This is a genomic window from Microbacterium esteraromaticum (assembly GCF_900163815.1).
GTDB lineage: Bacteria > Actinomycetota > Actinomycetes > Actinomycetales > Microbacteriaceae > Microbacterium > Microbacterium esteraromaticum_B.
The window spans coordinates 1-55432 of the sequence record NZ_FUKO01000044.1 but is presented as its reverse complement, the minus strand read 5'-3'; the positions used below and the strand labels follow the sequence as shown (position 1 = coordinate 55432).

56 protein-coding genes, 1 tRNA gene and 2 pseudogenes (1 of these 59 cut by a window edge) are annotated in these 55432 nt (G+C 66.8%); 33 read left to right on the top strand and 26 right to left on the bottom strand.

The window, feature by feature from the left end; genetic code table 11:
- Positions 1–841, bottom strand: the 5' portion of a protein-coding gene (locus tag FM104_RS15110) for a DUF2264 domain-containing protein (protein ID WP_087133054.1). 1079 nt of this gene lie to the left of the window's left edge; only the first 841 of its 1920 coding nucleotides appear in the window; the start codon lies at positions 839–841; the stop codon falls past the left edge of the window.
- Positions 838–1848, bottom strand: coding sequence for a hydroxyacid dehydrogenase (locus tag FM104_RS15105; RefSeq protein WP_087133053.1), 1011 nt, complete (start codon positions 1846–1848; stop codon positions 838–840). Before FM104_RS15105 ends, FM104_RS15110 begins: the two co-directional genes overlap by 4 nt.
- Before the next feature lie 147 nt (positions 1849–1995).
- Between FM104_RS15105 and FM104_RS15100 the strand changes: the two genes are divergently transcribed.
- The 9 genes from FM104_RS15100 to FM104_RS15060 all read left to right on the top strand — a co-directional run bounded on the left by FM104_RS15100 (position 1996) and on the right by FM104_RS15060 (position 11785).
- Positions 1996–3765 (top strand): MDR family MFS transporter, encoded by a 1770-nt coding sequence (locus tag FM104_RS15100; protein ID WP_087133052.1) that lies wholly within the window; start codon positions 1996–1998, stop codon positions 3763–3765.
- Position 3766: 1 nt separating this feature from the next.
- Entirely contained in the window at positions 3767–4240 is a 474-nt protein-coding gene (locus FM104_RS15095; protein ID WP_087133051.1) for a MarR family winged helix-turn-helix transcriptional regulator, read from the top strand.
- Between the two features lie 81 nt (positions 4241–4321).
- Complete coding sequence (locus FM104_RS15090) at positions 4322–4837, top strand: MarR family winged helix-turn-helix transcriptional regulator (protein ID WP_087133050.1); 516 nt, start codon at positions 4322–4324, stop codon at positions 4835–4837.
- Positions 4838–5210: 373 nt separating this feature from the next.
- The gene (locus tag FM104_RS15085) at positions 5211–6374 is read left to right on the top strand and encodes a Gfo/Idh/MocA family protein (RefSeq protein WP_087133049.1); all 1164 of its coding nucleotides are present in this window, start codon (positions 5211–5213) and stop codon (positions 6372–6374) included.
- Positions 6375–6377: 3 nt separating this feature from the next.
- Positions 6378–7652: a DUF993 family protein gene (locus tag FM104_RS15080; RefSeq protein WP_087133048.1), complete on the top strand. Its 1275-nt coding sequence runs from the start codon at positions 6378–6380 to the stop codon at positions 7650–7652.
- Positions 7653–7794: 142 nt separating this feature from the next.
- Positions 7795–8661, top strand: coding sequence for a sugar phosphate isomerase/epimerase family protein (locus tag FM104_RS15075; RefSeq protein WP_087133047.1), 867 nt, complete (start codon positions 7795–7797; stop codon positions 8659–8661).
- An 88-nt stretch (positions 8662–8749) separates the two neighbouring features.
- Positions 8750–9505, top strand: coding sequence for a sugar phosphate isomerase/epimerase family protein (locus FM104_RS15070; protein WP_087133046.1), 756 nt, complete (start codon positions 8750–8752; stop codon positions 9503–9505).
- A gap of 133 nt (positions 9506–9638) precedes the next feature.
- On the top strand, positions 9639–10691 hold the full coding sequence (locus tag FM104_RS15065; RefSeq protein ID WP_087133045.1) for a LacI family DNA-binding transcriptional regulator: 1053 nt from the start codon (positions 9639–9641) through the stop codon (positions 10689–10691).
- Positions 10688–11785: a glycerate kinase gene (locus FM104_RS15060; protein WP_087133044.1), complete on the top strand. Its 1098-nt coding sequence runs from the start codon at positions 10688–10690 to the stop codon at positions 11783–11785. The genes FM104_RS15065 and FM104_RS15060 overlap by 4 nt, the downstream gene beginning before the upstream one ends.
- A 2-nt stretch (positions 11786–11787) precedes the next feature.
- Here FM104_RS15060 and pgm read toward each other — a convergent pair whose 3' ends face one another.
- Positions 11788–13431, bottom strand: a complete 1644-nt coding sequence (gene pgm / locus FM104_RS15055) for a phosphoglucomutase (alpha-D-glucose-1,6-bisphosphate-dependent) (protein ID WP_087133043.1) — start codon at positions 13429–13431, stop codon at positions 11788–11790.
- Between the two features lie 80 nt (positions 13432–13511).
- On the opposite strand from pgm, the gene pheA reads away from it, so the two are divergent.
- The gene (pheA, locus tag FM104_RS15050) at positions 13512–14453 is read left to right on the top strand and encodes a prephenate dehydratase (protein ID WP_087133042.1); all 942 of its coding nucleotides are present in this window, start codon (positions 13512–13514) and stop codon (positions 14451–14453) included.
- 66 nt (positions 14454–14519) lie between these two features.
- Here pheA and FM104_RS15045 read toward each other — a convergent pair whose 3' ends face one another.
- On the bottom strand, positions 14520–15560 hold the full coding sequence (locus FM104_RS15045; RefSeq protein ID WP_256971693.1) for an LLM class flavin-dependent oxidoreductase: 1041 nt from the start codon (positions 15558–15560) through the stop codon (positions 14520–14522).
- An 82-nt stretch (positions 15561–15642) separates the two neighbouring features.
- On the opposite strand from FM104_RS15045, the gene FM104_RS15040 reads away from it, so the two are divergent.
- Positions 15643–17355 carry a cation:proton antiporter gene (locus tag FM104_RS15040; RefSeq protein WP_087133041.1) on the top strand — a complete coding sequence of 571 codons (1713 nt, stop codon included), beginning with the start codon at positions 15643–15645 and terminating at the stop codon, positions 17353–17355.
- Between the two features lie 32 nt (positions 17356–17387).
- Here the strand turns inward: FM104_RS15040 and FM104_RS15035 are convergent, their stop codons facing one another.
- Positions 17388–17603: a DUF2795 domain-containing protein gene (locus FM104_RS15035; RefSeq protein ID WP_087133040.1), complete on the bottom strand. Its 216-nt coding sequence runs from the start codon at positions 17601–17603 to the stop codon at positions 17388–17390.
- Between the two features lie 81 nt (positions 17604–17684).
- Positions 17685–18107, bottom strand: coding sequence for an Hsp20/alpha crystallin family protein (locus tag FM104_RS15030; RefSeq protein ID WP_087133039.1), 423 nt, complete (start codon positions 18105–18107; stop codon positions 17685–17687).
- Positions 18108–18232: 125 nt separating this feature from the next.
- Here FM104_RS15030 and FM104_RS15025 point away from each other — a divergent pair, with 125 nt between their 5' ends.
- The gene (locus tag FM104_RS15025) at positions 18233–18523 is read left to right on the top strand and encodes a MerR family transcriptional regulator (RefSeq protein ID WP_087133038.1); all 291 of its coding nucleotides are present in this window, start codon (positions 18233–18235) and stop codon (positions 18521–18523) included.
- Positions 18524–18613: 90 nt separating this feature from the next.
- On the opposite strand, the gene FM104_RS15020 is transcribed toward FM104_RS15025, so the two are convergent.
- The 3 genes from FM104_RS15020 to FM104_RS15010 all read right to left on the bottom strand — a co-directional run bounded on the left by FM104_RS15020 (position 18614) and on the right by FM104_RS15010 (position 20922).
- Positions 18614–20053, bottom strand: coding sequence for a dicarboxylate/amino acid:cation symporter (locus FM104_RS15020; protein WP_087133037.1), 1440 nt, complete (start codon positions 20051–20053; stop codon positions 18614–18616).
- Positions 20054–20209: 156 nt separating this feature from the next.
- Positions 20210–20551, bottom strand: coding sequence for a hypothetical protein (locus tag FM104_RS15015; RefSeq protein WP_087133036.1), 342 nt, complete (start codon positions 20549–20551; stop codon positions 20210–20212).
- A 95-nt stretch (positions 20552–20646) separates the two neighbouring features.
- Complete coding sequence (locus FM104_RS15010) at positions 20647–20922, bottom strand: helix-turn-helix domain-containing protein (protein WP_087133035.1); 276 nt, start codon at positions 20920–20922, stop codon at positions 20647–20649.
- Positions 20923–21017: 95 nt separating this feature from the next.
- Here FM104_RS15010 and FM104_RS15005 point away from each other — a divergent pair, with 95 nt between their 5' ends.
- The 3 genes from FM104_RS15005 to FM104_RS14995 are packed head-to-tail and all read left to right on the top strand — an operon-like array spanning position 21018 to position 25838.
- A complete protein-coding gene (locus FM104_RS15005) occupies positions 21018–21644 on the top strand; it encodes an N-6 DNA methylase (RefSeq protein ID WP_087133034.1) in 627 nt (208 codons plus the stop codon).
- Positions 21641–23302 (top strand): Eco57I restriction-modification methylase domain-containing protein, encoded by a 1662-nt coding sequence (locus tag FM104_RS15000; RefSeq protein WP_087133033.1) that lies wholly within the window; start codon positions 21641–21643, stop codon positions 23300–23302. Before FM104_RS15005 ends, FM104_RS15000 begins: the two co-directional genes overlap by 4 nt.
- Positions 23289–25838, top strand: a complete 2550-nt coding sequence (locus FM104_RS14995; RefSeq protein ID WP_087133032.1) for a DEAD/DEAH box helicase family protein — start codon at positions 23289–23291, stop codon at positions 25836–25838. Before FM104_RS15000 ends, FM104_RS14995 begins: the two co-directional genes overlap by 14 nt.
- A 140-nt stretch (positions 25839–25978) precedes the next feature.
- Here FM104_RS14995 and FM104_RS14990 read toward each other — a convergent pair whose 3' ends face one another.
- Genes FM104_RS14990 through FM104_RS14975 form a run of 4 tightly spaced genes read right to left on the bottom strand, consistent with a single transcriptional unit; the run spans position 25979 to position 29970 of the window.
- Positions 25979–27883 (bottom strand): hypothetical protein, encoded by a 1905-nt coding sequence (locus FM104_RS14990; protein ID WP_143738458.1) that lies wholly within the window; start codon positions 27881–27883, stop codon positions 25979–25981.
- Between the two features lie 30 nt (positions 27884–27913).
- Positions 27914–29278 carry a hypothetical protein gene (locus FM104_RS14985; RefSeq protein WP_087133030.1) on the bottom strand — a complete coding sequence of 455 codons (1365 nt, stop codon included), beginning with the start codon at positions 29276–29278 and terminating at the stop codon, positions 27914–27916.
- A 12-nt stretch (positions 29279–29290) separates the two neighbouring features.
- Positions 29291–29737 (bottom strand): TA system VapC family ribonuclease toxin, encoded by a 447-nt coding sequence (locus FM104_RS14980; protein ID WP_256971692.1) that lies wholly within the window; start codon positions 29735–29737, stop codon positions 29291–29293.
- The gene (locus FM104_RS14975) at positions 29734–29970 is read right to left on the bottom strand and encodes a CopG family transcriptional regulator (protein WP_087133068.1); all 237 of its coding nucleotides are present in this window, start codon (positions 29968–29970) and stop codon (positions 29734–29736) included. The genes FM104_RS14980 and FM104_RS14975 overlap by 4 nt, the downstream gene beginning before the upstream one ends.
- A 66-nt stretch (positions 29971–30036) precedes the next feature.
- Between FM104_RS14975 and FM104_RS14970 the strand changes: the two genes are divergently transcribed.
- Positions 30037–31518 (top strand): HNH endonuclease signature motif containing protein, encoded by a 1482-nt coding sequence (locus tag FM104_RS14970; RefSeq protein ID WP_087133029.1) that lies wholly within the window; start codon positions 30037–30039, stop codon positions 31516–31518.
- A gap of 186 nt (positions 31519–31704) precedes the next feature.
- Here FM104_RS14970 and FM104_RS14965 read toward each other — a convergent pair whose 3' ends face one another.
- Genes FM104_RS14965 through FM104_RS14950 form a run of 4 tightly spaced genes read right to left on the bottom strand, consistent with a single transcriptional unit; the run spans position 31705 to position 33980 of the window.
- A complete protein-coding gene (locus FM104_RS14965) occupies positions 31705–31941 on the bottom strand; it encodes a helix-turn-helix domain-containing protein (RefSeq protein ID WP_087133028.1) in 237 nt (78 codons plus the stop codon).
- Positions 31938–32678: a hypothetical protein gene (locus FM104_RS14960; protein WP_087133027.1), complete on the bottom strand. Its 741-nt coding sequence runs from the start codon at positions 32676–32678 to the stop codon at positions 31938–31940. The genes FM104_RS14965 and FM104_RS14960 overlap by 4 nt, the downstream gene beginning before the upstream one ends.
- Positions 32678–33283 (bottom strand): hypothetical protein, encoded by a 606-nt coding sequence (locus FM104_RS14955; RefSeq protein ID WP_087133026.1) that lies wholly within the window; start codon positions 33281–33283, stop codon positions 32678–32680. The genes FM104_RS14960 and FM104_RS14955 overlap by 1 nt, the downstream gene beginning before the upstream one ends.
- Before the next feature lie 49 nt (positions 33284–33332).
- On the bottom strand, positions 33333–33980 hold the full coding sequence (locus FM104_RS14950) for a hypothetical protein (protein ID WP_143738456.1): 648 nt from the start codon (positions 33978–33980) through the stop codon (positions 33333–33335).
- A 341-nt stretch (positions 33981–34321) separates the two neighbouring features.
- Between FM104_RS14950 and FM104_RS14945 the strand changes: the two genes are divergently transcribed.
- The 4 genes from FM104_RS14945 to FM104_RS14930 all read left to right on the top strand — a co-directional run bounded on the left by FM104_RS14945 (position 34322) and on the right by FM104_RS14930 (position 38821).
- A complete protein-coding gene (locus FM104_RS14945; RefSeq protein ID WP_087133024.1) occupies positions 34322–36850 on the top strand; it encodes an ATP-dependent Clp protease ATP-binding subunit in 2529 nt (842 codons plus the stop codon).
- Positions 36851–37000: 150 nt separating this feature from the next.
- Positions 37001–37504, top strand: a complete 504-nt coding sequence (locus FM104_RS14940; RefSeq protein WP_087133023.1) for an amino-acid N-acetyltransferase — start codon at positions 37001–37003, stop codon at positions 37502–37504.
- Positions 37505–37513: 9 nt separating this feature from the next.
- Positions 37514–38185, top strand: a complete 672-nt coding sequence (locus FM104_RS14935; protein WP_087133022.1) for a hypothetical protein — start codon at positions 37514–37516, stop codon at positions 38183–38185.
- Between the two features lie 225 nt (positions 38186–38410).
- Positions 38411–38821 (top strand): dehydrogenase, encoded by a 411-nt coding sequence (locus FM104_RS14930; RefSeq protein ID WP_087133021.1) that lies wholly within the window; start codon positions 38411–38413, stop codon positions 38819–38821.
- A gap of 13 nt (positions 38822–38834) precedes the next feature.
- Here the strand turns inward: FM104_RS14930 and radA are convergent, their stop codons facing one another.
- Together radA and FM104_RS14920 are read right to left on the bottom strand one after the other, a co-directional pair.
- The gene (radA, locus tag FM104_RS14925) at positions 38835–40202 is read right to left on the bottom strand and encodes a DNA repair protein RadA (RefSeq protein WP_087133020.1); all 1368 of its coding nucleotides are present in this window, start codon (positions 40200–40202) and stop codon (positions 38835–38837) included.
- Positions 40203–40261: 59 nt separating this feature from the next.
- Complete coding sequence (locus FM104_RS14920; protein WP_087133019.1) at positions 40262–41482, bottom strand: MFS transporter; 1221 nt, start codon at positions 41480–41482, stop codon at positions 40262–40264.
- A 5-nt stretch (positions 41483–41487) separates the two neighbouring features.
- Between FM104_RS14920 and FM104_RS14915 the strand changes: the two are divergent.
- The 3 genes and pseudogenes from FM104_RS14915 to narI all read left to right on the top strand — a co-directional run.
- Positions 41488–42471 (top strand): annotated as a pseudogene (locus FM104_RS14915) (4Fe-4S dicluster domain-containing protein); the annotation flags it as partial.
- Positions 42468–43190: a nitrate reductase molybdenum cofactor assembly chaperone gene (narJ, locus tag FM104_RS14910; protein ID WP_087133018.1), complete on the top strand. Its 723-nt coding sequence runs from the start codon at positions 42468–42470 to the stop codon at positions 43188–43190. The pseudogene FM104_RS14915 and the gene narJ, both read left to right, overlap by 4 nt.
- 5 nt (positions 43191–43195) lie before the next feature.
- Positions 43196–43800 (top strand): annotated as a pseudogene (gene narI / locus FM104_RS16915) (respiratory nitrate reductase subunit gamma); the annotation flags it as partial.
- Between the two features lie 313 nt (positions 43801–44113).
- Here narI and FM104_RS14900 read toward each other — a convergent pair.
- The 4 genes from FM104_RS14900 to FM104_RS14885 are packed head-to-tail and all read right to left on the bottom strand — an operon-like array spanning position 44114 to position 46828.
- A complete protein-coding gene (locus FM104_RS14900; protein WP_087133017.1) occupies positions 44114–44821 on the bottom strand; it encodes an ATP-binding cassette domain-containing protein in 708 nt (235 codons plus the stop codon).
- On the bottom strand, positions 44818–45642 hold the full coding sequence (locus tag FM104_RS14895) for an ABC transporter permease (RefSeq protein WP_373407860.1): 825 nt from the start codon (positions 45640–45642) through the stop codon (positions 44818–44820). Before FM104_RS14895 ends, FM104_RS14900 begins: the two co-directional genes overlap by 4 nt.
- Entirely contained in the window at positions 45639–46424 is a 786-nt protein-coding gene (modA, locus tag FM104_RS14890; protein ID WP_087133016.1) for a molybdate ABC transporter substrate-binding protein, read from the bottom strand. Before modA ends, FM104_RS14895 begins: the two co-directional genes overlap by 4 nt.
- 2 nt (positions 46425–46426) lie before the next feature.
- Positions 46427–46828: a TOBE domain-containing protein gene (locus FM104_RS14885; protein WP_087133015.1), complete on the bottom strand. Its 402-nt coding sequence runs from the start codon at positions 46826–46828 to the stop codon at positions 46427–46429.
- A 152-nt stretch (positions 46829–46980) separates the two neighbouring features.
- On the opposite strand from FM104_RS14885, the gene FM104_RS14880 reads away from it, so the two are divergent.
- Genes FM104_RS14880 through FM104_RS14855 form a run of 6 tightly spaced genes read left to right on the top strand, consistent with a single transcriptional unit; the run spans position 46981 to position 51105 of the window.
- The gene (locus tag FM104_RS14880) at positions 46981–48213 is read left to right on the top strand and encodes a ThiF family adenylyltransferase (protein ID WP_087133014.1); all 1233 of its coding nucleotides are present in this window, start codon (positions 46981–46983) and stop codon (positions 48211–48213) included.
- Complete coding sequence (locus FM104_RS14875) at positions 48210–49445, top strand: molybdopterin molybdotransferase MoeA (RefSeq protein WP_087133013.1); 1236 nt, start codon at positions 48210–48212, stop codon at positions 49443–49445. Before FM104_RS14880 ends, FM104_RS14875 begins: the two co-directional genes overlap by 4 nt.
- On the top strand, positions 49442–49915 hold the full coding sequence (gene moaC, locus FM104_RS14870) for a cyclic pyranopterin monophosphate synthase MoaC (RefSeq protein ID WP_087133012.1): 474 nt from the start codon (positions 49442–49444) through the stop codon (positions 49913–49915). The genes FM104_RS14875 and moaC overlap by 4 nt, the downstream gene beginning before the upstream one ends.
- Positions 49912–50583 (top strand): molybdenum cofactor guanylyltransferase, encoded by a 672-nt coding sequence (mobA, locus tag FM104_RS14865; protein WP_087133011.1) that lies wholly within the window; start codon positions 49912–49914, stop codon positions 50581–50583. The genes moaC and mobA overlap by 4 nt, the downstream gene beginning before the upstream one ends.
- On the top strand, positions 50580–50870 hold the full coding sequence (locus FM104_RS14860; RefSeq protein WP_087133010.1) for a DUF6457 domain-containing protein: 291 nt from the start codon (positions 50580–50582) through the stop codon (positions 50868–50870). The genes mobA and FM104_RS14860 overlap by 4 nt, the downstream gene beginning before the upstream one ends.
- A 1-nt stretch (position 50871) precedes the next feature.
- Positions 50872–51105 carry a MoaD/ThiS family protein gene (locus FM104_RS14855; protein WP_087133009.1) on the top strand — a complete coding sequence of 78 codons (234 nt, stop codon included), beginning with the start codon at positions 50872–50874 and terminating at the stop codon, positions 51103–51105.
- 27 nt (positions 51106–51132) lie between these two features.
- Here the strand turns inward: FM104_RS14855 and FM104_RS14850 are convergent, their stop codons facing one another.
- Both FM104_RS14850 and FM104_RS14845 read right to left on the bottom strand, forming a co-directional pair.
- Positions 51133–51561 (bottom strand): molybdenum cofactor biosynthesis protein MoaE, encoded by a 429-nt coding sequence (locus FM104_RS14850; protein ID WP_087133008.1) that lies wholly within the window; start codon positions 51559–51561, stop codon positions 51133–51135.
- Positions 51558–52043, bottom strand: a complete 486-nt coding sequence (locus tag FM104_RS14845) for a MogA/MoaB family molybdenum cofactor biosynthesis protein (protein WP_179206830.1) — start codon at positions 52041–52043, stop codon at positions 51558–51560. The genes FM104_RS14850 and FM104_RS14845 overlap by 4 nt, the downstream gene beginning before the upstream one ends.
- Positions 52044–52137: 94 nt before the next feature.
- Between FM104_RS14845 and FM104_RS14840 the strand changes: the two genes are divergently transcribed.
- Complete coding sequence (locus FM104_RS14840) at positions 52138–52755, top strand: helix-turn-helix transcriptional regulator (protein ID WP_087133006.1); 618 nt, start codon at positions 52138–52140, stop codon at positions 52753–52755.
- 12 nt (positions 52756–52767) lie between these two features.
- Here FM104_RS14840 and FM104_RS14835 read toward each other — a convergent pair whose 3' ends face one another.
- Entirely contained in the window at positions 52768–53544 is a 777-nt protein-coding gene (locus FM104_RS14835; RefSeq protein WP_087133005.1) for a hypothetical protein, read from the bottom strand.
- Between the two features lie 112 nt (positions 53545–53656).
- Between FM104_RS14835 and FM104_RS14830 the strand changes: the two genes are divergently transcribed.
- The 3 genes from FM104_RS14830 (at position 53657) to FM104_RS14820 (ending at position 55349) form a co-directional block, all read left to right on the top strand.
- A complete protein-coding gene (locus tag FM104_RS14830) occupies positions 53657–54703 on the top strand; it encodes a hypothetical protein (RefSeq protein WP_087133004.1) in 1047 nt (348 codons plus the stop codon).
- 39 nt (positions 54704–54742) lie between these two features.
- Complete coding sequence (locus FM104_RS14825; protein WP_087133003.1) at positions 54743–55177, top strand: pyridoxamine 5'-phosphate oxidase family protein; 435 nt, start codon at positions 54743–54745, stop codon at positions 55175–55177.
- A gap of 83 nt (positions 55178–55260) precedes the next feature.
- Positions 55261–55349 (top strand) — tRNA-Ser (locus FM104_RS14820).
- The last annotated feature ends 83 nt before the right edge of the window (positions 55350–55432 follow it).

Below are 55432 nucleotides of genomic sequence, written 5' to 3'. Positions count from 1 at the left end.
CCGCCCAGGCCGGAGCCGCCGCAGCGAACCGGTAGGTGAGGCTGCGTCCCTGGATGAGCGGACTGCCGTCGGCGCCGATCAGATGCAGCGCATCGTCGAGGTAGTCATCGAGCCGCTCCTGGTAGCGCGCCACGCGCGCACGGTGCCGCGGATCGTCCTGCACCATCTGCGCCCAGATCATCGGGTAGAAGGGCATCGCCCAGCCGCAGTAGTGGTCGAAATTGCGCCCGATGCCGTCGGCGGTCCAGCCGCCGGGGAGGTCGAAGGAATCGAGTAGTGCGAAGTCCTCTTCGCGGTCGGTCTCCGAGAAGGGCCCGCCCACGCTCTCGAGGAAGTGCGACACGATGATCCGGAACCACGCCCAGTTGTTCGGTGGATATGCGGCGCCGATGAATGTCGCGAGGTAGTCGATCGTCTGCTGCTGGGTGCGCGCACTCAGCCGCGCCCAGACCGTCTCGCGGGTGAGGTGCAGGCCCACGGCGATCGCCGCCGCCTCCACCTTCGCCTGGTTGTGCTCGTCAGGTCGCACCCAGCACTCCGGATGCTGCGGATCGACCCCCGCGGCGAATCCGCGCGCGTATCTTTCGGCCAGCCCGCGCGTGCCCTCGGGGTCGCCGGCGATGCGGAACGACGCGAGCATGAAAGTGCGGGTGAATCCTTCGAGGTGGTCGATGTCGCGCCCGAGCCCGCCGGGCTCGCCGGGATAGCGGATCAGGGAGTGCGCCGGACTCGCATAGCCCTCGGCGCCGTCGAGGATCGCGTCGGCGACCCGGGCCCAGTGCGCGCGGGTCCATCCGGTGTGCGGCGAGAGCACCCGGTCGTCGTCGGGGAGCGCGATCATGCCGAGGACGCCATATCGGCCGCGGTGACCGGATGCCGTGGCGGCGCCCCGGTCGCGTATGCCTCGAGCTCGTCGAGCGCGGAGTCCGCGAGACGCCGGAGCTCGGTGCCCAGCGAACCGGCGAGGTGCGGGGTGATCGTGACGTTCGGCAGATGGCGCAGAGCGGATGCCGCGGGCAGGGGCTCTGGGTCGGTCACGTCGAGCACCGCGTCGAGGCGACCGCTGCGGCACTGCGCGAGGAGCGCGTCATGATCGAGCAGAGCTCCGCGGGCGGTGTTGATGACGGTTGCGCCATCGGGCAGTGCGGCGAGCTCGGCGGCGCCGATCATATGCCGGGTGGACGGCAGGTCCGGAGCGTGCAGCGACAGCACATCCACCTGGGGGAGCAGTTCCTCCAGCGATATGAGCGTCGCTCCCGCCGCGCGCACCTCGGCAGCATCCGCGAACGGGTCGGCGACGAGCACGCGCATGCCGTCCAGCATCCGCAGCAGATCGACGACGCGACGACCGATGCGCGAGAAGCCGACGATGCCGATCGTGCGGTCGACGTTGCCGATCGTCCGGGACGCCTGCAGTCCGTTCCAGCGGTGGGCGTCGTCGACCGTCGTGCGTGCGTGCGTGAGGGCGCGTTTTCCGGCGAAGATGATGGTCGCGAGAGTGAACTCGGCAACGGGCACTGCGTTCGCGTCGGCGGCGGAAGTGATCAGGATGCCGCGCTCCCAGAAGGCATCGGTGACAATCCCGCGGACCGTGCCGGCGGCGTGGAACACAGCGCGCAGCTTCGGCAGTCGCGCCAGACGCGCAGCATCCAGCACCGGGGCGCCCCAGGATGTGACGAGCACCTCCACCTCGGCGAGCTCGGCAGCAGGGAGCGCATCGACGTCGACGGGCACTGTCGAGGCGAGGTCGGCGAGCGCGCCCAGACGATGCAGCCGCCGGTCGTCGAAGAGTGTCGGCGCGGCATCCGACGACATCGCGAGGAGGGCGCGCGGGCGCGAGACGGTCATGGTCCTCCGTAGGGGCGGGGCTGTGCTGTCCACGATAGGACCCGCCCCGGGCGGTGTGGAAACGATGACCCCGAATGGATGACAGCGAATGGAGGATCCGAAATGGTTGACTCCGGGCAATAGTTGAGAATGAGCAACTAATCATGTATGGTTGACGTCGATCAACCTTCGTACTCAGGAGTATTTTCCCTTTTGACTTCCCACACTCCCCCCGCGGTCGAGACACCGCGCTCACCCCGAGAGATCTTCACTGCGATCTCCGGCCTCATCGTCGGCATGTTCGTCGCCGTGCTCTCGGGCACCGTCGTGTCGACCTCGCTGCCCGTCATCATCTCCGACCTCGGCGGCACGCAGTCCCAGTACACCTGGGTGATCACAGCCAGCCTGCTGGCTACCGCGATCTCCACGCCGATCTGGGGCAAGCTCGCCGACCTGGTCGATCGCAAGATCCTCGTCCAGCTCTCGCTCGTGCTGTTCACCGTCGGAACGGTGATCGCCGGGTTCTCCACCGACACCAACATGCTCATCGCCGTGCGCGTGGTTCAGGGCATCGGCGTCGGTGGCCTGATGTCGCTGGTCATGATCGCCGTTGCGCTCATCATCTCGCCGCGTGAGCGCGGCAAGTACATGGGCGTCGTCGGCGGCATCATGGCGCTTGCGACCATCGGCGGACCGCTCCTCGGCGGATTCATCACCGACGCGCTGGGATGGCGCGCCAACTTCTTCGTCGGCGTGCCGTTCGCCATTCTCGCGCTGATTCTTCTGCAGTTCACGCTGCACCTGCCCAAGCCCCAGAAGGCGAAGGTGACGATCGACTACCTCGGCATCGTGCTGCTCGCCGTCGGTGTCTCCACGCTGCTGATCTGGGTGTCGATGGGCGGCAACCAGTTCGATTGGGACTCGGCCACCAGCCTCACCCTCGCGGTATCGGCCGGCATCGCGATCGCCGCCTTCATCACCGTCGAGTTCTTCGTCAAAGAGCCGATCGTGCCGATGTCGCTGTTCCGCAACCGCACGTTCACGCTCTCGGTGCTCGCCTCGATCGCCATCGGCGTCTCGATGTTCGCGACCTCGGTCTTCCTCGCTCAGTACTTCCAGCTCGCCCGCGGTGCCACGCCGACGGAGTCCGGTCTGATGACCATCCCGATGATCATCGGCCAGATGGGTGCGTCGATCATCATCGGCCAGCTCGTGAGCCGGTTCGGCAAGTGGAAGAGTTGGATGCTGTTGGGCTCCGTGCTCGCTACCGTCGGCGTCAGCATGATGGCGACGCTGCGCTACGACACCCCGTTCGCACTCGTGGCCGTGTACATGTTCATCCTCGGTGCGGGCCTCGGAATGGTCATGCAGAACCTGACGCTGATCGTGCAGAACGACACGCCGCCGCAGCAGCTCGGCGTGGCCTCGTCGGGCGTCAACTTCTTCCGCACGATCGCCGGCACCATCGGCGTCACGGTCATGGGCTCGGTGCTGGCCACCAGTGTGGGCTCCTACGTCGCCGATGGCCTCAAAGGATTCGTTCCGACCACTCCCGTTGAGATCAGCGCCTTGAAGGACCTCGGCTCAGGCGATGTGCCGCGCGTCTCGGAACTGCCGGACTCCATCCGCACGATCGTCGAGTCGGCCTACGGCCACGGCATCGCCGACGCGTTCCTGATCGCCATCCCGCTGGCCGTGCTGAGCATCCTCGCGATCGCGTTCATCAAGAACAAGCCGCTATCGACCAAGACCGCCGCAGAGCACATGCGCGAAGCGGAAGAGGCTGCCATCGAGGTCGCCGAAGCCGAAGTGGGCGCCGCGATGAACGCGACCGGCAGCATCCGCGTGGTCGACGGCGCGAGCGCGTCGCCTGCACCGCGGCTGGTGGCCGTCCTCGAACGCGACGAGAAGGAGCGCGACGAGGAGGAGGGGCGCTGACATGGCGGTGCTCGAGGTCTCAGCATCCGCTGACTCTGTCGATCACGCCGATGTCGACGACGCGCTCGCCGAGTTTCAGGGGCAGCTCAACCTGATCTTCGCTCGCGCGCAGACGCTGTGGCGCGAGTCGGCGGCGCGAGTGCACCGCGATCTGCAGCCCGCCGGGTACAAGCTGCTCACGTTCGTCGAACGGGCGGGCAGCGCGAGTGCGCATCAGCTCGCCGACTCGTTCGAGATGGACAAATCGGTCGTGAGCCGCCAGGTGCGGATGCTGGAAGAGGTGGGTCTGCTCGTTTCGCGGCCCGACGAATGCGACGGCCGCCTGCGGGTGCTGACGGCCACGCCGGCTGCATCGGCGGCGCTCGCCGAAGTGCGCAGCGACCACGCGACGCGGATGCGCGATGCGCTGACCGAGATGACGCCCGAAGAGCTGCGCACAGCGTCGAAGGTGTTTCGGATTCTCGCCGAGGTGTAAGGCGCGCGAAAGCCCCGTCACCGGTTCTTCGGAGCCGCGGGTGGCGGGGCTTCTCTGCGCCTGCGCCGTACACTGGCGAGCATGAGTGCCTCGCCCGATCCAGCCGCGCGCGCGAGTCTTGACGGCGCGAGTCGTGATGGTGCGGAGCCCGCGGGCGCGAAACTCGAGGGCGCTGAGCTCGATCAAGCAGTGACGCGCGTCGAGCACGAACTGGGGCGCCTGTTCGCGCGGATCCGCATCGGGTGGCGCGATGCGGCAGCCACCGTGCACCCCGACCTGCAGCCGGTCGGATATCAAGTGCTGACCTCGATCGCGAACGCGGGCACGACCTCGGCCGGCGCCATCATCGAGCGGCTGCAGGTCGACAAGTCGGTCGTCAGCCGGCAGCTGCGCCAGCTCGAGCAGCTGGGGCTCGTAGAGAGCATCCGCGACCCCGACGATCGACGCGCGCGCCTTCTCGTCGTGACCGACCTCGCGAAAGAGCGGATCGCACTCGCCCGTGCCGAGTACGAGGGCCGCATCGGCGACCGGCTGAGCGGATGGTCGGCCACCGACCTCGAGCACTTCGCCGATCTGCTCGGCGAGCTCGGTCGCTGACCATGCTCGGCGAGCTCGGTCGCTGACCGGGTCCGCCCGCCACTTCTCCCAGCGAGAAACCACTTCTCGCACGAGAAACCACGTGCCAGGTGGTTTCTCGCGCAGCAGATGGTTTCTCGGCGAGGGTTGGAGGCACGGGGAGCGGATGCTGGGCGGCCAGCGGCCAGCGGCCAGCGGCCAGCGGGCGCGGGCGTGGGCGCGGGCGGAGGTGCGAGCGGTGCCGCGGGCGCGGGGACGGGGACGAGCGCGAGTGCGGATGCTGCCGGCGGATGCTGCCGGCGGATGCTTGCGGAACGCGCCGCAACCTGGTTTGATGTGGGAAAGCGCTTACCAATCGCGCGCCAGCTTCCCACCATGAGAGAACGGACACCACATGTCACAGGCGACTACCCGTGAGATCGGCATCATCATGAACGGCGTCTCCGGACGCATGGGCTACCGGCAGCACCTGGTGCGCTCGATCCTCGCGATCCGCGACCAGGGCGGCATCGAACTCGCCGACGGCTCGAAGGTGACCGTCAAGCCGCTGCTCGTCGGGCGCAACGAGCAGAAGCTCGCCGAGATCGCCGCCGAGCATGGCATCGCCGACTACACGACCGACCTCGATGCGGCCCTCGCCGACCCGCAGTGGGAGATCTACGCCGACTTCCTGGTGACGAAGGCGCGCGCCAGCGCGATCCGAAAGGCGATCGCCGCAGGCAAGGCCATCTACACCGAGAAGCCGACTGCCGAGTCGCTGGAAGAGGCGCTCGAACTCGCGGCGCTCGCCAAGTCCGCCGGCGTCAAGACCGGGGTCGTGCACGACAAGCTCTATCTGCCCGGCCTGCAGAAGCTCAAGCGTCTGATCGACTCGGGCTTCTTCGGCCGCATCCTCTCCGTCCGCGGTGAGTTCGGCTACTGGGTGTTCGAGGGCGACTGGCAGCCCGCGCAGCGCCCGAGCTGGAACTACCGCACCGAAGACGGCGGCGGCATCATCAGCGACATGTTCCCGCACTGGAATTACGTGCTCGAGAACCTCTTCGGTCAGGTCAAGAGCGTTTACGCGCAGGCTGCCACGCACATCCCCGAGCGGTGGGACGAGAACGGCGACAAGTACGCCGCCACCGCCGAAGATGCCGCCTACGGCATCTTCGAGATCGAGGGCGGCATCATCGCCGAGATCAACTCCTCGTGGACGGTGCGCGTGAACCGCGATGAGCTCGTGGAGTTCCAGGTGGACGGCACCTACGGCTCGGCGGTGGTCGGACTGTTCGGATGCAAGATCCAGCCTCGCAACGCCACCCCGAAGCCCGTCTGGAACCCCGACCTCGAAGACACCCGCGATTATGACGCCGACTGGCAGAGCGTTCCCACCAACGATGTCTTCCTGAACGGCTTCCGCCAGCAGTGGGAGGAGTACCTGACCTCGTACGTCGAGGGCACCGACTATTCCTTCGACCTGCTCGCCGGAGCGAAGGGTGTGCAGTTCGCCGAGGCCGGGCTCGTCTCTAGTGCCGAGGGCCGCAAGATCGCGCTCAACCCGCTGAGCCTGGACTGAGCCATGACCACGCTTCGACTGCTGTCAGCATCCGGCGCCGTCTCGGATGCCACGCTCAACGACACCGGCGTCTACACGTGCCCGACCACTCCGCTGCAGAGCCGCGTCGCGTACGCGGCGGCGCACGTGGTGCCGCGGGTGCATGCCGACAACACCCCCGGCCAGCCGGCCGACATCGACTGGGATGCGACACTCGCTTTCCGCCGCAACGTGTACTCGTGGGGATTGGGCGTGGCGGATGCCATGGACACCGCGCAGCGGAACATGGGCCTGGATGCCGCGGCCACGCGTGAGCTGATCACCCGCAGCGCCGAGGTCGCGCGCGAAGAAGGCGGCTCGGTCGTGGTCGGAGTCAACACCGATCACATCGCGGAATCGCACATCTCGCTGGATGCCGTGATCGACGCGTATAAGAGCCAGCTGCACTTCACTGAGGAGCAGGGGGCGGGCCCCGTGCTGATGGCATCCCGCCACCTCGCCCGCGTCGCGACGAGCGCGGACGACTATCGCCGGGTCTACCGCGAGGTGCTGTCAGCGGCGAGCGTGCCCGTCGTGCTGCACTGGCTGGGCACCGCCTTCGATCCGGAACTCGCCGGCTATTTCGGCGCAGCAGACTGGCAGACGGCATCCGCTGTGCTGCTCGACATCATCGACGAGAGCCCCGGCAAGGTCTCGGGCGTGAAGATGAGTCTGCTGAACGCTGAGAGCGAGATCTCGGTGCGCGAGCGTCTGCCGCAGGGTGTGCGCATGTTCACCGGCGACGACTTCAACTACGTCTCGCTGATCGGCGGCGACGCGCTCGCGCCCGCCGCACCGCTCGAATCGCCGAGTGCACCGGAAGTCGCCGAGCGCACGGCATCCACGCGCGACCAAGCCGTGCAGTCGGCGGCAAGCGGTGCACTCGACGCGCACCGCGGCCACTCCGATGCGCTGCTGGGTGCCTTTGCGGCCATCGCGCCGGTGGCCTCGGCGGCGATTCAGGCGCTCGATGCGGGGGATGCTGAGGGGTATCAGCGCATATTGGGGCCGACAGAAGAGCTCAGTCGCCAGGTGTTCGCCGCGCCGACGTTCTATTACAAGACCGGCGTCGCATTCCTGGCCTGGCTGAACGGCCACCAGCCCGCATTTCAGATGGTCGGGGGTCTGCACTCCGCGCGCAGCCTGCCGCACCTCAGCCGCATCGTCGAGCTGGCGAACGCCTCGCTCGCACTGGAGAAGCCCGAGCTCGCCCGCGAGCGCTGGCACGGGATGCTGCGCGTGAACGGAGTCGACGCATGACCGCCCTCAGCATCGCCGTGCCCGCCGCCCCTGCACGGACGGCGGGCGAAAACACGGATGGCGGGCGACACGCCGCTGGTCCTCCTGCCAAGCGTACAAACTCCCGCCATCCGTTCCGGGTACGCGTGAACGGAGTCGACGCATGAGCGCCCCGGACCCTCGCCTGTCGATCAACCAGGCGACGATCAAATACGCCGATCTCGAGACCGCGCTGCGAGTGACGGCGGATGCCGGCGTGCAGTCGATCGGGCTGTGGCGCGAGCCGGTCCACGAGGTCGGCCTCGATACGGCGACGCGGATGCTGGCAGATTCCGGGCTGCGATTCTCATCGCACTGCCGCGGTGGCTTCTTCACGCTGCCAGCAGGCGCTGAGCGGGAGGAGGCACTGGCCGACAACCGGCGGGCGATCGATGAGACCGCGGCTCTCGCTGCAGCCGGTGCCGAGGGATCCACCGCCGTACTGGTACTCGTCGCCGGCGGGCTGCAGCCGGGCTCGCGCGACCTGATCGGTGCGCGCGAGCGCGTGCGGGATGCCATCGGCGAGCTGGCGCCCTATGCGCAGAGCGCTGGTGTGACCTTGGCGATCGAGCCGCTGCATCCGATGTTCGCGTCCGACCGCTGCGTCGTGACGACGCTCGGGCAGGCGCTCGACATCGCCGCCGATTTCGACGCCGCTGTCGTCGGCGCTGCCGTGGATACGTTCCACATCTGGTGGGATCCGCAGGTGCTCGAGCAGATCGCGCGTGCCGGGCGCGAGGGGCGGATCGCCACGTATCAGGTGTGCGACTGGCAGACTCCCCTGCCCGCCGATGTGCTGCTTTCCCGCTATTACATGGGTGACGGAGTGATCGATTTCGGCTCGCTCACCCAGGCAGTTGTCGCAACCGGATACGACCGGGATATCGAGGTTGAGATCTTCAACGCCGACATCTGGGCCGACGATCCGGCGACGGTCGTGGCGCGCACCGCCGCATCCTTCACCGCCACCGTCTCTCCGCACCTGGCATGATCTGTTCGAGTGGCGCACATGGCCGCATCAGGGCCGGGTATGCGGCAGATTGCGCCACTCGAACGGCGACAAGAGGAGTCTGAACGGCATGATCAGACCAGGACTGTGCTCGGTGACCTACCGACAGCTCACGCCCGAGCAGCTCGCGCCGCTCGCCGCCGACGCGGGGCTCGAGGTGATCGAATGGGGCGCTGACGTGCACGTGCCGTCGGGCGATCCCGAGCGTGCGGCAGAGGTTGCGCGCGTGACGTCGGATGCCGGCCTCTCGGTCGCGTCGTACGGCTCGTACTTTCGCGCCGGAGCCGATGAGGCGCTGACGCCGACCCTCGACAGCGCCGAGGCGCTCGGTGCCGATCGGGTGCGCGTCTGGGCGGGGCGGGACGACTCGGGTGACGCGTCGCCCGCGCAGTATGCGCAGATCGCCGCGCGGCTGCAGGATGCTGCTGCCGAGGCATCCGATCGCGGCATCACCCTCGCGTTGGAGTACCACCGCGGCACTCTCGCGGACACTCCGCAGGCCACACTGCGACTGCTCGCCGACGTCGACAGCCCGGCACTGACGACGTACTGGCAGCCATCGGTCGGCGCTGCGGATGCCGTCGCACTCGCCGAATACGAGGCAGTCGCGGCGCACACCAGCGCCGTGCACGTCTTCTCGTGGTGGCCGGATGCCGAGCGCCTGCGCCTCGACGAACGATCTGGTCTTTGGGGCAGTCTCTTCGCTGCGGCGGCCGCACAGGCGCAGCCCCCGCGTGACGCCCTGCTGGAATTTGTGCCCGACGACGACCCTGCACTGCTGGCATCCGAAGCCGCGGTGCTGCGCCGCTGGCTCGCCGAGGCGTGATGACCGGCGTTCCGGTCGCATTTTCTCCCGCTCGCCGGGCGCCGAAGCGGGGCTTTGTGCGACCGGAACGCGGCGAGGACTCTCTGGGCGGCACAATCTGCGACCGGAACACCCGCATGGATAGGCTCTGCGTATGACATCCGAAGCCCGACGCACGCAGCCGCGCGCGCATCATGCGACGCCCACCCTGCATGATGTGGCCCGGGTCGCCGGTGTCTCGCTGGCAACCGCATCGCGGGTGCTGAACGGTTCAGAACGCAAGGTCGCCGAGTCGTTCCGCGAGCGCGTCGAGAAGGCCGCTGATGAACTCGGCTACACCGCGAACGCCTCGGCGCAGGCGACAGCACGCGGCACCTCCGCGACCGTCGGGCTGCTGGTCGCCGACATCGCCGACCCCTATTTCGGGCTGATCGCGTCCGGTGTCGCGCGCGGCGCCGACGAGCACGGACTCATCGTCACCGTCGCGATCACCGAGCGCGATCCCGCCCGTGAGGTGAAGATCCTGCGGGCACTGCGCGGCCAGCGCCCCCAAGGGGTGATCCTCGCGGCATCACGCACCGACGACCAGGAGAGCGGCACGGTCGCCGAGCTGGCCGCATTCCGCGACCTCGGCGGTCGCACGGTCACCTTCGGGCCCGGCGGCGACCGCAGCATCCGCATCGACAACCGCGGTGGTGCCGAGCGGCTGGGGCGCGAGATGGCAGCCCTCGGGTATCGGCGGGCGATCGCGATCGCCGCTGCCGAGGGCGTGCGCACGTCCGATGATCGTCTTGCCGGGTTCGTCGATGGCTTCGGCGCTGCGGGCGGAGTGATCGAACGCGTGTATCGCGGAACCTTCGAGCGCGAATCGGGTGCCGGATCGATGAAGCAGGCGCTCGCCGATGGCGTGGATGCCGGCACGCTCGTCTTCGCGCTCAGTGATGTCGTCGCGATCGGAGCGATGACCGCGATCCGTGAGAGCGGTCGCGATGTCGGCACCGATATCGCCGTGTGCGGCTTCGATGATGTGCCGGTCAGCCGCGACGTCACGCCGCAGCTGACGACGGTGCGCGTGCCACTGAGCGAACTCGGCTACCAGGCGTTTCGGGCGACGGTGGATGCCGAGTGGAGTCCGCCTGCTGCCGACCTCGAGGTGCTGGTGCGCGAGAGCACCCCAGGGATCAGCACGATCGAGGGTGCCGAGTGACCCGCATCGTCTTCGCCCCGGACAGCTTCAAGGGCACGATCACGGCGGCGGATGCGGCGGCCGTGCTCGCTGACGCCTGGCAGTCGGTCGATCCGGAAGCGCAGGTTCTGCTGCGGCCGATGGCCGACGGCGGCGAGGGCACGGTGGCCGCGTTCGCCGCGGCTGTTCCGGGTGCAGAGCGGATGCCGGTGACCATCGACGGACCTGCGGGCAGCCCGGTGCAGACCAGCTGGCTGCTGCTGCCGGCGTCTCCGGATGCACTCGCTGGAACAGCCGTGATCGACATGGCGTCGACCTCGGGTATCGAGCTGCTCGACGAGCTGCGCCCGTGGGACGCGGACTCATCCGGGTTCGGGCAGGCGATCGCCGCGGCCCTCGACCACGGCGTCGCGCGGCTGGTGCTGGGCATCGGTTCGAGTGCCTCGACGGACGGTGGTACGGGAATGCTGCGGGCGCTCGGCGCTCGGTTCTTCGACGCTGCCGGACTGGACGCGGTGGCCGGTGCGCGCGGCCTTGCGGACATCGCCACGGTCGACCTCAGCGAGCTGCGAACGGCACCTGAGGTGCGCGTTCTCACCGACGTCACCAATCCGCTCACCGGTCCGCGCGGGGCAGCAGCTGTCTTCGGGCCTCAGAAAGGTCTCACGGAACGTGCGGATCAGGACCGGACGGATGCTGCGCTCGCGCACCTGGCGACACTTCTCCGGCTCGACCCGACGACTCCGGGCTCGGGTGCGGCCGGCGGCGTCGGCGGAGCGCTCGTGGTGTGGGGCGCGACGCTCGTGCCGGGAGCAGAGGAAGTAGCCCGCTTGATCGGACTGGCGGATGCCATTGCGACCGCCGACGTCGTCGTGACAGGGGAGGGGTCCTATGACGGTCAGTCCGGCGACGGAAAGGTGCCGTCGTTCGTGGCATCGCTCGCCGCCGATGCCGGGGTGCCCGTCATGCTCGTAGCGGGCCGCATTGATGAAGATGCCGATACCGGCATATTCGCAGCATCCGCTTCTCTTACCGATCTCGCCGGGTCATCGGCAGCCGCGTTGGGTGACCCGCGCCGCTGGCTGCGTGAGGCGGGGAAGCAACTCGCGCGCTGACCTCAGCCCCCGAGCGCCGCCGACACCACCGCTCGAGCTTCCTCCTGCACCTGGGCGAGGTGATCCGGCCCGAGCAGGCTCTCGGCGTACAGCTTGTATACGTCTTCGGTGCCCGAGGGCCGCGCGGCGAACCACGCGTGCTCGGTCTGTACCTTGAGCCCGCCGATCGCTGCGCCGTTACCCGGAGCGTGAGAGAGCTTCGCGGTGATCTCCTCGCCCGCGAGTTCCGTGGCGCTGACAGCATCCGGTGCGAGCTTGCCGAGCGTCGCCTTCTGCTCGGGCGTCGCCTGCGCATCCACGCGCTGGTAGGCGGAGGCGCCGAACGCCTGCTCGAGCTCGCGATATCGCTCCGACGGAGACTTGCCGGTCACCGCGATGATCTCGGCGGCCAGCAGACACAGCAGGATGCCATCCTTGTCCGTCGACCAGACCGTGCCGTCCTTGCGCAGGAACGAGGCCCCCGCTGACTCCTCGCCGCCGAACGCGACGGATCCGTCGAGCAGTCCAGGCACGAACCACTTGAAGCCGACGGGCACTTCCAGCAGGCGCCGCCCGAGCGATTCGGCCACCCGATCGATGATCATCGACGACACCAGCGTCTTGCCGATCGCCGTGTCGCGCGGCCACTCGGCGCGGTGCGAGAAGAGATAGTCGATCGCCACTGCGAGGTAGTGGTTGGGGTTCATCAGACCTGCATCGGGGGTGACGATGCCGTGCCTGTCAGCATCCGCATCGTTGCCCGTGAGCACATCGAAGTCGCCCTTCTTCGCGACCAGGGATGCCATCGCCGACGGCGACGAGGGATCCATCCGGATCTTCTCGTCCCAGTCCAGGGTCATGAAACGCCAGGTCGGATCGACCTCCGGGTTCACGACTCGCAGGTCGAGGTCGTGCATATCGGCGATCAGCGCCCAGTACTCCACGGACGCGCCGCCCAGCGGGTCTGCGCCGATGCGCACGCCCGCTCGGCGGATCGCATCCACGTCGATGATCGAGGGCAGATCCCGCACGTATGCATCGCGGAAGTCGTATTCGCCGATCGCATCGCCGTCGATGTCGGCGTAGCGCACGCGCTGCACGCCGTCGAGACCGGCAGTGATGAGCTCGTTCGCACGCTCGGCGATCCAGCTCGTGGCATCCGTGTCGGCCGGGCCGCCGTGCGGCGGGTTGTACTTGAAGCCGCCGTCACGGGGCGGGTTGTGCGACGGCGTCACGACGATGCCGTCGGCGCGGCCGGGGTCGGATGCTGCGCGCCCCCGGTTGTAGGTGAGAATCGCGTGGCTGAGTGCCGGCGTCGGCGCCCACGAGTCGCGGGAGTCGGTGCGCACATCGACGCCGTTCGCGATGAGCACCTCGACCGCGCTGCGCTCGGCGGGCAGCGAGAGCGCATGCGTGTCGCGTCCGAGGAACAGCGGACCCTCGATGCCCTGGCTGCGGCGGTAGTCCACGATCGCCTGGGTGGTGGCGAGGATGTGGTCCTCGTTGAAGCTCGATGACAGCGACGATCCGCGGTGGCCGCTCGTGCCGAAGACGACCCGCTGTGCGGGGATCGTGGCGTCGGGATGCCGGTCGTAGTACGCGGCGATCAGTTCGTCGACATCGATCAGATCAGATTCCTCGGCGGGAAGGCCGGCACGGCTTGTCATGCACATAGTCTGCCCCGACGGCGGCCGTTGCGCATCCCGGGCTTTGTCGTCGGGTGAATTCGTCGCAGTAGGCTTGCGCCGTGACCGAACGCCGCACGTACAGCTACCTGGGCCCCGCTGGAACCTTCACCGAAGTGGCTCTCAGCCAAGTCCCGGAGGCTCGAGACCACGAGTGGAAGCCGGTGCACAACGTCGGCGAGGCGCTGTCTGACGTGCTCGAGGAGCGCAGTCACGCAGCGATGATCGCCATCGAGAACTCTGTCGAAGGCGGGGTTTCGACCACGCTGGACGCCCTCGCCACGATGCCGGGACTGCGCATCGTCGGCGAATACCTGGTGAGCGTCAACTTCGTGCTCGTGACGAAACCAGGCACGGTGCTTGCCGACGTGCGGGTGATCGCGGCGCACCCCGTCGCCTACGCGCAGTGCCATCGCTGGCTGGGCGAGAACCTGCCGCGGCATGAGCATGTGCCCGCGGCGAGCAATGTGGCATCCGCTCTCGGGGTTCTCGACGGGACGCTGCACGCGGATGCCGCGATCGCCGCCCCCGGCATCGTGCAGCACCATGAATTCGACGTGCTGGCTGAGAAGATCGGCGACAACGACAACGCGGTCACCCGCTTCGTGCTGGTGGCGAAGACCACGGCGCCTGCGGAGCCGACCGGGGCTGACAAGACGTCGCTGATCGTCGAGCTGCCCGATGACCATCCCGGTGCACTGCTCGAGATGCTCGAGCAGTTCTCCACCCGCGGCATCAACCTCTCACTGCTGCAGTCGCGGCCGGTGGGCGATGCGCTCGGCCGGTATCGCTTCGTGGTGGATGCCGACGGGCACATCCACGACGAGCGGATGGCCGACGCGCTGCTCGGCATCCGCCGGTTCAGCCCCCGGGTCGTGTTCCTCGGGTCGTATCCGCGCGCCGACCGCAAGATCGTGCAGTATCCCGAACGCTATGCGGACGAGATCTTCGTCGAGGCGCGCGACTGGCTGCGCGCGCTGATCCACGGCGAACCCGAGGACTGAGCGGCCCGTCTTTGGTTTCTCTCCTATCGTGAGTCTCACCTGACCCGGGACGTTGGCAGGGATGCCTCAGGCCAGCAGCTCCAGGGTCTGGATCCGACCGGGGGTGGCATCCAGCGGCTCGGCGTCGTACGATCCGGCGGCGAGTGCGAGCATGACCTCGTCGACGCCGTGACGCTCGGCGAACGCGGTGAGGTCGGATGCCACTTGCGCGCCCTCTCCGACGAACCAGCGGCTGCGCATCGCATCGATGATCCGCTGCTCTTCGGCATCCGCAGCGTCGCGCAGACCCTGCTGCGCCTGCTCGACCGTCTCGGTGGCTGTCATCGGCTTGTTCCGGCGCAGGCGCGCCATCATCCGCAGCTGCGGCAGGGCGCGGGCTTCGGCCTCATCTGCAGTCGGCGCGGCGATGACGTTCGCGGTGACGAAGGTGCGCGGTGCGGCCAGGTGCTCGCTCGGCTGGAACGTGGTGCGGTACAGCTCGAGGGCGCGCTCGAGCCCAGCGCCGGCGAAGTGGTTCGCGAAGACGTAGGGGAGCCCCTGCGTCGCCGCCAGCTGTGCCGAGTAGTCGCTGGAGCCCAGCAGCCAGATCTCCGGAGAAGCGGATGCTGCCGGTGTCGAGACGACCTGGTATTCGCTGCCACTGGTGAACTGCAAGGTCGCGCCACCCGGCTGCAGCATGAGTGCGATGTCCTGCACGTGCGAGGGGAAGCGCTCGACGTCGCCAGCCGCACCCGACGAACGCAGCAGCTGGGTGATCACCGGGTCGCTGCCCGGTGCGCGGCCGAGACCGAGGTCGATGCGACCGGGGGCGAGGGCTTCCAGCGCGGCGAACTGCTCGGCGACGATCAGGGGCGCATGGTTGGGCAGCATCACCCCGCCCGAACCGACTCGGATCCGCTTCGTGCGTGCGGCGGCCGCGGCGATCAGCACCGGCGGCGAAGTGGATGCCACGGACGGCATGTTGTGATGCTCGGCGAACCAGTAGCGACGCAGGCCCAGCTCGTCAGCACGCTGAGCGAGTGCCATCGAGGCGGTCATCGCCTGGGCGCTGGTCTGGCCTGAGCGCACGGGGACAAGATCGAGCACGGAGAAAGTGGGAGCAGTCATCACCGGCATCAACCGCGTCGATGCCGCGGGCATTCCCGTTCGGCGCAACCCGGGGTGGGAGCGCGGGCACTAACATTTCGACATGGACGCCAGCATCTTCGTCATCATCGTCGGCGCGGTCGCAGTCGCGGCGGTGGCGAGATGGAAGGGCTGGCCGGCACCGCTGCTGGTCACCGTGGTCGCGCTCGCCGCATCGTTCCTGCCGTTCGCCCCGAACCTCGCGATCGATGGGCATGTGCTGCTGAACATCGTGCTGCCGCCGCTTTTGTATTCCGCCGCGCTTGACGTGTCGTTCGTGAGCTTTCAGCGGAGTCTGCCGCAGATACGCCGACTCGGCATCGGGCTGGTCGTGGTGACGGCGGTGATCGTCGGGCTGATCGCCTGGTGGCTGATGCCGTCGCTGACGCTGCCGGGTGCGCTGCTGCTCGGAGCGATCGTCGCTCCGCCGGATGCTGTCTCTGCGGCCGCGATCGGGCGCAAGCTCGGCCTGCCGCGAAGGGTGATGACGGTGCTGTCGGGCGAGAGCCTCATCAATGACGCCACCTCGCTGACGATGTTCCGGGTGTTCGCGGCGATCGTTGCGGGCTCTGCGGCATTCCATCTCGGCGAGACGATCGGGCAGTTCCTGCTGGCGGTCATCGTCGGCGTGTTGGTCGGACTGGTGTTCGGTGCGGGCATGCACCTGCTGCGCATGCGCGTCAACGATCCGGTGGTGAATGGCACCATCGGCCTGCTCGCCCCGTTCGGCGCCTATGCGATCGCCGAGCAGCTGCTCGGCTCGGGCGTGCTCGCGGTGGTGGCGATGGGGCTCTTCGTCGGTTACAACGCGCCGCGCACCAGCTATACGACGCGTCAGCAGGAAGCGCCGTTGTGGCTGTCAGCCGACTTCCTGCTGGAGTCGTTCGTCTTCGCGTACATCGGTTTGCAGCTGCCCCGCGTCATCGCGGACCTGCGCGACGGCGAGATCGGCCCGGTGGTGCTGCTGTCGATCGTGGTGCTGGTGACGGTACTGGTGGTGCGGCCGCTGTTCGTCTACCCGGCGGGGGCGTGGGGGCAGTGGTGGACGCGGATGCGGCTGCGCAGATGGGAGCGCGTGAAGGCCGTGCGCGGGGACCTGCCCGAGGGGATCGTGCGCGGGGGACGGCATCCGATCACCGAGAAGCAGCTGCGTGCCCATCTTGCCGAGACGAAGCTCTCGTGGCGCGACAACGCGGTGATCTCCTGGGCGGGGACGCGTGGAGTGGTGACTCTGGCCACCGCGCTCGCCGCCGCCGATATCGCCGGGCTCGATGTCGATGCCGCGCACGCCATCGTGGTGGTGGCATTCGTCGTCACCGTGGGGACGCTGCTGCTGCAGGGGCTGTCGCTGCCGTGGCTGATTCGGCGGCTCGGCGTGATCGACAGCTCGGAGGCCGAAGAGGATGCTCGTCAGCTCGCTGCGGTGCGCGAGCGCAGCCGTGAGGTCGGCAAGGCGTACCTGCGCGATATGCGGCGGAAGTGGAGCGACAAGCACGGCGAGGATCAGCTGCCGGCATTCGATGCGTTCGCGCAGCGGCTCGTCCGGGTGGAATTGGATGCCGAAGACAGCCGCCTGGAGGAACAGCCGCGTCCCACGTTCGAGCAGTTCACCGAGATGTCGAAGGCCTGGCTGGCAGTGCGGCGACAGCTGCTGCTCGAAGAGCGCGACGCCGGCAACCTCAGCGAAGAGGTGATGCACGAGCTGATCACGGCGATGGATGCCGAGGAGCTCGCGCTCGACACGAGGGCAGCCATGCGCTCGCGGCCGCACAGCTGAACTGCGATGACGGTCGCCGCTACGGCGGTCCGCTAAGCGGCGATCAGCGAGCGTTCATGGCGGATGCGGGCGCCCAGCGCGTTCGTGACATCCCAGCATGCGCTGTAGCTCTGGTCTGCCAATGTCGCAAGCATGTTCTGGTCTGCAGCATCGAGCCCGTCACGCTTGGCCTCGCGTGTGAGATCGTCACGCGTCGCCGGGTATTCCATCGTCCGCAGGAAGCACTCCAGGCTGGTTGAGAGAAGCATTGATCCTCCTCGTGTTGTGCGGTTGAATCGTTCGGTCCGTCGCGTGCGGGTGGGAGCCGAGAGGGCTCCCACCCGCACCGATTAGACATTGATCATGTCTGGCTGATCTGCCGACTCCACACGGATCTTTCGCGGTTTGGCTCGCTCGCTGACGGGGATCGTCACCGAGAGCACACCGCTGTCGTACGTTGCGCTGATCCCTTCCAGGTCCACGCCATCGCCGAGGGTGAACTGACGGAAATATGAGCCGGTTCCCCGCTCGCGCGCGATCCAGCGCGCGCCTTCGGCGATGCCTGCCGTGCGCTGAGCGCGGATCGACAGTTGCGATCCGTCGAGATCCACGTCGATCGAACCCGGGTCCGCCCCGGGAATATCAGCGTGGAGCACGTACTGGTCGCCATCACGGTACAGATCGACGGGCATGAGCCGGGGTGCGCACACGGAGTCCAGCACGCTCGCAGCGAAGCGATCGAGCTGACTGATCGGGTCGAGGGTCATTGCCATGGTGTTCTCCTTCCGACGGGCCGCCATTCGTAGCGGCGTTGTCGATGCAGCGAATCTGCATCGGTAGCTGTAGATTTGTTATAACCTGGGAATCAAGAAAATTCAAGTCCTGGAGTGCAAATCCGATGTCCGAAGTGAAATCAACCCGCCCGGTCTACGGCATAGCGGTCGCCGCGGAGCTCGTGGAACTGCCCGAGGCGACGTTGAGGCTCTACGAGCGGCGGGGACTACTTGTGCCATTTCGCAGCCCAGGCGGGACGCGACGCTACAGCGACGACGACCTCGTTCGGGTCCGTCGAGTCGAGAGACTGCGCGAGGCAGGAGTGAACCTCGTCGGCATCCGACGTGTTCTGCACCTCGAAGACGAGAACGGGCGCCTGCGGCAGGAGCTGGATGACGCCGACCAGACGGGCTGAGAGAGCAATTCGCGGCGCGGCCGAAAGCTGGACAGATACACGAAGCGCCCCGCCCGAAAACGGGCGGGGCGCTAGATCGCTCGGAAGCGCTCAGCGGATGCTGGCTGGCTCTTTCGTAGCATCCGGATCTGCGGCATCCGCATCGACCGACGTGTCGTCGAACTCATCCGTGTCATCGGCGAAGGGGAGCCCGTTGCGGGGAGCGTTGTACAGTTCCTCGTCGAGGATGCCCTCGCGCTTGGCGACGATCGTCGGCACCAGCGCTTGGCCTGCGACGTTGACCGCCGTGCGCCCCATGTCGAGGATGGGGTCGATGGCGAGCAGCAGGCCGACGCCCTCGAGCGGCAGCCCGAGTGTCGAAAGGGTCAGCGTCAGCATGACGATCGCACCGGTCGTGCCTGCGGTCGCGGCCGAGCCGACGACCGAGACGATGACGATCAGCAGGTACTGCACGAGGTTCAGCTGGATGTCGAAGAACTGGGCGACGAAGATCGCGGCGATGGCGGGGTAGATCGCCGCGCAGCCGTCCATCTTGGTGGTGGCGCCGAGCGGCACGGCGAACGACGCGTAGCCGCGGGGCACACCGAGGTTGCGCTCGGTCACGCGCTCGGTGAGCGGCAGCGTGCCGATCGAGGAGCGGCTGACGAAGCCGAGCTGCACGGCCGGCCATACGCCCGAGAAGTACTGCTTGATCGAGAGCCCGTGGCTCTTCACCAGGATCGGGTAGACCACGAAGATCACCAGGGCGAGACCGAGGTAGATCGCGCCGGCGAACCAGGCGAGGGCGGTGAGCTTGTCCCAGCCGTACTTGACGACGGCGGCACCGATCAGGCCGAAGGTGCCGATCGGGGCGATGCGGATGATCCACCACAGCACGCGCTGGATGATCTTCAGCAGCGACTCGGTGAAGGCGAGGAACGGCTCGGCCTTCTTACCCGCCTTCAGCGCCGCGATGCCGACGACCGCCGCGACGACGATGACCTGCAGGATGTTGAACCCAACGCTGGATGCGACGGCGCCCGTTTCGGGGTTGACCGAGCTGTTCACGTTGAGGCCGAGGAAGTTCTGCGGGATGAGGCCGAGGAGGAAGTTCCACCAGGTGCCGACCGTGTACGGCTCTCCTGGCTCCAGGCCCTCGCCAGCACGGGAGCCGGGCTGGATGACCAGGCCGAGCACGATGCCGATCGTGACCGCGATGAATGCGGTGATCGCGAACCACAGCAGGGTCTGACCGGCGAGGCGTGCAGCGTTCTGCACGCGGCGCAGGTTGGAGATGCTCGCGACGATGGCGGTGAAGATCAGCGGCACGACGGCCGCCCGCAGCAGGGTGACGTACGAGCTGCCGATCGTGTCGAGCGTGGCGGACAGCCCGGTCGGGTTGGTGCCACTCGCGCCGAGCGAAACGGCGAGAAGCCCGACGGCGACGCCGAGGACGAGCGAGAGGAGGATCTGGAACCCGAAGGAGGTCAGCAGCTTGCGGGCCGGCCCTCGGGTGTCGGGCGCCTTCTCGGCGCGGGTAGTGCTGCTCACGGTGACTCCATGTCTTCGCGCGCACGGTGCGCGCCATGGGAACCAACGTTAGGAGCGCGGATGCATTCCGCGCTCGGAAATGACGAAGGATGACGGATGCTGTGCATCCGCCATCCTTCACGCTTCCGGCCGCGTGCGCGTCGAAGCGCTGGAGTCTTAGCCCTGGGCGCAGGTGACGACGGCTTCGCTCATCTCCTTGCTGACGAGGTCCTTCGCTTCCTGGTTGGTCTGGACATCCTTGCCATCGGCGATGTTCTGGAGGTCCTGATCGGAGATCTTGCTGTCGATGAGCTCATCGGAGATGCAGGAGACCTGCTCGTCGTTGAACTGGTCGCCCAGTCCGCCGTCGTCGAGGATCTTCTGGATGCCGGAGCTGAGGTCATCAGAGCTGGGGCGTTCGGCGGGCGACGAGCACGCGGCGAGCGAGAAGGCGGCCACTGCGATCGGCAGGGCGAGCAGGAGACGGGTGCGGGTGCGCAGGTTCCGGTCGATGTTCATGCCATAACCGTATCGGGGACTTCGCTCGTGGCGCGGATCCGGGGATGGGGACATATGCCCATGGGGCGATGGGTGGCTGCTGTTGCTGCCGAGTGTCAGCTCGCCCGACGGCGACCGTCTGTGGCGAGCGCGTTGAACATATCGGTTGTCACGTCTGCTAGGAGCTGACCCGGGTCAATGCGGAGCGCCTCGGCGATGCGGATGAGGGTCGGGATGCCCATCAGAGCGCGGCCTTTCTCATAGCCCCGGATGTTCGACGAATCGATTTGGGTGAGCACAGCCAGCTCGTCTTGGGTGATGCCGACTTCTCTGCGCCGCGCGGCAATCTGCGCGCCGATCTGGACGGCTGCAGGCGACGGGACTCGGGGCACTCCTCAAGCGTCTTGAATGTCGGTGAAGTGTGCCAGGGTTAACTCACCCGGGTACTAATGCCGATCCGGGGTCGAGGGAACCCTGGAGGGCGTCGATGGCTGGCGAGAAGCTCGTCAAATCGAAACAGCGTGTCGCAGATCACGGTGAGGTGTTCACGCCACGTTGGTTAGTCGACGACATGCTCGACCTGGTCAAGCAGGAGGCGGAACGCATCGACTCGAGGTTCCTTGAGCCAGCCTGCGGTTCCGGCAACTTCCTGGTCTCAGTCCTCGAGCGCAAACTTACGGCAGTGCAGGTGCGTCACGGGCGCAGCGAATTCGAGAAGCGCCACTACGCGCTTTTCGGACTGATGTGCATCTACGGGATCGAGCTGCTTGAAGACAACGCGAAGGAGTGTCGCGAGAATCTCCTGGGTACTTTCTCCCAGTATCTGAACGTGTCGGCTGACGACGAGTGGTCGAAGGCAGCAAAGGCCGTTGTTGCCGCAAATATTGTGCAGGGCGATGCGCTCAAGATGGCCACCGTCGACGGCGAGCACATCACGTTCGCGGAGTGGGGGTACCTCGGACGAGGGCGTTACCAACGCCGCGATTTCCGGTACGACAGCCTGACGCAGCGCGCTTCGATGCAGGGGACGCTCTTCGATGCGTTCGAAGAGCATGAGATCTTTAGGCCGGTTCGCACCTACCAGGCGATGACAGTGCGAGAGCTGGCGTCATGAGTGCGCCGGTCGTCGAATCGAAAGCAGCATTTACGCTGCGAGCCCACAATCCTGACGTTCTGACGTGCATCGCGAACCTCTCGAATGATGAAGTCTTCACCCCTCCGGAGTTGGCTAAACAGATGCTCCACACGCTCGAGGAGGCGTGGGCGAAGTCGAACGACGGTGCGTCGATCTGGGCTGATCCGGAAGTCACATTTTTCGATCCGTTCACGAAGTCAGGTGTCTTTCTGCGCGAGATCGTCGCGCGACTGACTTCAGGGCTCGAGGCTGCGATTCCCGATCTGAATGACCGCGTCGACCATATCCTCACGCGGCAAGTGTTCGGCATCGGAATTACACAGTTGACGGCACTGCTCGCTCGGCGCAGTGTTTATTGTTCGAAGGATGCCACCGGCAAGCACTCCATCGCGAAGAGCTTCGACCGCGACTGGGGAAATATTTGGTTCGAGCGGACCGAACATTCATGGTCGGGCGGGAAGACGAACCATGCTCTCCTCGACGGAGAGGGAGCGCCGACCGTCACGGGGCGGCGATGTCGCTTCTGTGGCGCGGCCGAGTCTGAGTATCTGCGCGATTCCGCACTTGAGTCTCATGCCTATGCATTCATCCACACAGACGACATCAAGGCTCGCATCAACGAGCTGTTCGGAGCTGACATGCAATTCGACGTCATCATTGGCAACCCGCCATACCAGTTGAATGACGGTGGTGGAACAGGGTCGAGTGCGCGCCCGATCTACCAGCTTTTCATCCAGCAAGCGCAACGGCTTGAACCGCGTTTTCTGTCGATGGTTGTGAAGGCGAACTGGTACACCGGTGGAAAAGGTCTGGATCATTTTCGGAACGCGATGCTGAGCGATCGTCGTATCCGTGCACTCACTGACTTCCCCGATTCGCGACAAGCATTCGACGGTGTGGATATCGCGGGTGGGGTCTGCTATTTCCTGTGGGAGCGGGACAACCCTGGCGATTGTGTTGTCGAGACTCGAGTCGGCAGCGAGACGATCGCTGTAACGCGTCGACTTGATGAGCACGCGGTGTTCGTGCGCGACAACCGCGCGTTGGTGATTCTGGAGAAGGTCCGCGCGATCAGCCCGAGTTCCCTGTCCCGGCGGGTGTCTGCTAGGAACCCATTCACCGTCAACCCGGCGCACGAACGAGACCAGGTCGGCGATCTATACCTATATGCGAGTGGCGCCGACGGCAGAGTTGAACGAAAGTATGTGGCGAGAGGAGAAGCCCTGATCGATGCTTGGAAAGTCCTCGTCTCCAAAACATCCAGCGAGCATGCTGGACAGACCGACAAACAAGGCCAGCGGCGCGTGCTCTCTCGGCTGGAGGTCATGCCACCGGCATCTGTTGCCACGGGCTCGTATCTCGTCATTGGTCCCTTCTCATCGGAGTCGGAGGCGTCCAACGCCGTCGGCTACTTGCGAACTCGCTTCGCGCGATTCTTGATCTCGGCGATCCTCTTGACCCAGAACATGACGCGCGGGTCGTACGAGTTTGTGCCCGATGTGGGCTTTGAGCGAGCTTGGACGGACGAGGATCTCTATACGAAGTACGATCTGACGCCCGAAGAAGTCACGTTGATCGAGACTCAGATCAAGCCAATGACGTTCAGCGCTTACGGAGATGTAGATGCCGCGTCCTGAGTCTGAGCTTCTCCCTCCGAAGCCTGAGGCGCGCCTCCGCATCTACGCGTATTCCATCGCCGACGATGCACATGCGGGTCTGCTGAAGGTCGGCCAGACCACGCAGGACGTCAAGGTCCGTGTCGCACAGCAGTTGAAGACCGCCGCAATTGAGAATTACCAGATCGTCATCGACGAGCCGGCGGACCGCCCGGACGGCTCGGTGTTCACTGACTTCGATGTTCGCCAGAGGCTCAAGCAGAAAGGGTTCGATAAGTCGACCCTCGAGTGGATGCGCTGCACCGTGGCAGATGTTCGCACTGCGATCGCCGAGCTCCGTGTGAACAAGGAGTACGAGGGCACTCACCATCTGGATTTCCCGCCGCGCAGAGAGCAACAAGATGCGATCGAGAAGACCTACGCATACTTCCAGGATCGCTGGTCCGAGGACGCCGACGCCTTCCCCGAATTCCTCTGGAACGCGAAGATGCGTTTCGGCAAGACCTTCACCACCTACAAGCTCGCTCAGAAAATGCGCGCGAAGCGTGTGCTGGTCGTCACATTCAAGCCTGCGGTCGAAGATGCATGGGAGAACGACCTCAGAACCCATGTCGACTTCGATGGCTGGCAGTACCTGTCCAAAGCAGCAGGCGGAGATCCGACATCCGTCGATCCCGACCGTCCGCTTGTCTTCTTCGGCTCTTTCCAGGACCTATTGGGTAAGGACAAGGCTGGAAACTTCAAGCCGAAGCACAAGTGGCTCACCGAGGTCACCTGGGACCTCGTCGTCTTCGACGAGTACCATTTCGGCGCGTGGCGGGACACAGCGAAAGAGCTCTTCGACGGGGAGGATGAGTCTTCGAAGAAGAGGGCGACCGCTCAGGAGTTCGGCAGCGACCTCGACACCTTCACGGAAGAGCGCGAAGTCAACGGCCTCGACGAGGACGCCATTATCCCGATCAAAGCCCGTTCCTATCTCTACCTCTCGGGCACACCCTTCAAAGTTCTCAACGAGGGGCGGTTCATCGAAGAGCAGATCTACAACTGGACCTACACCGACGAGCAGCGGGCCAAAGCGGAATTCGTCCAGCAGCACCCCAGTGAGCCGAACCCGTACGCGGCGCTACCGGAGATGCGTCTACTGACCTATCAGATGCCCGACGAACTCATCGCGATCGCCAACCAAGGCGAGTTCGATGAGTTCGATCTGAACGCCTTCTTCGAAGCCAAGGGCGTGGGCGAGCAGGCTGCGTTCACTCACAAGAACGACGTGCAGAAGTGGCTCGATATCATCCGGGGTAACTACGCGCCGACGCAGGTCGATGCGCTGAAGACCGGAACGCGGCCGCCATTCCCATACTCCGACGTACGTCTGCTGCCATATCTGCAACACTCACTGTGGATGCTGCCCAGCACTGCAGCATGCGCGGCGATGGAGAACCTTCTCGCCGAATCGCAGAACGCCTACTGGCGCGACTACCGAGTCGTCAATGTCTCGAAGCCGAGCGTCGGCGTCGGACTCGCCGCGCTTCCTCCGGTGCGCCAGGCGATCGGCGCGGGATTCGATACGAAGACCATCACGCTCACGGTCGGAAAGCTCACGACAGGTGTCACCGTGCCGCAGTGGTCGGCAATCCTCATGCTGCGCAACCTCAACGCTCCCGAGACATACTTCCAGGCGGCCTTCCGGGTGCAGTCGCCATGGGTCATCCGCAATCCGAACGGCGACGACCCGCACGAGGAGACGATCTTCAAGCCGGTCAGCTTCGTATTCGACTTCGCACCGACGCGGGCCCTGCGGCAGATCAGCGAGTATGGTCGCGGTCTCTCGCCTGAGACGCCGAATCCCGAGAAGGCGGTCGAAGAACTGGTTAGCTTTCTGCCTGTGCTCGCGTACGACGGGTCGAATATGACGCAGGTGGATGCTGCCGGCATCCTCGACATGGCCATGGCCGGTACGTCCGCGACCCTCCTTGCACGCAAGTGGGAGTCCGCCGTGCTCGTGAACGTCGACAACCAGACGCTGAAGAAGATCATGTCGTCGGATGCTGCGATGAACGCCGTTATGAACATCGAGGGCTTTCGTGCTCTGGGGTCGAGTGTCTTCGAGACGGTTGTGAATAAGAGTGAGGCGGTGACGAAGACCAGGAAGGAGAAGGGCGACGACATCACGTCGACCGAGAAGAAGGAACTCACCGCTGAGGAGAAGGAATACAAATCCAAGCGGAAGCAGATCCAGGAGAAGCTGATCAAGTTCGCCACCCGCATTCCGGCATTCATGTATCTCACCGACTATCGCGAACACACACTCAAGGACGTGATCACGAAGATCGAGCCTGAACTGTTCCGGGCGGTGACGGGGCTTACCGTGGCCGACTTCGAGCTACTCGTCTCGCTGGGAGTGTTCAACGCTAGTCACATGAACCAGGCCGTGTTCGCGTTTCGACGTTACGAAGATGCTTCGCTGTCGTACACCGGCGTCGAGTCGCATGAAGGGCTGCGTCGCTACGGACTGTACGACACGGTCGTTGCTGTCGACGAACGCCCGGCTATCTGAGGCTAGCGAGGACAGCGTACGCACGGTCAGGTCCGTCTCCCGAGCGGTCATGTTGAGCGTCTCGGATCGCGCAGTGGCCAGCTACGCCCCCAGTAGGCCGGTCGTGAGGGTTGACTGCCTGCCTCGCTGACACCCGCGTTTTACGTGTCCGCCGCCATCTCCGCCATCATCGGGGACAGCACGGCGAGCATGACGCCTCGCGCCACGGCGGCGCGCAGCGGTTCCACAACGGTGAATGAGCCGTCTGCCACACGCTCCAGCAGCCCGGCGGATTCCAGGTGCTTCAGTCGGCGCAGTGCCATCGGCGTCATGAAGGTCGTCGGCAGCTCAGCATCCGAATGCTCGCCGTCGTACGTCAGTGCGCGCACCGTGCGTGCGAAAGTCTCCGCGTCGACGGCGACGTCGAACCCATCTGTCGTGCCGCGACCGGCGCCCGTGACCACTTCGGCGACGAAGACGCTGACCAGGAACTCCAGCAGGTCCACCGGAGGCACCGTCGCGCCGCGCCACAGCTCCGCCTGCTCACCGGCGTACACGCGCGTCACCGACATGCTGAGCACGCCGGTCGCGTTCAGTGCCCACCACCACGAAGCCAGCGCGGGAACATCCCACATCGACTGCGCATAGATGCGCGAATCCTCGCGATCCTCGCGCGCCGGTCGCTTCTGCACGCCGACCGCCGAGACGCCGATCAACCCCGCGACATGCTCGATTTCCGCTCGGCGCAGGCCGCCAGACGACGTGATCGCACGCCCGGCGCCGACCCATTCCAGAATCTCCCGCACCGCCTGCACGATCGGGAGAGACCACAACGCCGCTCGTCGTTCCTCCGCATCCACAGCCTCGGCAGCTGCGGCGATCTCCTGCAGTGCCGGCATGATCGATGAATCATCGCGAAGCACCTCTTCGAGGCTCGCATGCGCCTCTTCCCAGACCTCCGGATCCTCGGCTGTGTCCAATCGAAAGTGCAGATAGTCATCGAGCGTGTGAAGCAGGTGTTCGACGGCCTGCCGCGACTCGTCGTCGTCGCCCGCCTCCTCAGCGATGTCGAGCAGCGCATCCACCAGCGGATCGATGTCATCCGGATCGGTGAGGGCGAGCAGCTCGTCGCCGGCGATGCTCTGCAGCACGGTGAACATCCGGATCTCGGAAGCAACATCGGGCGCGGCGATCTGCGGCTCCTGCTGCAGCCATGCGCGAAACTTCCGCACCAGGGCATCCGACGATGCGGCCGGCGCGAGACCGAACGACGCCCCCGTCGCGGACGACGCGCCCGCACCCGTCCCGAACGAGGAACCCGCACCCGCCCCGAACGAGGGACCCGCACCCGTCCCGGACGACGACCCCGCCCCGAACGACGATCCCGACGGCGAACCAGACCCTTGCGAATCCAGCACCCGCGACACGAGATCGTCAATCAGCACACCCTCGATCTTCGCCTGGGCGATGACGGATGCCGCCACGGCCAGCGCCCCGCCCTCGGAGATCGCCAACCCGCTGTGCCGGCCGTGCAACTCCTGCAGCGAGTCGAACGCGCGACCCTTCGCCGCTAGTGCCGCAATATCACGCGCCGCGGCCTTCGACCGCTTCGACCGCCACTCGGGCACGCGCATGCGCGCCTTGACGCGCCGCAGCGCAGCATCCGTCTGCCTCTCATCGAGCAGCCCCAGACTCACCCCGATCACGTGCGAGATCGCCGGCACCGTCGGCTCGGGGTCGCTCGGAATGCCACCCAGCAGCGCCTCGGCGAGTACGAGGTTCTCCTCGGCGATCGCGAGAGTGAACTGCCGCAGCAGGGCGAAGGCGCCGTCCAGATGCGCGCCGACCGGGGTGAACAGCGTCAGGTTGTGCCGTTCGGTCGCCCGCGCGAGCGCGGCGTTGACGGCATCCAGATCGGCGGCATCCAGATCGTCCAGGTCGAAGCCCTCATCAGCCAGCAGCGGCGCGATCTCACCCAGCATCTCCTTGGCCATGCCGGGCTTGTGCACCACGCCCATCGCTTCCATCTGGGCACGGAACTCGGGGTCGTCGAAAGGAGAAGTCACGAGACCAGAGTACGGAACCCGCGTTGTACATCACACCCGGGGAATGAGCTTCGCCTTCCGGAACGCCTCGATGCACGTCGGGCGTCGGCGGTTCTGATCGACGACCTGCGCCAGAAACGCCTCGAATGATCTCTCGCCATCCGGACCGGCCGCCACAGCGGCATCCCGCATCGTCTTGAGCACGTTCGCTGCGGTGCGGTAGTTGCGCTTGTCGGTGACCTCCAGGGTCTGCTGCACGATCTCGCGGTAGACGGGCAGCGTGTCGGCGGGCGCGGTCGTGGCGCGGCGCTGACACAGATTCAACCAGGTGGCGTGTGCCCCATCCACTGCGAAGCGCGATACCGCGAACTCCCATGCCTCACCGTTACGATCCTCATCCAGCAGGTGCTGCGCGAACGACTGCGGGGAGTGCTGTGCCAGCAGTGCTTCAGCATCCGCCTTCTCCGTCTGCCACTCGCCGACCTGCTCCGCGGTCTCGCGCAGCGCGGTAAAAGCACTGGCGAGAGGGAAGCGCGCGAACCACGCGCGCCGTACGTCTATTGCCTCGGACTCGGCTCCGCGGAGGAGCGCGTCGTCCACAACGAACGTGACGAGCTGCTGATTCCAGCCCTGGCCGTCGAGAGCGATGCCGATCCGCGCGTACGCGACGGCGTCGTCGTGCAGGCCGGCCTCCTCCAGGTCAGCCACAAGCCGCCGCGCCAGTTGTGCGTTCTTCGGCTCGCCGCCGTGGGCGGCGACGATGGCATCCCGGTCGCGATCGAGCACCGCCAGCCGCGTCAGCGGGTACGTGCCGTACTCACCCAGATCGGTGCTCGCGATCGCGGTGCGGTACTGCGTGATGCTCTTCTCGCTGAGTCCGGGTGCGTACGCGACGATGTCGGGGTCGAAGAAATCCTGCGCACCGCTGTAGCGGTACTTGATGATCCACTTCACCACGCGCGTCTGCTCGGCCTGGGAAAGCGCCGGTGACGCCGCGCGCACCGCCTGCGCATGCGCTTCGAGCAGCCTGCGCACGAGGTCGCCCTGCGCGCCAGACGAGTCGTCGGACTTCAGGATCGCCCGGGTGCTCAGCGTGATCGCCCGCTCGATCACGGGGACCAGTGCCGGAGTCGCATTCGCAGACTGCGTGCGCAGCAGTTCGACGGCGTCGTACGCGTCGGACGCGTACCGATTCGCCTGCCAGTAGTCGTAGAAGCGGCGGCGCGGCGTGAGATCGCGGTTCACGATCGTCAGCAGTTCGGCGGGGTCGTCGGATGCTGCCGCGCGGCGCGTTTCGAGCCAGTCGGCCAGTCCCGCGACGCGCAGCGTCGCCTCCTCGAGCAGATCGCGGATGCTGTCTTCATCGAGTCCGTCAAGCCAGGACTCGAGTGCGGTGGGGTCGCCCTCGGAAGCCATGAGACCAGTCTTTCAGTCCGCCCGGGCTGCTGCAGGATCCACCCGCTTCAATCCGGGAAACCGGCCGAACCCGCGATCCCGCGTCGCCAGTGTCGCGCCGTTCGTCAGGCAGAGTGCGGCGATGCGGGCATCAGCCACAAGGTCGCCGCGGATGCCGGCATCCGACCCCGCCAGCCTCTCGAGCTCATCCCACGGCGCCGAACCCTGTCGTAGCCACTCCGATCGCGGCGCGTCGATGAGATGCCGCGCGAACGTCAGCGCGGCAGCAGTCGGCGCGGGCTCCGTGAAGACGCGCGGATGCGTCGCGATGCGCACGAAATCGGCGAGGATCGTATCGGCGAGACCGATCCGGTCGGTCTGCAGGCCACCGTTCAGCCACGCCGCGCATCGCTCATGGTCGGGCGAATCCGCGCGGAACGCGCGCACGAGCACATCCGCATCGGGAACGAACAGCGTCATGCGCTCTGATCCATCTCGCCGCGCACGGCCTCTCTGTCGTCGAGGTCGACCAGGGCGCCAGCGGCACGCGGTGTGAAGGTGGGCAGCGGCCCTGTGGCCGCGCCCGGAACCTCACGGGAGAGGTGGTCACGCAGAGCCTCTTCAAGATAGCTGGTGAAGGTGCGTCCCTCGGCCGCGGCCCGCGCCTTCGCCTCATGCGCGAGCGCGTCGGACAGGTTCAGAGTGGTGCGCATACAGATCAGCATACGCATTGAGGCAGAGATCTGCCTCAATGTCCGTGGCCCCTGAGAGTATGAAGTATGGCCACTTTCACCGACGTCGCGGCGCTGATCCCGACGCTGCGCGCGCGGGTCGGCTCGTGCGCGTCGCTCGCGCAGGCGCAGACCGCGGTGAGTGCGATGACGGATGCTGAAGCCGTCGCCATCCTGCGCGAAGCGGACGAGGTCGCCCAGCACGCCGAGCAGCTGCGGCTGATCGCGCTCGGCGTAGTGTCTGCGCGTTCTGGCAGGGATGCGGGCCATTCCGGCGCCGCCCAGAAGCACGGTCACCGCAACGCCGTCTCGCTCGTGCAGCAGATCACCGGAACGACGAAGTCGGATGCTGCGCGGCAGGTTCGAGTGGCTGAGGCGATGCTCGACGGCGAAACCGATGCCACCGAGCCGAATGCGGCAGAAGCGGATGCCACGGCCCGGCCGACCGACTGGCGCGGGCCACTGCGCGGTGCGCGCCGCGACGGCCGGATCAGCACAGCCCAGTTCGATGTCATCCAGCGCGGGCTGGGGGAGGTGCCGCTCGCGAGTGAGCAGCTTGATGAATCGCAGCGGCGGGACCTCGACGAGACCGCAAGAGCCGCGTGGTCGCAGGCCGCGCAGCAGCTCATCGAAGAGGCACCGGAGCGCACGGTCGAAGAATTGGCCTCCGCGGCACGCGCGATCCGCGACCTGCTCGACCCCGACGGCGCCGAACAGCGCTTCCTCGTCCGGTATGAGAAGCGCTCGTACCGCGAGTGGATCGACCAGTACGGCGTGCGCCGGGCGAGCATCGCCTACGAAGATCACGGTGCGTCGCTGCTCGACACGATCTTCAACGCCGGGCTGCGTCCGCGCCGAGGGGGTCCGCGCTTCGTCGACTCCGAGGAGAGGGCGCAGGCCGCCGCGCTCGCCGACGATCCGCGCACTAACGAGCAGCTGCAGTACGACTTCCTGATCGACCTGGTCCGCGCCGGCGCGCTGGCTGACGCGAAAGACGTCTTCGGCACCCGTCAGGCCGGCGTGCGGGTCGTGCAGGTGATCGACAGCCACGGCGGCACGGTCGGCTACACCGAGGACGGGCTGAGCGTACTGCCCGACGCAGCCATCGACCAGCAGATCTGCGAGACCGGAACCATCGCGGTCGGTATCGATGCGCGTGGTAATCCGCTCGATGTCGGTCGGGAGCAGCGGCTCTACACGCCGAAACAGCGAATCGCGCTCGCCATCCGCGACGGAGGCTGTCGCTGGACGGGTTGCGATCGGCCCGCCTCGTACTGCGAGTCGCATCACGCCGACGAATGGCAGCGCGACGGGGGAAGAACCGACATCGACCGGGGCATCCTGCTATGCAGATATCACCATATGCAGCTGCATCACGGCGGGTGGCGCATCGCCCGCGACGGTAAGGGCGACTTCCTGCTGCACGATCCCGGCGGGGAAGCGCGGGCGTTGAGACCGAGAGGATTCCTCGCGTATGCATGGGGCGACATCGATCCGTCACCTCAGAGATTCCGGCCGATGATCGCGTGATGGTCGATGATCGCCAGACTGCTGGGGTGTTGCGCCCGGGGTTGGCGTGACAGGCGCGGTGACATGGCGTGGCAGCCGGGGTCGCAAGACAGTTGGCGGGGTGACAGCCAGGGGGCATGGCGTAACAGCCGGGGTGGCGTGGCGTGGCGTAACGGCCGGGGCGATCTGGTCACCGGTGCGTGATGCTCACACGCGCGGCGCCAGCACCAGCAGCTCACCCACCTCGCACTCGAGCGCGTCGCAGATGGCGCGCAGCGTGGAGTAGCGAATCGCCCGCGCCCGATCGTTCTTCAGCACCGAGAGGTTCACGACACTGACCCCGACGCGCGCGCTCAGCTCAGCGAGAGTCATGTCACGTTCGGCGAGCAGTTCGTCCAGGCGACAGCGGATGCCGGTGTCGTCGTCTTCTGTCGGAGGGGTCACACCAGCCCCTCCGTCTCCTTCTGCAGCCGCGCAGCTTCATCCTGCAACTGTCGCCCGTACCGGAAGATCGCTGACAGCGCGAAGAGCCCGACCGCGACCGCGAACGGCCACAACGTCACTTCCAACGCGAAGGGCACCTCGGCATCCGGCGTCCACTTCAGCGAGCGAGCGGTCAGCGTCATCCCGATCTGGTCGAGCACCTGGCCCATCGGAACCGTCGTCACCACGATGATTGCGACGATGCCGAACGTGCGCGAGACGCTGCCGTGGAAAGGATCGCGTTCACCGGCTCGACGGGTGGCGTTGTAGATCGCCCATGCGATCGCGGCCCACGCGACTAACGTCAGCACGGCGCCGAGATAGATCGTCAAGCGGGTTCCGAAGGGCGCATCGTGAACGACTGAGCCGCAAAGCGCGACGCCATCGGGCACGCCCTTCTCGTCACAAACGGGGGACAGCAGCGAGTCCTGGCGATCGTGCACCCAATCACGGGTGCTGCCGGTGAGGGTGATCCTCGGTGACCCGAGGATCGTGAGCCCGCTCATAACCACTCCGACCGCGGTGAGGCCCACCATCACGAACGAAGCGTTCCTCGTCACATCCAGCGCCAGGGTCGTGCTGCCACGCCTCCGTGCACGCGCGATGGAGAACGCCGTGATCAAACCGACGATCACGAGCACGAGAACAAGCATCGACAGGCCTGCGAAGAGGTCACCATTCGAGAGCTGGATCAACATCAAACGAGTCCTTCCGTGTCTTTCTGCATCCGCGCGCCTGCCTGGAACACATACGTCAGAGCGAGCACCGCGAAGCCGATGAGGATCGGCAGCGGTTCGAACAGGAAACCCACCTGCGCGACGTCGCCGAGGCTGGGGTTCAGATCATCCGCGGCGACCATCTGCCCGAACCCGCGCAAGGCCTGCGAGAACAGGCTGCCGAACGTGATCGCTAGTCCAGCGATCACCGCGGCGGTGCGCATGCTCCGATGAAAGGGTTTGCGTTGAACGATGCGTGCCAGGGCATAGGCGAAAGCGGCGGTGACAAGACCGATGGCCGCGGCGCCGATGAGATCAGAGAGCGCGAAGAGCCAGACCGCGCTCGTGGGGAGCGCCGCCGCGGTGACGATCAGCGAGTCGCCGTGCGCGTCGAGGATCCCCGAGCCCGCCGACACCGGAATGTCGGCGAGCAGCTCGATGGGGTATCGAGACGGATCGAGCAGGCGAAACATGCCGGTGATCAGACCCCGCCCGGCGATGAAGCCACCCAAGCCTGCCCCTGCAATGAGGATGACGAGCACCGCGATGCTGTCAGCGCGGCCGATGTCGGTTCGTGTCGTACTCATGATGTCGATCTCCAGATTGGTAGCAGCTGCCGCGACGCGTAGTTCATGATCAGACCAGCCCGTCCGAGTCGCGCTGCAGGCGCCGCACGCCCAGGTACAGAACTCCGGCGAGAGCGAGCACCACGCCGAGAACGAGCGCCGTGCCATCGGGGGACAGCAGGGAGGAGTGCGGCAGCTGCACCCAGACTGTGCCGCCCGCAGCAGAAGTCGAATAGTCCATGTCCGCCAGCGCTGACGCATCTGCCCGGTGGCGCAGCCACGGCGCGAGCCATGCGGTGAGCAGCGTCAATGCCGACAGCGCGAACAGCCACACCGCCGCGGACCGCGCAAAGGGACGTCTCGTCCACAGTCGTCGGCACAGCACGATGATCGTCACGCCCCCGGCGAGGAAGTTCAGCGACGTCAGAGCGAGCGCGGTCGCCTGCAGGGTTCTCGAGACCGGCAGCGGCGCAGTCGACGACAGCAGCACACCCCACAGCCACGATTGCGTCGCCGAGTCGTCACCATCGAGCTTCGCCGGCACCCCATCATGCGAGCCGAGCTCGGCATGCAGGTCGTACGCGCCCTCATAGATGTAGATGATGCGCACGAGGTCGTTGAGCAGTACGGCCAGGGTCAGCACGGCCGTCACAACAACCACGATCGTCAGCAGCATTCGCCCGCCGACTCGTCCGGATGATCCGCCTGTTGTCTCCATGTCGCCCCCGTCAATCGCTCCATATCGATAATCGTTGTTATCGATAGTCGTTAACGTAACGACTATCGATATGCGTGTCAATACTCGTGTCGTTCTCAGGGGTGTGAGGGCGCAGGGCTGCTCCGGAAGTGAGCATCGGGGAGGGGCCCGCGAAGCGGGAGGGGTACCCGTTCTGCGAACGCACGGAGCATCCCGGAGCCCGTCTCCACGATTTCAGAACGCGCTATGCCGACGGCGAACACGGGCATACGGCATCCGCTCGGTCGTTACTCTCGATGTACAAGGCGCTACCAGCCGCTTCGCCCCGTGCGGATTCGCCACGTGCGAAAAGGAGTCACAGCATGTTCGAGAGATTTACCGACCGAGCCCGTCGGGTCGTCGTCCTCGCCCAAGAAGAGGCGAAGATGCTCAACCACAACTACATCGGCACCGAGCACATCCTGCTCGGGCTCATCCACGAGGGTGAGGGCGTCGCAGCCAAGGCGCTCGAAAGCCTCGGCATCTCCCTCGACGCCGTGCGCGAGCAGGTGCAAGACATCATCGGCCAGGGCCAGCAGCAGCCGACCGGGCACATCCCGTTCACGCCGCGCGCCAAGAAGGTGCTCGAGCTGAGCCTGCGCGAAGCGCTGCAACTCGGCCACAACTACATCGGCACCGAGCACATTCTGCTCGGGCTCATCCGTGAGGGCGAGGGCGTCGCAGCCCAGGTGCTCGTCAAGCTCGGCGCAGACCTGAACAAGGTTCGCCAGCAGGTCATCCAGCTGCTCTCCGGGGCTCCCGGCCGCGAGACGGCATCCGTCGGTGCGCAAGCGAACGAGGGTCCCGCAACGGCCCAGGGCGGCTCCCAGGTGCTCGACCAGTTCGGCCGCAACCTCACCCAGGCAGCCCGCGACGGCAAGCTCGACCCGGTCATCGGGCGCGAGAAAGAGGCAGAGCGGGTCATGCAGATCCTCTCCCGCCGCTCCAAGAACAACCCCGTCCTCATCGGCGAGCCCGGCGTCGGCAAGACCGCCGTCGTCGAGGGCCTCGCTCAGGCCATCGTCAAGGGCGATGTGCCCGAGACGCTCAAGGACAAGCAGCTCTACTCGCTCGACCTCGGCTCGCTCATCGCCGGATCCCGCTACCGCGGCGACTTCGAAGAGCGCCTGAAGAAGGTCACCAAAGAGATCCGCACCCGCGGCGACATCATCGTCTTCATCGACGAGATCCACACCCTGGTCGGGGCAGGTGCCGCCGAAGGTGCGATCGACGCGGCCAGCATCCTCAAGCCGCTCCTCGCTCGAGGCGAACTGCAGACGATCGGCGCGACCACGCTCGACGAGTACCGCAAGTACTTCGAGAAGGATGCTGCGCTCGAGCGCCGCTTCCAGCCGGTGCAGGTGAACGAGCCGTCGCTGCCGCACACGATCAACATCCTCAAGGGGCTGCGCGACCGCTACGAGGCGCACCACAAGGTGCAGATCACCGACGGTGCACTCGTGGCCGCGGCGAACCTCGCCGACCGCTACGTCTCCGACCGGTTCCTGCCCGACAAGGCCATCGACCTGATCGATGAGGCCGGCGCGCGTCTGCGCCTGAGCATCCTGTCGTCGCCGCCCGAGCTGCGTGAATTCGATGAGCGCATCGCCAAGGTCCGCGAAGACAAGGAAGCCGCCTCTGAAGAGCAGGACTTCGAGAAGGCCGCGTCGCTGCGCGATCAGGAGAAGGAGCTGCTCGGTGAGCGGCTGCGCCTCGAGAAGAAGTGGCGTGCGGGCGACGTCGCGACCCAGGCGGTCGTCGACGAGGGCCTGATCGCCGAGGTTCTCGCACAGGCCACCGGCATCCCGGTCTTCAAGCTCACCGAAGAGGAGTCCAGCCGGCTCGTCTTCATGGAGCGCGCGCTGCACCAGCGCGTCATCGGTCAGGAAGAGGCGATCGCCGCGCTCTCGCGCACGATCCGCCGCCAGCGCGCCGGCCTGAAGGACCCGAAGCGTCCTTCCGGCTCGTTCATCTTCGCCGGCCCCACCGGCGTGGGAAAGACCGAGCTCGCCAAGGCGCTCGCCGAGTTCCTGTTCGACGACGAGGCAGCGCTCATCTCGCTCGACATGAGCGAATTCGGTGAGAAGCACACCGTCTCGCGTCTGTTCGGTGCCCCTCCCGGGTTCGTCGGATTCGAAGAGGGCGGCCAGCTCACCGAGAAGGTGCGCCGCAAGCCGTTCTCGGTCGTGCTGTTCGATGAGATCGAGAAGGCCCACCCCGACATCTTCAACTCGCTTCTGCAGATCCTCGAAGAGGGTCGCCTGACTGACGGTCAGGGACGCATCGTCGACTTCAAGAACACCGTGATCATCATGACCACGAACCTCGGATCGTCGGCGATCGCCGGTGGCCCGGTCGGCTTCCAGATGGAAGGCAACCCGCAGACGTCGTACGAGCGGATGAAGGGCAAGGTCGACGAAGAACTCAAGCGCCACTTCAAGCCCGAGTTCCTCAACCGCCTCGATGACGTCATCGTGTTCCCGCAGCTGAACAAGGACGAACTGCGTCAGATCGTTGGCCTGTTCACCAAGCAGCTGGCCGAGCGTCTGCTCGACCGCGACATGACGGTCGAGCTGTCGGATTCGGCGAAGGACAAGCTCATCGAGATCGGGTTCGACCCCGCGCTCGGTGCTCGTCCGCTGCGCCGCGCCATGCAGCGCGAGATCGAGGATCAGCTCTCCGAGCGCATCCTGCACGGGCAGCTCAACAGCGGCGACCACGTGAAGGTCGACGTCGTCGACGGCAAGTTCGACTTCGAGCACGCTCCCCGGGGCGAGAAGGTCTCGGTCGGCGTGAACACCGGCGGCGGCATCACCGCCACGCCGGATCTGGCCGCGAGCGGCAACGACTGATCCCTGCGTGAGCGGGCCTCTTCGTCCTAACCGCACGAAGGCAGTGCAACAACGAGGGGCGGATGCTGCACAGCATCCGCCCCTCGTTCTGTCCGTCGTTCGGGCGCGCGTCACGGATGCCGCACAGCGACGCAGTTCTAAGCTGGATGCGTGAGCGAATACACCGTACGCGCCGCGCGCAGCGCCGACATCACCGGCATCCACGCGCTGCTGAAGCCGCTCGTCGACGAGCGGATTCTGCTGGGCAAGGATCTGGCTGTGCTCTACGGCGCCGTGCAGGAGTTCGTCGTCGCTGAAGCAGAGGGCGAGCTGATCGGCTGCGGTGCACTGCACGTCATGTGGGAGGACCTCGGCGAGGTTCGCACCCTGCTGGTGCGCGATGACCGGCTGCACCACGGCGTCGGTCGTGAGATCGTGACAGAACTCGAGCGCCGCGCCCGCGAACTGGGTCTCTCGCGGCTGTTCTGCCTGACGTTCGAAACGGAGTTCTTCATCCGCCGCGGGTTCTCGCCGATCGGAGAGCAGATCGTCGACGCCGACGTCTATTCGCAGCTGCTGCGCAGCGGCGACGCGGGTGTCGAGGAATTCCTCGATCTCGCGCACGTCAAGCCGAACACGCTCGGCAACACCAGGATGCTCAAGCACCTGAATTAGCCTGGACATATGCCCCGCCAATCCGCCGCCGTCTACCGTCGTCGGAGACTCGTCGTCTTCCTTCTGATCCTCGCGCTGATCGCCGCGATCGGCACCGGAACATGGCTGGCGATCGCCCAGCCGTGGAGCCCGGGGCCGACGCCGACGAAGACCTCCGAGGCGGATGCTGACCCGGTTGATCCCTCCGGAACACCGACGCCTGACGCGACCGAGTCTGCCGACCCGACACCGACCGGCTCGGCGTCGCCGAATCCGAGTGAGACACCGGGGATCGTGGCGTGCGAGGCGCCGGACATCGAGGTGACCCCGGTGACCGATGCCGACACCTACGCCGCCGGTGTGCTGCCGAAGCTGTCGATCAGCCTGCTGAACAAGGGCTCGCAGGACTGCACCATCAACGTGGGGTCGAGTAAGCAGAAGTTCACCGTGACCAGCGGCTCTGACATCTGGTGGCAATCGACCGACTGCCAGACCGAGCCGAGTGACATGATCGTCACGCTTACCGCCGGCAAGTCCGTGAGCAGCAGTGCTCCGGTAGTGTGGGACAGGACGCGCTCATCCGTTGACACCTGCGATGAGAAGAACCGTCCCCGCGCACCTGGCGGCGGCTCGTCTTACCACGTCGCGGTATCGATTGGCGGATTCGAGAGCACAGCGTCGAAGCAGATCATTCTGCGATGATGAGAGAAGTTGGGTTTTCGACTGACAGTGCCCATGATTTGGGATACCACCGAAATCGGTTCTCCGAAAGCGCAGTGAAGCCATCCCCAGTGGTGTCGATTCCAGCGTCCCCAGCGCTTCGACATTCACTGCTTTGGGAACCAGAGGGCCCTCTCGAGTCAGCCAGTCCCCAATGGAAGATTCGAGAGGGCCCCACTCTGTTAACAGCTCTCATAAGCTGGAGTCATGGCGAAGAAGAGAGCAGGCGCGAAGCGCCCCGCACCCGAGGACTTCCGCTCCGAGGCGCTGGCGCAGGCCCTTGAGAAGCAGGACATCGCTGGTGTGGCCCTCGCATTGCGCAATGGCAACACGGTCGTTCCGCTGATCAAGCCCGGACCCCGCGACAACCCGCTCGACGGGGGCGAGGTGTGGACGTACCGCGACGCGAACACCGGCGAGATCGCACTGCTGCTGTTCAGCGACGCGAAGCACAAGCCGGAGAACCTCCCACCCGCGGTGGGCGTCTACTCACCGGCCTGGCTGAAGGCGTTCCTGACCACGCACCGCGACACGATCACGACCGTGTTCCTCGATATCGCGGGCCCGCACCCGATGCAGGCACCACCCGCCGAGCTGCTGAAGGCGCTGCAGGTGTGAGGAAAGCTTCCGATTAGAACGGCGGAATCTCGTCTTCGCTTCGTCGAGCAGTTGAGCGCGCCCGCACATCGCCGAGCGCGGCCCGCAGAGTCTTCGAACGATCGTCGACGACCTGGCTGTACCCCAGTCGGGCTGCTTCACTGCGCCGCTGGGTCGCCTGCGTGACCGGACGGATCTCGCCGGCCAGTGACAGCTCGCCTACGGCCGCGACCGTGTGCGGCACAGACACCTGACGGATCGACCCCGCCACAGCCACAGCGATCGCGAGATCGGCCGCGGGCTCGGTGAAGCGCACTCCGCCCACCGTGGAGACATACACGTCGAGTTTTGACGTGGCGATGCCCGCCCGACGTTCGAGAATCGCCAGCACCATCGCCACCCGAGATGAATCCAAGCCGTTCACCACCCGACGTGGATTCGGTGCGTTCGAGTCAATTGTCAGCGCCTGCACCTCGACCGGGAGCGCACGGCGCCCCTCCATCGCGATCGCGACGCAGGTGCCCGGTTCTGCTGCACCGCGAGATAGGAACAGCCCACTCGGATCGGGAACCTCGGCGATGCCGGCGCCGGTCATCTCGAAGCAGCCCACCTCGTCGGTCGGGCCGAACCGGTTCTTCAGCGCGCGGATGAACCGCAGCGCCGTCTGCCGGTCGCCCTCGAAGTGGCAGACGACGTCGACGAGGTGCTCGAGCATGCGGGGGCCGGCCACCTGGCCGTCTTTGGTGACGTGACCGACGAGAATGACCGGGAGTCCCCGGTCTTTTGCTATGCGGATGAGTGTCGCCGCGACCTCGCGCACCTGGCTCGGCTGCCCCGCCGCACCGTCGATAAGGCCGGATGCCACCGTCTGCACCGAGTCGACGATCAGCAGGTCGGGCTTCACCTCATCGATGTGGCCGAGGATCGTGCCGAGGTCGGTCTCGCTCGCCAGATAGAGCTCGTCGTGCAGCGCACCCGTGCGCTCGGCGCGCAGCCGCACCTGCGCCGGTGACTCTTCGGCACTCGCATAGAGCACTCGACGCCCCGCGCGGGCAGTGGCGGCTGCAACCTCGAGCAGCAGGGTCGACTTGCCGACGCCCGGCTCGCCGCTGAGCAGAATCGCAGCTCCCGGCACGACGCCGCCGCCGAGCACCCGATCGAACTCGGCGACCCCGCTTGTGCGCCGAGGAGCATCGGCGGTGGTGATCTGCGTGATCGGACGTGCGGCGCGCTCGGCTGTCGGGGCGACAGCATCCGTCTGCCGCAGGATGCCGGTCCGCACCGCCTGCTCCTTGACCGTGCCCCACTGCTGGCATTCGCCGCAGCGACCCACCCACTTCGCCGTCGTCCAGCCGCATTCGGTGCAGACGAATGCGGGCGGTGCGGTTTTGCGGGTGGCCATGCTCTCAGGTTACTGGCGGCAGCCGACATCCACCCGGCGACAGCGCAGGCAGCTGGGCTTCAGCTCTTCCTGCCCACATCTCGCAGCATGCCGGCGACCACGAGCGCGAACGCGCCGACCAGCACCAGCAGCCACAGGCCCAGCGAATACGAGCCCGACTCGGGGTGGTAGGTCGCGCCCATCACCAGCGGCGGGAAGTACCCGCCGAGACCGCCCGCCGCGGCGACGACACCGCTGACGGCACCGACCTTCTCCTTCGGGGTCGAAGGCCCGATCCAGGCGAAGACCGCGCCCATGCCGAGCCCCATCGCCGACGCCATCAGGATGAACGTGATGCCGGTGACGACGCCTTCGGGCGGCTGCTGGCCCACGATGTACGCCAGCGCGACGATGCCGCCCAGCGACGTCAACGAGACAACCTTCGGGCCGAACCGGTCGGCGAGCACGCCGCCGATGGGGCGTGCGATCACCGCGGCCGCCGCGAACAGCGCCGTGCGGGCGCCCGCCCCGAGCACGTCCACCTCGTTCGGGTAGATGGTGGTGAGATACTTCGGCAGAAATGTCGAGAAGGCTACGAACCCGCCGAAGACGATCGCGTAGAGGAACGACATCTCCCACGTCACCGGCAGCTTCAGCGCGCCGATGAGCTTCGGCACCAGCTTCTCGCGGTTCGGCTCCCACGCCGGCGATTCGCGCATCATGAACCAGACCACCGCCGCCATCACGACCAGCGCCCCGGCGATCACCAGGTGCGTGGGCAGGTAGCCGATATCCTGTGCCAGCCGCGGGGTCACCATGGCCGAGACGGCCGTGCCGATCATGCCCATGCCGAACACGCCGGTCGCGAAACCGCGGCGCTCAGGCGGAAACCACGCACCGGAGAACGGCACGCCGACGGCGAAGATCGTGCCGGCGACACCGAGGTAGAAGCCCGCGATGATCAGCAGCGGAAAGCTCTGGATGCTGCCGGCCAGCGCCACCAGCAGCACTGCCGGAGCGGAGAGCAGCAGCACCAGGGTGAACATCTTGCGGCCGCCGAATCGGTCGGTCATCGCGCCGATCACGATGCGGCCCAGCGCGCCGACGAGCACCGGCGTGGCGAGCATCAGCGAGATCTGTCCCTCGTCGAGGCCCATTTCAGATGCATAAGTGCGCTGCAGCGGAGCGATCGACATCCAGGCCCAGAAACCGATCGTCGATGCGATCGTCGCCAGCAGCACCTGGGCGAGTCCGCCCTTGAGTTCGGTCTGAGGCGGAGCGGAGGTGGTCAGCCTGGTCATAGGGGGTCTACTTCAACCACAAGACCGGCAAGGCCGAGAAGTGCACGATGTGCTATCCGCGCATCGAGGTCGGCCTGCCCACCGTGTGCTCAGAGACCTGCGTTGGCCGCCTGCGATACCTGGGGCTGGTGCTCTACGACGCCGACCGCGTGGCTGAGGCCGCCGCCGTCGAAGACGAGCACGAACTGCTCGACGCGCAGCGCTCGGTGCTGCTGGATCCGCACGACCCCGAGGTCATCGAGGCAGCCCGGCGCGACGGCATCTCCGACGACTGGATCGACGCCGCACAGCGCAGCCCCGTGTGGCGACTCATCCACGACTACAAGGTGGCGCTGCCGCTGCATCCGGAATACCGCACCATGCCGATGGTCTGGTACATCCCGCCGCTGTCGCCGGTTGTCGACGTGGTCAGCAACTCGGGCGCCGACGGTGAGGACGCGCGGACGCTGTTCGCGGCGATCGACAAGCTGCGCATCCCGATCAGCTACCTCGCCGAGCTCTTCACTGCTGGCGATATCGGGCCTGTGGATGCGTCGCTGCGCAAACTCGCGGCGATGCGCTCGTACATGCGCGGCGTCAGCATCGACGATGAGCGCGATGAGCGGATCGCGCAGGCGGTCGGCATGACCGGCCGCGAGATCGAAGAGATGTACCGGCTGCTCGCGATCGCGAAGTACGAGGAGCGCTATGTCATTCCGCCTGCTCACTACGAGCAGGCGCACGACCTCGAAGAGATGGCCTGCTCGCTCGACTTCGACGGCGGGCCCGGCATGGGCGGCGCCGGCGGGCCGTTCGGCGCGGCGAGCGGCTCGGCCGTCCCCGTCGCGATCGAGAACTTCAACGCGCTGGCCGACCGGCAGACGGCGGATCGGCCCTCGACCCCGGGCCGGGTGAACCTGTTGAACTGGGACGGCAACGGTTCGACCACCGGTTTGTTCCCGCCTGCCGAGCGGGCCGAGGAGCGCTCCTACGACGAGGAGCAGACATGAGCACCGTTCTGCCGCCCCGCGTCACGCCGAAGCGCAAGCTGCCCGACGTTCTTGCGCCCGTCGCGCTGAACGCTCGGCAGCGCAGCACCACGCACATGCTCGCGTCGCTGCTTCTCGATTATCCGGATGCCGAATGGTTCGCGCGCCTGGAGATTCTGGAGGCGAACGCGGTGACTCTGCCGGCCGCGATCTCGGAGCCGCTTCTGCGGTTCATCACACGGGCCCGTGAAGCAGGATCATCGCAGTGGCAGAAGACCTATGTCACGACGTTCGACCTCAAACGCAAGTGCTCGCTGTACCTGAGCTATTACGCCACCGGCGACACCCGTCGTCGCGGTACCGCCCTGGTCACATTCATGGACGCGTATCGCGCGGCCGGGTGGGAGTTCGACGCCCCTGAGCTGCCCGATTACCTGCCGGCGGTGCTGGAGTTCTCTGCGCGTTCGCAGTCGGACGTGGCGGATGCTGTGCTCGCCGCACACCGCGAGGGCGTAGAGGTGCTGCGGGCGGCACTGGAGGGCATGGACAGCCCATGGTCCGATGTCGTTCGCGCGATCACGCTGTCGCTGCCGAAGGTCGATCAGCGCACGCGCGATCGTGTGCTCGCCCTCGTGAATGAGGGTCCGCCGACCGAGACCGTCGGCCTGAGTCTGCCCATGCCGACTTTTCGGGGCACGGGATTCGCCGCTGAGGCGATCGGAGTGAGGGAGCAATCGTGAACACGATGCAGATCCTGCTGTGGGTGGCGCTGCCGTACGTGGCCGGGGCGGTGTTCATCTTCGGGCATCTCTGGCGGTACCGCTACGACAAGCTCGGCTGGACGACCCGCTCGTCGCAGTCGTACGAGAACCGGCTGCTGCGCTGGGGCTCGCCGATGTTCCACCTCGGCATCCTCATGGTCATCGCCGGCCACGTCGTCGGCCTGCTGATTCCGCGCGAATGGCTCTATGCGATCGGCATCAGCGAGAGATGTACCACATCGGCGCCACCGTGATGGGCACGGCGGCCGCGGTGCTGACGCTCGCCGGACTCGCCATTCTCGTCTTCCGCCGCCGCACAGTGCCGGCGGTGTTCCTGGCGACCACGGTGATGGACAAGCTCATGTTCGTGTTCCTCGGTGCGACGCTGCTGTTCGGCACGCTGGCGACCGTCGTCTACCAGGTCTTCGGCTCGGGGTTCCACTACCGGGAGACGATCTCGCCGTGGATGCGCGAGCTGATGATCTTCCGCCCGCGACCCGAGCTCATGCTCGAGGTGCCGCTGCTGTTCCAGCTGCACGTGATCACGGCGCTGCTGCTGTTCGCGCTGTGGCCGTTCACGCGTCTCGTGCACGTGTTCTCGGCGCCCGTCGGCTACCTGTTCCGGCCGTACATCGTCTACCGTTCGCGCGATGAGCTGCGCGGTGCGCGTGCGCCCAAGCGTGGGTGGGATCCGATCGAGGCTCCGGATCCTCAGCGGTTGCGTAGGCCTTAGCTCTGGGTCTGGGGGCGGGCGCAGGGACGTTCCCTTCGCTCGCAGAACGGGTGCCCCTCCCGCTTCGCGGGTCCCTCCCGATACTCACTCCGGGAACATCCCTGCGCCCTTGGCGGCACCGACGATGAGGGCCGCTTCGCGAGGTGGGTGGTAGTAGTAGAAGGTGCGGTCAGCGGGAGGCAGCGACGGCAGCGGCGAAGTCGGATGCTGGGGATGCCAGCACCTCGTAGAGGGGGCCTTGCTGGGTGATGCGGCCGTGCTCGAGGAACACCAGGCTGTCTGCCAGAGCTGCAGCATCCGCCACGGTGTGCGAGACGACGATCGTCGTCGTGCCCTGCAGCTGGTCGCGCACCACCTCGCGCAGCTGCGCGGCGGCCTGCACATCCAGCGATGAGAACGGCTCATCGAGCAGCAGCAGCCGTGGCCTCGCCGCGAGGGCTCGCGCCAGAGCGATGCGCTGACTCTGGCCGCCGCTGAGCTCACCCGGTCGGCGCCCGCCGAGACCGGCCAGTCCGACGCGCTCCATCCACTCCGCCGCGATCGCACGGGATGCGTCGCGGCTGGCTCCGCCCGACTGTGCCGCGAACGCGATGTTCTCCGCGGCGGTCATGTGCGGAAAGAGCAGCGCTTCCTGCCCCAGCAGCCCGATCGAGCGCCGAGACGGCGGTGTGTGCTGTCTGGCATCCGCAATGCGGTCGCCGTCGATGTCGAGGTATCCGTCATCGAGGCGCGTGAGTCCGCTGAGCGCATCAAGCAGCGTGGTCTTGCCCGCGCCGCTCGGCCCCATCACGGCAAGCACCTCGCCCGCGGCGAGGGTCAGCCGAGCGTCGACGGCGGCATGGGTGACGACGACGTGCGCGTCGACCGCGCCGCTCATTTCAGTGCTCCTGGCCGCCAGGCGCGCACCAGCAGCAGCACGGCGACGGCGGTCGCCAGCAGCAAGATCGACAGCGCGACCGCGGTCTCACGCCCGGTTCCCGCGCCGTTGAAAGCGGTGTAGATCGCCAGCGGCATGGTCTGCGTGACACCGGGAGAGTTGCCGGCGAACAGCGCGGTGGCGCCGAACTCGCCGATCGCGCGGGCGAAGCAGAGAATCACGCCGACCACGATGCCGGGTGTGGCCAGCGGCAGGGTGATTCGCCACAGCACACGCCACGGGCGTGCCCCCAGGGTCGCGGCGGTGCGCTCGTAGCGTCCGCCGACACCGCGGATCGTGCCCTCGACCGCGAGCACCAGAAACGGCAGCGCGACGAAAGCCTGGGCGAGCACGACGGCGACCGGAGTGAACGGCAGTGTGACATCGAACGCCTGCGCGAGCAGCTGTCCGAGCGGGCTGGTGCGACCGAACAGGAACAGCAGAGCGACACCGCCCACCATCGGCGGCAGTACGAGTGGAACGGCCACGAGCGCGCGCAGCAGCGCCGACACCCGGGGCCCGGAGCGCGCCATGAGCAGCGCGAGCGGCAGGCCGAGCACCAGACACAGTGCCGTCGCCGCGAGGCCGGTGACCAGCGACAGCCGCAGCGCATCGAGTGCGGCCTGCGAGGTGATGTCCTGCCAGAGTGTCGCCCACGACGCGCGGGTTATCAGTGCGAAAAGCGGCAGGATCAGCAGCATCACGCCGAGCACGGCCGGCGCGATCAGCGCGAACGGCGTGCCCGTGCCGGTGTCGCGTCGGCCGCGCTGGATCGAGGTCACGGGGCGCCGAATCCGAGTTCCTGCAGAATCTTCTGTCCGGTCGGACCCTGCGCGAACTTCACGAAGGCGATGCCGGCGTCGCTCGCACCGTCAAGCGCCACGATCGGATATCGGTTGACGACGTCGGCCGCACCGTCTGGCACGAAGCTCTCCACGGCATCATCGCCGATGACGTCGGTCGCGTAGACGAGCCCGGCATCCGCCTCATTCGCCGCCACCTTCTGCAGCACGGCGGTGACGTTCTGCTCCTGGCTGGCGGGGGTGACCGTGACACCGGCGTTGTCGAGCAGAGTCGTCGCGGCCTTGCCGCACGGCACCTCGGGCGCGCACAGCACGGTGACCACGTTCGCCAGATCGGCGAGAGAGGTGACGCCCGCCTCGTTGCCCGCGGGCACGGCGACGACCATCGTATTCGTGGCGAACAGGGCCGGATCCGCGGCCAGATCCGCGTCGATCAGGCTCTGCATATTGCGCTCGTCGGCGGTGGCGAGCACATCGGCGTGCGCGCCTTCCTGCAGCTGCGTGACCAGAGTGCTCGAGCCGTCGTAGACGATCGGGTTGACCGTGACGCCGGGGTTCTCCTCGGTGAACGCAGCTGCGATCTCGTCGAACGCGGTGCGCAGCGAGGCGGCGGCGAACACCGTCACTTCGCCGGTGAGTTCACTGCCGGACGCCGAAGTGGGTTCGGTCGCCGGGGCGGCCGGGGCGTCGGATGCAGCGGAGCACCCCGTGAGCGCAAGTCCGCTCACCAGCGCGATGAGCACAGCGGCCCGACGAAACATGTTCACGAATGATTCTCCTTCGGGGTCTCGACGACGACGGTGGTTGCCTTGATGCTGGCCACCGCCAGTGATCCCGGCTGCAGATCGAGTTCGCGCGCGGCCTCGGCCGACATCAGCGACACGACCCGATGCGGGCCCGCCTGGATGTCGACCTGCGCCATCACGCCGTCGATCTGTACGCGCGTGACGAGGCCGGTGAAGCGGTTGCGCGCACTGGAGAGCCGATCGGGGGAGTCGGCGTGCGCGTCTGCCGACGTGACCGCGTGGGCGGCGAGGGCGTCACCGGGGATGCGGGCGGGAGAGTCGCCGGTGACCGGAAGGGCCCCACTGTCGATCCAGCGGCGCACGGTGTCGTCACTGACGCCGAGCAAGCGCGCCGCCTCACTGATGCGATACGAAGTCATGACCTCAGCATAGGCACGCTTCAGACGCAGATCCAGGAAATCTCCCGCAAATATTCCGCAGATGCGGAGAAATGGTGCCGTATGGCCAGGAACGGCATAAATCCGGCATCCGACGCTGGCGCCGAGCGGGCCGGATCCGTAGCCTCGGAGATATGGCATTGCCTCCCCTTGTCGACCCCGTCGACTCTCTGAGCGACGCCGAGCGCGCCCGCACGGCCCGGCACCATGTGCTCGCCGGTCTCGGCGAGCTCGGCCAGCGTCGTCTGCGCGCTGCGCACGTCGCCGTCGTCGGCGCCGGAGGGCTGGGAGCTCCGGTGGTGCTTGCGCTCGCCGCGGCGGGCATCGGCACGATCACGATCATCGACGATGACGTCGTCGAACTCTCGAACCTGCAGCGTCAGGTGATGCATCGTCAAGCAGACATCGGCGCGGCGAAAGTCGACAGTGCGGTGCGGGTAGCGGCCGATCTCGCGCCCGAGGTGGTGGTGCGTCCGCTGCGCGTGCGCCTGACGGCCGACAACGCCGAGGGCCTGCTCGCCGGTGCTGATCTCGTCATCGACGGCACCGACACTTTCGACACCCGGCTGCTGGTCGCCGCGGCCACCGAGCGCCTCGGCATCCCGCTCGTGTGGGGTGTCATTCAGGAGTTCGCCGCGCAGATCACCATCTTCTGGTCGGCTCCGCCGGCGGGGGCGGATGCTGTGCTGCTGAGCGATCTGTACCCCGCGGGCAGCGTCGGCGAGCTGCCGACCTGCGCGGCGGTCGGCGTGTTCGGTGCGCTCTGTCTGCAGGCCGGGTCGATCCTCTCGATGGAGGCCATCAAGCTCATCACCGGCATCGGTCGACCGCTTCTCGGGCGCGTGCTGGTCATCGATGCGCTCGGCGCGACGGCCCGCGAGGTGCCGCTGCGCGCCGCGCGAGCCGGGGGTGGCGGCGCCGTTGCCAGCCCTGCCCCTGCCGCACCGTCGGAGATCACGGTCGCCGCGCTGGAGGGCGAGTCGGCTGCGGGTGCGCTGCTCCTCGATGTGCGCGAACAAGCCGAGGTCGTCAGCGGCATGATTCCTGGCGCGAGGCATATCCCGTTGGCAGAAGTGCTGGCAGATCCCGCATCGTGCGGTGATGGGCGGATCATCGTCATCTGCCAGGTCGGCATCCGGGCACGTCGTGCGGCGGCGGTACTGCGGGGGATCGGCGCGGATGCTGTCGTGCTGGCCGGCGGCATGGAGGCGTGGAATGCGCGCGAGCTTGCTGAGCCGCTCCGGCCAGCACCCGCAGCGGAGGAGAACGCACCCACCGGAGGACCAATGCCCGAGGTTTCTCCTCCGGAGAGTGAGAACTCCTCCCGACGGGGTGTCAGAACACAGCCCGAGAGGACCCGCGCATGACGTATCGAACAGTCGAAGAGCAGCTCGAACGCGTCCTGGCTGCCGTGCGGCGGCATCCATCTATCAGCGTTCCACTCGCCGAGGCCCGCGGACTCACGCTGCGCGCACCAGCGCGAGCGACGAGCGCCGTGCCGGTGTTCGACAACTCCGCCATGGATGGCTTCGCCGTGCGGTTCGCCGATGTAGCGGACGCGACGCCAGAGCATCCGGTCGTCTTGCAGGTGATCGCCGACATTCCCGCCGGCAGCGCCATCGATCCCGCCATCGGCGCGGGCGAGGCGGCGCGGATCATGACCGGGTCGCCGGTGTCGAGCGACGCCGACGCCATCGTTCCCTTCGAGGACACCGTCGGGGGCCTCGCCGACTCGCTCGCGACGGCGACCGTGCAGAACGCGCCGAAAGCCGTCGGTGCGCACATTCGCCGGGCGGCCGACGACATCGACATCGATGACATCGTGCTCGACGCCGGCACCCTGCTCGGCCCGAGACAGCTCGGCGCACTGGCATCCGCCGGTATCGCACGCGTCGACGTCGCGCCGCGGGCGCGAGTCGTGGTGGTCTCCACCGGATCCGAGCTCGTCGCCCCCGGCACCCCGCTGCAGCGCGGGCAGATCCCCGAGTCGAACAGCATCCTGCTCGCCGGACTCGTCGCCGAAGCAGGCGCCGACGTCGTGCTGCGGCGCGTCATCGACGACGACGGCGACGGACCAGCCGAAGTCGTCGCCGAAGCCAGGGAACTGCAGGCGGATGCCGTCGTCTTCTCTGGCGGAGTCAGTGCCGGAGCCTACGAGATCGTGAAGCAGAGCCTCGGCGACACGATGGAATTCTCGAAGGTCGGCATGCAGCCGGGTAAGCCGCAGGGTTTCGGCGTCACCGCCGACGGGATGCTGCTGTTCGGACTGCCGGGCAATCCCGTCAGCGCCGCTGTCTCGTTCGAAGTGTTCGTGCGACCAGCGCTGTTGCGCATGCACGGTCGGGGGAGTGTTCACCGGGCCCGCGTCGTCGTGCCGGCCGCAGTGGGATGGCGCACGCCCCCGGGGCGCCGCCAATACCTGCCGGCAGTCATCGACCGCACCGACCCCGCCCGCCCTGTCGTGCGACCGGCGACAGCCGGCGGATCGGGCTCGCACCTCAGCGTGGGCCTCGGCGTCGCCGAAGCTTACGCAATCGTCCCCGCCGAGACGGAGCAGGTCTTCGTCGGCGACCTCATCGAAGTCATGGAGCTGCAATGACCTTCACCCACCTGGATTCCTCCGGCCACGCCCGCATGGTCGACGTCACTGAGAAGCAGCCGACCGTGCGCGCGGCGACCGCACGAGGATTCGTGCGCTGTGCTGCAGACACGGTCGCCCTGCTGCGCGACGGCACTGTGCCCAAGGGCGACGTGCTGGCCGTGGCGCGCATCGCCGGTATCCAGGCTGCGAAGCGCACCCCGGAGCTGCTGCCGCTCGCGCACGTCATCGGCGTGCACGGCGCCGTCGTCGACCTGCAGATCGACGACGACGGGGTCGCGGTCGAGGCGACCGTGCGCACCGCCGACCGCACTGGCGTGGAGATGGAGGCGCTCACCGCGGTCTCGGTCGCCGCACTCTCGATCATCGACATGATCAAGGGTGTCGACCGCTCGGCCAGCATCGAGCACCTGCGCATCGTCGCGAAAGAGGGCGGTCGCAGCGGGTCCTGGCAGCGACCGGGCGAATGACTGCCCCCCGGGTCGGGGCGATCCTGCTCGTCGGCGGACGCTCGACGCGGATGGGCGGCGGATTCAAGCCGCTGATCGAGATCGGCGGCACGTCGCTGTTCGCGCGCGCGGTGATGACGCTGGCGGATGCGGGGGCCGAGCCGATCATCGCTGCGGGCCCCGAACTCGATGAGGCGGCCCCGGTGCACTGGGTGCGCGAGGACCCGCCGTTCGCGGGTCCTGTGGCGGGTATCGCCGCGGCACTCGCCGCGCTGGACGCTGGGATTTCCGCGGATGGACCGGCCGCCATTCCCGAGTGGATGCTGGTGCTCGCCGGCGATCTGCCGTATGCGGCACGGGTCATCGAACGATTGCTCGCTGTGCTGACAGCATCCGCTGCCGGACCCGATGCCGATGCCGATGCCGATGCTGATGCCGGACCCGACGCGCACGTCTTCACCGCCGACGGGCATCCGCAGTGGCTCGCGGGCGTCTACCGCACCGACGCGCTGCGGTCGGCACTGCGCGCGCTCGCAGCCGGTGGCACTGCTTACGACGACGCGTCATGTCGTTCTCTGTTCAGCGGCCTGGATATCGCCTGGCTGACCGACGAGGATGGAATCACCGCCGATATCGACACCCCGGCGGATCTGGTCCGCATCCGCGCTGAACTCGAGGAGGAATCGTGAGCACGTCATCACGCACCCTGCCACCGGAGGCCCTCGACGAGTGGGCACTCGCGCTGCGACAGCGGTTCGAGCTCGGCGCAGACGATGTGCCGATCAGCCTGATTCTCGACCTCGCTCGCGACGTCGCCAATGGCGTCGCCCGCCCCGCGGCACCGTTCAGCGCTTTCGTCGCGGGTCTCGTCTCCGGTCGCTCTGGCGGCACGCCCGAGCAGGTACGGGAAGCCGTCGCGGCGATTGTGGAACTTGCGAGCACCTGGCCTGCTGATGACCACACGGAGGAAGGCTGACATGACAAAAGTGCGATTCTTCGCGGCCGCGGAAGAGGCGGTCGGACGCGATGCCCTGATGACGGATGCCGTCACCCTGGGCGATCTGAAATCGACGCTGCTCGCTGAGCATCCGGCTCTGCACGGGCTGCTGTCGCGGTGCGCTGTGCTCGTCGACGGAGCGCGGGTCGATGACGAGTTCGCGCTCGCAGGCGCGCAGACGGTCGATGTGCTGCCGCCATTCGCCGGCGGGTGAGACGCCCGCCCGCTGCTCGGTGAAGGACTATCCGCCGATGCCCTTCCAGGCAGTAGTGCCGTCGGCCTCGACCTGACGCTTCCAGACCGGCAATTCTCGCTTGATGGCCTCGATGACCTCGCGGCAGACGGTGAAGGCCTCATCGCGGTGCGCGGAGGCGACAGCGATGACCACCGCGGCGTCGCCCACGCCAAGGCGTCCGGTGTGGTGACTGACCGCGACGACAGCATCTGTTCCCGCGGCCGCCGCCTCGGCGATCCTGTGCAGGGTCGGCTCGGCGTCGGGGTGCGAGGTGTACTCCAGGGCCACGACGGCGTCTGTGGCATCCGGGTCATGATCGCGCACGCGACCGACGAAGGTCGCGACCGCACCGGCGGTCGCGCTGTCGACAGCAGTGATGTGCTCGTCGAGCGACAGCGGTTGGTCGGCGATAATACGGGCTAGGCGAACGGTCATCTGTGGTCTTCTCCGTCGAGCTGATCGAGTACGTGCTGCGCGATGGACAGCACGACCGGCATGCCCTCAGCGACAGCCTTCGGCGAACCGGGCAGATTCACGATGAGGGCCGCGCCGACAACACCCGCCACGCCGCGCGAGAGCATGGTGGCGGGCTTGGGCGGGTTGGCTGCGAGACCGATCCGGCGCAGCTCCTCGGCGATTCCGGGCAGCGGGCGTTCGAGCACGCGCGCGGTGCCTTCGGGGGTCTCATCACGAGGGCCGATGCCCGTGCCGCCGCTGGTGACGATCAGTCGGATGCCGGCATCCAGCATCCGACGCAGTGCGTTCTCAACGGAATCCGCACCATCGGAGACGATTACGGCACCCTTGCACGCGAAGCCGGCGTCGCGAAGCGCGGCGACGGCGACGGGTCCGGCGGCATCGTCTCGGGTGCCCGCCGCAGAGCGGTCGGACACGGTGAGCACGGCCGCGGAGATCATGTCTCCCACACTAACCAAGCGGCGGTGACAACGGCCGGAACTATTCGGGGTTCGTTTTCGTTCCGGGGCACGGGCATTGTGTGATGATGGAGTCATGGCCACCACCGGACGCGTCTACGGGCCGATTTCGAGCTACTCCCGGGTGCAGATCCTGCACCTGGTGCAGACCCGGTCCGACCGTACGATCGGCGAGCTCTGCGAGGCCACTGGCCTGCATGCCAACACGGTGCGTGAGCATCTGCAGCGTCTCATCGAGGGCGGCTATGTGCTGCAGGTCGCTGAGCATCGCACAACCCGCGGGCGTCCGCGCACGCTCTACAGCGCGGCAACCGGAGCACCCGACGCGTCGAGTCCGGTCGCTCGTGAGAAGGTCGCCGAAGCCGCACGGCGCGGCGACATGTTGCGCCGCATCCTCTCCGAAGAGGGCTCTGAATTCGGCCGCGAGGCGACCTATCAACTCGACGCTCTGGTCGAGCACCTGGAAGAGAGCGGCTTCGAGCCGGTCATCGACGAGGACTCGCTCACGGTCGAGCTCACGCCGTGCCCGCACGCCGCGGGTGCTCCCGAGCACCGGCCGCTGCTGTGCGAGGTGCACCTCGGGCTGATGCAGAGTGTGCTCACGCAGGCTGGCGGGCCGCTCGCGACCGAGTGCGTTCGCGCCACCGCGAGCCCGGCGGAGTGCACCGTGCAGCTGCGGGTTTCCGCCGCCTGACGCTCACGGCGGTCAGTTGTAGAGGGACTCCACCGGTTCCATGACGATGCCCTGGGCTTCGAAGGCCTGGCGGCGCTCTTCGATGCGGCGGTGCAGTTCGGTCTGCGCCTCGGCGACGAGGTCAGCCGGAAGGTCGACGGATGCCGGGTTCGCCTCGCCATTGCCTGCGGCGATGTACGCATCGAGTTCCGGGCCTGAGGTCCACGAGGTGATGAGCGAGTAGCGCGGTGTCGTGCCCCGGTGCCACACCGCGTGCCAGAAGCGCTGGGTGTCGACGATGATCCGCGACCCGCCGTGCAGGGGCAAGCGCACTTCGGTGGCGGGATCGAAGCGGTCAGAGCGCAGGATCAAGAGCGAATCGGCATCATCGGTGAGGTTGAACCAGCCGCGCACGATCCATCCGCTTCCCTCTGTATTGAGGCGGTTGTTGTCGTCCTGATGCAGGTTGTAGATGGCATCGGCATAGGTATTGGGCTGGAGTTCGATCACGCGGCACCGCCCGACGTTCGCGCCCGGTTCCAGGGCGCGCTGCTGCAGGGTGGGCGCCTTGGCCACCTGATCGGCGATCCAGACGCCGTCCTTGTCGGTGCGCGGGGGAGTGTGGTTCCAGAAACCGTTGCACTCCAGATCGCCGGCGTAACTGGCCAGCGGAGCGAAGCGGGTGATGCCCGAAGACCGCCACCCGATGTAGGTGAGGTCAAGCCATTCAGCAGGGTCGGACGACTGGTCGTGTCGATCGAGCACGACGTAGCCCGTCTCATGCAACGCTGCTGAAGTGAGGAATCCCATCGCGCTCTCCGTTCCGGCATCCGATACTTAGGCAATCCTAATCGCTGCGGCGGGTGTGACGTCTCGAGTCTCGGCCGGAGGAAATCATCGCCAGGCGCTCTAGCCTGGAAGGATGACTCAGCCTCAAGGTGCCCTGCTCGTGGGCAGCGTGAACTACGACGACGCCGAGAAGACGATTCGCACCGCGTCGGAGGTGCTCGGCGGGCGGCTCAAGCGCATCCCCGACGGTGAGGTGGGCAAGAGGTTCCACTGGATCATGTTTCAGCCGGACGTGCTGGCACAGGCGGAGGGCATCGAGCGCATCGGTGCGGAACCGGTCTGGCTGCGCGATCTCGACGCACGTCCGCTGCGCATCGCGGAGGGGGTGGAGGCAGCGTCACTGCAGCTGCCGCCGCTGGGATATGTGGATGCTGCCATCGCCTCCTACGAGACGTTCCGCCGGCTGCGTGCTGCGGGGGATGTGGCCCCGGGGGTGCGGTTCCAGGTGTCGCTGCCGACTGTGGTGGCCGTGGTCGGGTCGTTCTTCTTGGGCGACGATCGCGCTGCGATCGAACCGGTCTACACGGCGGCGCTGCTCCGTGAACTCGATGAGATTCTCGCCGTGATTCCGCATGACGATCTTGCCGTGCAGTGGGATGTCGCCAGTGAGATCGGCATCATCGAGCAGGCGGCGGTGCATGGCAACCCGATGTCAGCGTGGTGGCCTGGCGACCCGTTCGACGGTCTGGTGCTGCGCTTGGCGGGGCTCATCGATTCGGTTCCAGCCGACGTCGAGGTCGGGGTGCACCTCTGTTATGGCGATATCGCTGAGGCGCATTTCATCGAGCCGAAGGATGCTGGCACGCTGGTGCAGTTCGCCAACACGCTGTCTGTCGCCGCGGACCGGTCGCTGACCTGGCTGCACCTGCCGGTGCCGATCGAGCGCGACGACGAGGCGTACTACGCGCCGCTGGCCGAGCTGGCTCCGGTCGCCGATGAGCTGTACCTCGGTCTCGTGCATCGCGAGGACGGGGTCGAAGGTGCGCAGCGGCGCATTGCCGTGGCATCCCGTTTCGTGCCGGTGTTCGGCGTCGCCACCGAGTGCGGCATCGGTCGCGCGCCGGAGGGAACGACCGAGGGAATCTTCGAGACGCACGCGGCGGTTTCTGCGGCCTGGTGAGGCGTCACGGCGTGCGCTGGCGATGAGAGAGTATGAGGCATGGACTCGAACTCGTCGCCGATCAGCCGGCCGCTCTCCAGTGACGTCGAAGGGCTGAAGTTGGCGGAGTGCTGGCGGGCACTGGCATCCGCTTCGCTCGGGCGCCTCGCCGTGCTCGGCAGTGATGGCGCACCCGACATCTTCCCGATGAACTACGTCGTCCACGACGAGCAGATCTACCTGCGCTCCGCGCCCGGAGCCAAGCTGATGGCGATCGTGCGCGATGCGCGCGTCGCCTTCGAGGTGGATGCCATGGTCGACGGCATCGCCTGGAGTGTCGTGCTGCGCGGCACGGCCGTGCGACTCGACACCGATGATGAGATCGTGGCGTCGGGAATCCTCGACTTGCGCACCGACAACCCGACCGCGAAGCACAACTACATTCGGGTGGATCCGCGAGAGATCATGGGGCGACGGTTCCATGCCCGGGGGTGAGTGAGGCGGTTGCTGTCGCGTGAGCAGAGCGGATGCTGCGCTCGATTCGCGCGCGAGGCGCCGCGTGCCGTAAACTCGACGACGGTGACGTGTCCGAGCGGCCGAAGGTGCAACTCTCGAAAAGTTGTGTAGGTAACCCCTACCGTGGGTTCAAATCCCACCGTCACCGCCACTTGTCCTGAGTCGCGACATAGTTTACGAACTTGTCGCGGCTCAGGGCTTTTTTGTTGTCTGATGTGTTGACGGCTGACGGGG

Bases quoted from the DNA above. Each gene is read 5' to 3' on its own strand.
- FM104_RS15105 (WP_087133053.1), bottom strand. From the start codon at position 1,848: ATGACCGTCTCGCGCCCGCGCGCCCTCCTCGCGATGTCGTCGGATGCC.
- FM104_RS15100 (WP_087133052.1), top strand. From the start codon at position 1,996: ATGGTTGACGTCGATCAACCTTCGTACTCAGGAGTATTTTCCCTTTTG.
- FM104_RS15095 (WP_087133051.1), top strand. From the start codon at position 3,767: ATGGCGGTGCTCGAGGTCTCAGCATCCGCTGACTCTGTCGATCACGCC.
- FM104_RS15090 (WP_087133050.1), top strand. From the start codon at position 4,322: ATGAGTGCCTCGCCCGATCCAGCCGCGCGCGCGAGTCTTGACGGCGCG.
- FM104_RS15085 (WP_087133049.1), top strand. From the start codon at position 5,211: ATGTCACAGGCGACTACCCGTGAGATCGGCATCATCATGAACGGCGTC.
- FM104_RS15080 (WP_087133048.1), top strand. From the start codon at position 6,378: ATGACCACGCTTCGACTGCTGTCAGCATCCGGCGCCGTCTCGGATGCC.
- FM104_RS15075 (WP_087133047.1), top strand. From the start codon at position 7,795: ATGAGCGCCCCGGACCCTCGCCTGTCGATCAACCAGGCGACGATCAAA.
- FM104_RS15070 (WP_087133046.1), top strand. From the start codon at position 8,750: ATGATCAGACCAGGACTGTGCTCGGTGACCTACCGACAGCTCACGCCC.
- FM104_RS15065 (WP_087133045.1), top strand. From the start codon at position 9,639: ATGACATCCGAAGCCCGACGCACGCAGCCGCGCGCGCATCATGCGACG.
- pgm (WP_087133043.1), bottom strand. From the start codon at position 13,431: ATGACAAGCCGTGCCGGCCTTCCCGCCGAGGAATCTGATCTGATCGAT.
- FM104_RS15045 (WP_256971693.1), bottom strand. From the start codon at position 15,560: ATGACTGCTCCCACTTTCTCCGTGCTCGATCTTGTCCCCGTGCGCTCA.
- FM104_RS15040 (WP_087133041.1), top strand. From the start codon at position 15,643: ATGGACGCCAGCATCTTCGTCATCATCGTCGGCGCGGTCGCAGTCGCG.
- FM104_RS15035 (WP_087133040.1), bottom strand. From the start codon at position 17,603: ATGCTTCTCTCAACCAGCCTGGAGTGCTTCCTGCGGACGATGGAATAC.
- FM104_RS15030 (WP_087133039.1), bottom strand. From the start codon at position 18,107: ATGGCAATGACCCTCGACCCGATCAGTCAGCTCGATCGCTTCGCTGCG.
- FM104_RS15025 (WP_087133038.1), top strand. From the start codon at position 18,233: ATGTCCGAAGTGAAATCAACCCGCCCGGTCTACGGCATAGCGGTCGCC.
- FM104_RS15015 (WP_087133036.1), bottom strand. From the start codon at position 20,551: ATGAACATCGACCGGAACCTGCGCACCCGCACCCGTCTCCTGCTCGCC.
- FM104_RS15005 (WP_087133034.1), top strand. From the start codon at position 21,018: ATGGCTGGCGAGAAGCTCGTCAAATCGAAACAGCGTGTCGCAGATCAC.
- FM104_RS15000 (WP_087133033.1), top strand. From the start codon at position 21,641: ATGAGTGCGCCGGTCGTCGAATCGAAAGCAGCATTTACGCTGCGAGCC.
- FM104_RS14995 (WP_087133032.1), top strand. From the start codon at position 23,289: ATGCCGCGTCCTGAGTCTGAGCTTCTCCCTCCGAAGCCTGAGGCGCGC.
- FM104_RS14985 (WP_087133030.1), bottom strand. From the start codon at position 29,278: ATGGCTTCCGAGGGCGACCCCACCGCACTCGAGTCCTGGCTTGACGGA.
- FM104_RS14980 (WP_256971692.1), bottom strand. From the start codon at position 29,737: ATGACGCTGTTCGTTCCCGATGCGGATGTGCTCGTGCGCGCGTTCCGC.
- FM104_RS14975 (WP_087133068.1), bottom strand. From the start codon at position 29,970: ATGCGCACCACTCTGAACCTGTCCGACGCGCTCGCGCATGAGGCGAAG.
- FM104_RS14970 (WP_087133029.1), top strand. From the start codon at position 30,037: ATGGCCACTTTCACCGACGTCGCGGCGCTGATCCCGACGCTGCGCGCG.
- FM104_RS14960 (WP_087133027.1), bottom strand. From the start codon at position 32,678: ATGTTGATCCAGCTCTCGAATGGTGACCTCTTCGCAGGCCTGTCGATG.
- FM104_RS14955 (WP_087133026.1), bottom strand. From the start codon at position 33,283: ATGAGTACGACACGAACCGACATCGGCCGCGCTGACAGCATCGCGGTG.
- FM104_RS14950 (WP_143738456.1), bottom strand. From the start codon at position 33,980: ATGGAGACAACAGGCGGATCATCCGGACGAGTCGGCGGGCGAATGCTG.
- FM104_RS14945 (WP_087133024.1), top strand. From the start codon at position 34,322: ATGTTCGAGAGATTTACCGACCGAGCCCGTCGGGTCGTCGTCCTCGCC.
- FM104_RS14935 (WP_087133022.1), top strand. From the start codon at position 37,514: ATGCCCCGCCAATCCGCCGCCGTCTACCGTCGTCGGAGACTCGTCGTC.
- FM104_RS14930 (WP_087133021.1), top strand. From the start codon at position 38,411: ATGGCGAAGAAGAGAGCAGGCGCGAAGCGCCCCGCACCCGAGGACTTC.
- radA (WP_087133020.1), bottom strand. From the start codon at position 40,202: ATGGCCACCCGCAAAACCGCACCGCCCGCATTCGTCTGCACCGAATGC.
- FM104_RS14920 (WP_087133019.1), bottom strand. From the start codon at position 41,482: ATGACCAGGCTGACCACCTCCGCTCCGCCTCAGACCGAACTCAAGGGC.
- narJ (WP_087133018.1), top strand. From the start codon at position 42,468: ATGAGCACCGTTCTGCCGCCCCGCGTCACGCCGAAGCGCAAGCTGCCC.
- FM104_RS14900 (WP_087133017.1), bottom strand. From the start codon at position 44,821: ATGAGCGGCGCGGTCGACGCGCACGTCGTCGTCACCCATGCCGCCGTC.
- modA (WP_087133016.1), bottom strand. From the start codon at position 46,424: ATGTTTCGTCGGGCCGCTGTGCTCATCGCGCTGGTGAGCGGACTTGCG.
- FM104_RS14885 (WP_087133015.1), bottom strand. From the start codon at position 46,828: ATGACTTCGTATCGCATCAGTGAGGCGGCGCGCTTGCTCGGCGTCAGT.
- FM104_RS14880 (WP_087133014.1), top strand. From the start codon at position 46,981: ATGGCATTGCCTCCCCTTGTCGACCCCGTCGACTCTCTGAGCGACGCC.
- FM104_RS14875 (WP_087133013.1), top strand. From the start codon at position 48,210: ATGACGTATCGAACAGTCGAAGAGCAGCTCGAACGCGTCCTGGCTGCC.
- moaC (WP_087133012.1), top strand. From the start codon at position 49,442: ATGACCTTCACCCACCTGGATTCCTCCGGCCACGCCCGCATGGTCGAC.
- mobA (WP_087133011.1), top strand. From the start codon at position 49,912: ATGACTGCCCCCCGGGTCGGGGCGATCCTGCTCGTCGGCGGACGCTCG.
- FM104_RS14855 (WP_087133009.1), top strand. From the start codon at position 50,872: ATGACAAAAGTGCGATTCTTCGCGGCCGCGGAAGAGGCGGTCGGACGC.
- FM104_RS14850 (WP_087133008.1), bottom strand. From the start codon at position 51,561: ATGACCGTTCGCCTAGCCCGTATTATCGCCGACCAACCGCTGTCGCTC.
- FM104_RS14845 (WP_179206830.1), bottom strand. From the start codon at position 52,043: ATGATCTCCGCGGCCGTGCTCACCGTGTCCGACCGCTCTGCGGCGGGC.
- FM104_RS14840 (WP_087133006.1), top strand. From the start codon at position 52,138: ATGGCCACCACCGGACGCGTCTACGGGCCGATTTCGAGCTACTCCCGG.
- FM104_RS14835 (WP_087133005.1), bottom strand. From the start codon at position 53,544: ATGGGATTCCTCACTTCAGCAGCGTTGCATGAGACGGGCTACGTCGTG.
- FM104_RS14830 (WP_087133004.1), top strand. From the start codon at position 53,657: ATGACTCAGCCTCAAGGTGCCCTGCTCGTGGGCAGCGTGAACTACGAC.
- FM104_RS14825 (WP_087133003.1), top strand. From the start codon at position 54,743: ATGGACTCGAACTCGTCGCCGATCAGCCGGCCGCTCTCCAGTGACGTC.